Source organism: Rathayibacter sp. PhB179, assembly GCF_004345345.1.
GTDB lineage: Bacteria > Actinomycetota > Actinomycetes > Actinomycetales > Microbacteriaceae > Rathayibacter > Rathayibacter festucae.
The window spans coordinates 169,708-226,310 of sequence record NZ_SLVD01000005.1 but is presented as its reverse complement, the minus strand read 5'-3'; the positions used below and the strand labels follow the sequence as shown (position 1 = coordinate 226,310).

Here is a 56,603-nt window from a genome sequence, read left to right as displayed (position 1 = left end):
GAGTCCCGAGACGCGCGCGGCGTCGACGTAGAGCTCGTTCTTCACCCCGAGGACGAGGTTCCGCACGATCCGGTAGATGCCCGGGGAGAGCAGGACGCCGAAGATCAGCATGGTGGCGCGGTAGTCACCGCCGGTCACCGGCATCAGGATGATCAGCAGGAGCAGGCCGGGGAAGGTCATGATCAGGCTGAAGACCCACTCGGTGGTCGCCTGCGTGACGCGGCCGAAGTAGCCGCCGATCAGGCCGGCTACGACGCCGATCACGAGGGCGACCCCGGCGCCGATCAGCCCGGCGATGACCGCGGTCTGGGTCGAGAGGATCATCCGGCTCAGGATGTCGCGGCCGGACTCGTCGGCTCCGAACGGGTAGCCCGGGGTCCCGGCGGGCGCGTTGATCGCCGAGAGGCTCGAGTCGTTCGCGCCCATCGGCGCGAGCAGCGTGGCGAAGACGCCGACGAGGAGGACGAGGAGCAGGAGCACGGAGGTGATCAGCGCCTGCGGGTCGCGCAGGAGACGCCGCCAGAGCGGCGTCCGCGCGGCGCGGACCTCGGCCGCGATGGTCTGCAGCCCCTCGGTGCTCGGGATCGCGATCCCGCGGGTGAGCGGTGCGGCGTCGGCGTGGCCGGCACCCGCGGCCTGCGAGGTGGGGGTGGACTGCACCGGAGGGGCGGTCTGCTCGTCGGCCCGGCCGTTCGCGCGGGCGCTGTCGTCGGACGGGGTCATCGGACTCTCGCTTTCGGGTTGAGCCAGCCGTTGGCCAGGTCGGTGACGAGGTTGACCACGATGACCAGAGCGACGCCGAACGCCGCGATGCCCAGGACGACCGGGATGTCGCCCTGCAGGGACGCGTTGAACGCGTAGCTGCCGTAGCCGGGGAGGGCGAAGACGTTCTCGATGATCAGGGCGGCGCCGAACATCTGGATGAACTCGAGGGACAGCACGGTCAGGGCCGGGCTGCCGGCGTTGCGCAGGGCGTGCTTGAGGACGATCGCGCGGGTCGGCACACCGCGCGTGCGCAGGGTGCGGACGTAGTCGCGGCGGAGCTCGTCGATCATCCGTCCGCGGACCTGGGCGGCGAGACCGGCGATGCCGCCGATCATCAGCACGATGACGGGGATGACGATGCTGCGCGCCCAGCCGGCCGGGCTCTCCGTGAACGGGGTGAAGCCGGTGGCAGGCAGCCACTTCAGCTGCACGGCGAAGACCACGACCAGACCGATCGCGAGCAGGAGACCGGGAACCAGGTAGCCGACGAGCGAGACGCCCTGCGCGATCTTGTCGACGACTCCGCCGCGGGAGGCGGCCCAGACGCCGAGCGCGGTGGCGATGATCGCGGTGAGGATCAGCGCCGGGACGATGATCGACAGCGTCACGGCCAGTCGCTGCAGCACGGACGGGCCGACCGGCAGCGAGGTGTAGACGGAGATGCCGAGGTCGCCGCGCAGCAGGTGGAGCAGCCAGTCGACGTACTGGACGAGGACCGGACGGTCCCAGCCCTTGGAGGCCATCAGCCCGGCGACGTTCTCGGGCGTCGCGGACGAGCCGAGGATCGTGCTCGCCACGTCGCGGAAGGACGTGCTGAGCAGGAGGAAGGTGATGAAGGTGACCAGGAGGGCGAGGACGACGCCCGCCCCGAGGCGCTTCGCGATGTAGAGGATCATCTGATTCCCATCCGGCGGGGACGGCCGTCACCGGCCGCCCCCGCGTGGCGGTCAGCCTTCGTAGGCGAAGGTGCGGACAGTGGCGGGCGCGCCGCCGTAGTTGACGATGCTGATGCCGTCCGCGGTGGCCCACTTGCCGCCGATGAACAGGATCGGCGCCTCCCAGGCCTGCTCGACCGCGTAGGCGTTGAGCTCCTGGTAGGTGGGCACGGCGGCCTCGAAGTCGACGGTGGAGTTCAGGGTGGCGAACAGGCCGTCGAGGGTCGGGTCGGTGAAGTGCTGCGGGTTGCGGTCGCCGTCGACGCCGTAGTGCGTGAAGGCGTCGGCGGGGTCGGAGTTGAAGCCGGTGATCTGGAAGTTCAGCCCGAATTCGCCGGACTGCAGCGCCGACTGCGCCTGCTGCGGCGGGACGGCGACCCACTCCAGGCCCAGCCCGATGTCGGTGAACGCCTGCGAGAGCGTCGACTCGATGGTGGTCGTGAGGAAGGTGCTCGGGATCTTGAAGGTGGTGCCGGTGAAGCCGGCCTCCTCGACGAGCGCCTTGCCCTTCTCGGGGTCGTAGGCGTAGGTGTCGTTCAGCGACTCGTCGTAGACCTCGCCCGCGGGGTTGAAGATCTGCTCGGTCGGCTGGCCGACGCCGCTGTAGATGCCCTTGACGATGCCCTCGCGGTCGAGCGCGTAGTTGATGGCCTGGCGCACGCGGACGTCGCCGAGGGCCGGGTTCGTGGTGCCGGCGCGGTCGAGGATGCCGATGTAGCCGACCGCCTGGACGTTGGTGTCGGTGACGGTGAAGCGGCCGGCGTCGAGCTGCGAGGAGACCTGCGACTGCACGGTCCCCGCGTTGATCTCGCCGGCCTGGAGGGCGTTGAACGCGGCGGTCGGGTCCTGGAGCACGCGGACCGTCACGGACGGGAAGGGGTAGGCGTCGGCGTTCCAGTAGTCCTCGCGCTTCTTCAGGACGTAGGAGGTGCCGGGGACCGACGCCGCGGTGTCGAGCGTGTAGGGGCCCGAGCCGACCGGGTCGGTCGCGGTCGCCGGGTCGTCCAGAGTCTCGGCGTCGCCGATCGCACCGGCGCCGAGGGCGAGGAGCCAGACGAACTGCGGGTCGTACGCGGTGAAGGAGACCTTCACGGTGAGGTCGTCCTCGGCGATGACGTCGGAGACGAGGCCGTAGCGCGGCTGGACGATCCCGGGGGTGTTCTTGCTGCGGAGCATGGTCGCGGCGACGGTCTCGGCGGTCACGGGGTCGCCGTTGCTGAAGGTCATCCCCTCACGGAGCTTCAGGGTGAGCTCCGTGCCGTCCTCGTTGTACTCCCAGCTCTCCGCCGCGTTGGGGACGAGCTCGCCGGTCGCGCTGTCGCGGGCGAGGAGCGTGTCGAGCACCGAGCCCCAGACCAGCATCTGCTGACCGTCGACCAGCTGAGCCGGGTCGAGGGAGTTGGGTGCCGAGACGGCGGCGACCTTGAGGTCGGGGGCGGCGGCGGCCCCTCCCCCGGTGGCGGGCTCGGCGGCGTCGCTCGTGCAGCCGGTGAGGACCAGGGTGCTCGCGGCCAGGAGCGCGAGGGCGGCGGCGCCTCGGCGGCGGGGCAGGGGGATCGGCATGGTGTTCATACTCCTTTGGATGAGCGGGGCGGAGACCGATTGCGCGGGAAGCGACTTCGGCGGCCGTGCGGCTAGTAAAGCAGGGGTGATCCGATTTGACAATCGATTGCCAGATCGGTGGGGAAGTGTGGTCGTATCGTTACTCGGCGAGGGCTGCGGCAGCACGCTCGACGCGCTCGAGGACCTCGCCGTCGAGGAGCGCGGGCGAGGAGCCGTGGACGAGGTCGCGTGCGGTGACGGCCGCCGGGCTCGCTCCGACGAGGCCGCGGCGCAGGGCGGCCAGGCACGCTCCGAGCGCGGCGGTGCTCCCCTCGGCGCGGCCTCCTGCGGCGAGCACGAGCTCGGCGACCGGCACGATCCTCAGCCGGAGCTTGGTCTCGGTGTCCTGCCCGATCTGCTGCAGCCGGTGCTCGATGCGGGGGTTCGCGAAGCGCTCGAGCAGCGCCTCGCGGTACTCCGGGATCCCGAGCCCGGCCGGGAGCACGCGGGCGGCGTCGTCCCAGAGGGCGTCGACCGCGGCGCGGCAGACCGGGTCGGCGACGGCCGCCGCGACGGTCTCGTGACCGCGCAGTCGTCCGAGTGCGGCGAGCAGGGTGTGCGCGCCGTTGAGGAGCCGGAGCTTGCGCGATTCCCAGGGGTCGAGGTCGTCGACGAAGCGCGCGCCGGCGCTCTCCCAGGCCGGCCGGCCGGCCGGGAAGCGGCCGCTCAGCACCCAGTCGCGGAACGGCTCGGCGACCACCGGCGCCTGGTCCCCGTAGCGGGCGCGGAGCACGGCCTCCTCCTCGGCCGAGATCCGCGGGGTGATGCGGTCGATCGAGGTGGAGACGAAAGAGGCGTGCGCGTCGAGCCAGCCGCCGAGCTCCGGAGCGATGCCGTCGGCCCAGGCCGAGACGCCGCGGGCGAGGCAACCGCCGTTGTCGGGGAGGTTGTCGCAGGAGACGATCGCGATCGGCCCGCCCCCCGCTCGGCGACGGGACTCGAGCCCGAGCAGCAGGCGGCCGAGGGCGGTCTCCGGTGCCGCGTCCTGCGGGCCGAGCCGGCCCGCGGCGACGGCGGCGAGCTCGTCGCGATCGCGGCGGACGAGCGGATCCTCGAGATCTGAGCCGCCGTCCGCCCCGAGCCGGTAGCCGATCTCGGTGATGGTGAGCGTGACGACGGCGGTGCTCTCGGCGGAGAGATCGCGCAGCAGGCTCGGCAGATCGTCACCGGCGTGCGCGCGGGCGACACTGCCGATCACCTCGGCCCGGTCGCCGTCCTCCGCGCGCTCGACGAGCGTGTAGAGCCCGTCCTGCCGGGCGAGCCGGTCGGCGAGGTCGCGGCTGCGACCGGTGTAGGCGGCGATCCCCCACTCGGCGCCGTCCTCGCTCGCCTGGGTGTACCAGGCGGTGTGCGAGCGGCTGAAGGCGCCGAGGCCGAGGTGGACGATGCGGACGGGAGGCGCGGGAACGGCGCGGGCGAGGCGAGTGGCAGGGGTGGTCGTGGTGGTGCTCACAGCTTGAAGACCCTTCTGGGCTGGTCCCCGACACCGTCGAGGAGGACGCGCTCGGCGGCGCGTGGACTGAGCCGTCCCTCGGCGACCAGGCGCGCGAGGAAGGCCGCGTCGGCGCGTCGCGCGGTGTCGTGCCGGGCGGGGATGGAGAGGAAGGCGCGGGTGTCGTCGATGAAGCCCGACCCGCGCGAGAAGCCGGCCGTCTCGGTCACCGCCGAGCGGAACCGGCCGATCGCATCGGGCGCGTCGAGGAACCACCAGGGCGCACCGATGTAGACCGACGGGTAGAAGCCGGCCAGCGGGGCGATCTCGCGCGAGTAGACGGTCTCGTCGACCGCGAAGAGCACCAGGTGGAAGTCGCGCTCGAGGCCGAAGCGCTCGAGCAGCGGCCGCAGGCCGCGGACGTAGTCGGTCGCGACGGGGAGGTCGTGCCCGGTGTCCGGGCCGAAGCGGCACCGGGTCGCGCTGCTGTGGTTGCGCAGCACTCCGGCGTGGACGGTCATCACCAGCCCGTCCTCGACGCTCATCCGGGCCATCTGCAGCAGCATGTGGGCGCGGAAGACCCCCCGCTCCTCCCCCGTCGCGGTGCCGGCGAGGACGGAGGCGAACAGCGCCTGCGCCGCGTCCCCGTCGAGGTCGACGGTGAGCGGCTGCTCGACGCCGTGGTCGGTCGAGACGGCGCCGTGGGCGAGGAAGTGGGCGCGCCGCTCCTCGAGGGCGCCGAGGTAGCCGGCGAAGGTCGTCGGCTTGCCGGTGCGGCCGAGCAGTGCCTCGACGTCCTCGCGGAAGCACTCGCCGTCGGGGTCGAGGTAGCGGTCGGGCCGGAAGGTCGGCAGGACTCGGCCCGGGAGCGTGCCGGCGAGTGCGGCATGCGAGGCGAGATCGTCGAGCGGATCGTCCGTGGTCGCGAGCACCTCGATGCCGAAGCGCTCGAAGAGTGCGCGGGGCCGGAAGTCGGGCGCTGCCAGGCGCTCGGTGATCGCATCGTAGAGACGGTCCGCCGACCCGGCGTCGAGCTCGGCGTCGACGCCGAGCACCTGCGACAGCTCCTCCTCGAGCCAGTAGCCGGAGGCGGTGCCGGCGAAGAGGTGCCAGTGCGCCCCGAGGATCCGCCAGACCTCGCGGGGATCCACCCGGTGCCCGCCGAGGCCGAGCTCGGCGTAGTCGACGCCGGCCGCGTGCAGGAGGCGGGTCACGTAGTGGTCCTTGGCGACCAGCAGGGCCACCGGGTCCTCGAAGGCGAGGTCGTCGCGGAGCAGCTCCACGGGGACGTGGCCGTGCGGGGAGAGGATCGGCGCCTGCGCGACCGCCTCGTAGAGACCGCGGGCGATCTCGCGGGTCCGCGGATCGGCCGGGAGCAGCCGGTCGGGGTCACGACGATGGGGGGAGAGCATGCCGACAGTCTGGGCAGTTGGCAATCGCTTGTCAACCGAACGCTGCACGCATCCATTCTGGATCGAACCCTCGGTGCTTCGGTGGAGTGGAACCGCTTGCCAAATCGTCGACGCGTCTGTTTCACTGGCCGTGCCCGCGCCGTCGCCGCACCGCCTGCGACGCGCTCCCCGCGGGCCAGACCGGAGAGACCGCCGCATGCGCATCGACAGAGCCGACGTCATCGTCACCAGTCCCGACCGCAACTTCGTCACCCTGAAGCTGACCACCGACGACGGCCTGACGGGCCTCGGCGATGCCACGCTCAACGGGCGCGAGCTCGCCGTCGTCGCCTACCTGCGCGAGCACGTGGTGCCGCTGCTGATCGGCCGCGACGCGTCGACCATCGAGGACACCTGGCAGTTCCTCTACCGCTCCGCCTACTGGCGCCGCGGCCCGGTGACGATGGCCGCGATCGCCGCCGTGGACATGGCCCTCTGGGACATCAAGGGCAAGGCCGCCGGCATGCCGGTCTACCAGCTGCTCGGCGGCGCCTCCCGCACCGGGCTGATGGCCTACGGGCACGCGTCGGGGAAGACGAACAGCGAGCTGTTCGACAGCATCCGCTCGCACCAGGAGCAGGGCTACCGCTCGATCCGCGTGCAGACAGCCGTGCCGGGGCTGAAGTCGATCTACGGCATCGCCTCGAACATCACCGCCGAGGCGAACAAGGGCGTCCGCTACGACCACGAGCCGGCCCAGCGCGGCGGCCTGCCGGCCGAGGAGGACTGGGACACCCGCTCCTACCTGCGGCACCTGCCGACCGTGTTCGAGGCGGTGCGCAACGAGTTCGGCCCCGAGCTGCCGCTGCTGCACGACGGCCACCACCGGATGACGCCGATCCAGGCCGCGAAGCTCGGCAAGTCGCTCGAGCCGTACGACCTGTTCTGGCTCGAGGACTGCACGCCGGCCGAGAACCAGGAGGCGCTGCGCCTGGTCCGCCAGCACACCACCACGCCGCTCGCGATCGGCGAGATCTTCAACACCGTCTGGGATTTCAAGGACCTCATCCGCGAGCAGCTCATCGACTACGTCCGCGGCGCCGTCACGCACATGGGCGGCATCACCGCGCTGAAGAAGACCCTCGAGTACGCGGCGCAGTACCAGATCAAGTCCGGCATGCACGGGCCCACCGACATCTCGCCCATCGGCATGGCCGCCGCGATGCACCTGGGCCTGGCGATCCACAACTTCGGCATCCAGGAGTACATGCAGCACGGCGAGAAGACGAACGCGACGTTCCAGCAGTCCTTCACCTGGACCGACGGCTTCCTGCACCCCGGCGACGAGCCCGGCCTGGGCGTCGAGCTCGACGTCGACGAGGCGGGCAAGTACCCCTACGTGCAGGCCTACCTGCCCTACAACCGGCTCGCCGACGGCACCGTCCACGACTGGTGACCGTCGACCCCTCGATCGTCGATCCCTCGACGGTCGTATCCTCGATCGGAGAAGAGCACACCGTGAGCACGACAGCCCCCGTCACCGCCGGCAGCACGATCGGCGAATGGCTCGACCACCCGAAGGGCGGGCCGCTCGTCCGCGCCCTTCTCGCGCAGAGCGGCACGCAGGAGGAGATGCTCGCGCCGCTGCGCGGCCTCCCGCTGCAGCAGCTCGTCGCCGTCAGCAACGGGCAGATGCCGCAGTCGGTGATCGACGAGCTGGTGCTCGCCGCGAACGACGGAGTCCTCCCCGCCGACGCCGAGCCCTCCGGCTGGGCCGAGCAGGTGACGCCCGGACGCTTCGCCGGCCGTACGGTCGTCGTGACCGGCGCAGCCTCGGGCATCGGCCGCGCCACCGCCTCCCGGATCGCCCGCGAGGGCGGCCGCGTCTTCGCCGTCGACGTCTCGGCGGAGCGGCTCGACGAGCTGGTGGCGAGCCACTCCGGTCTCGAGGTCGTCGCGGTGCGCGCCGACATCACGGCGCAGGCCGATGTCGACGCGATCGTCGCCGCGGCGGACGGCCGGATCGACGCCCTCGCGAACGTCGCCGGCATCAACGACGACTTCTCCCCCGCGCACGAGACCAGCGACGCCGTCTGGGACCGCGTCATCGGGATCAACCTGACCGGTCCGTTCAAGGTGCTCCGCGCGGTGCTGCCGACGATGCTCGCCGTCGGCCGGGGCTCGGTGGTCAACGTCGCCAGCGAGGCGGCGCTGCGCGGGAACAGCTCCGGCAACGCCTACACGGTCTCCAAGCACGGCGTCCTCGGCCTGACCCGCTCGGCGGCCTTCATGTACGGTCCGCAGGGGATCCGGGTGAACGCAGTCGCTCCCGGCGGGGTCGCCACCGGCATCCCGATGCCGCCGACCATGTCTGAGCAGGGCTCCGCCCGGCTGCAGCCCTTCCAGGCGATGATCCCCACGATCGCGACCGCCGAGCAGCTCGCCGCGTCGATCTGCTTCCTGCTCTCGGACGACGGCGTGAACATCAACGGCGCCGTCCTTGCCTCCGACGGCGGCTGGTCCGTCCAGTGACCGCCGATCCAGCCGTGAGCCACGATCGTCCCTTCCCGCGGATCGAGCGCCGCGGCTCCGGCTCGCGGCTGATCGTCGACGGCGAGCCGTTTCTCGCGCTCGGCGGCGAGCTGCACAACTCCAGCCCGTCGAGTCCCGCGTACCTCGCTCCCGTCTGGGACCGCCTCGCGGCCGCCGGTGTGCGCTCGGTCATCGGCGCCGCCAGCTGGCAGCTCGTCGAGCCGGAGGAAGGGGTCTTCGACTTCCTCGCCGTGGACGACCAGATCGTCCAGGCGCGGGCGCGCGGGATCCGGCTGATCCTGATCTGGTTCGGCTCGTACAAGAACGCCGAGTCTTCCTACGCGCCGAGCTGGGTGCGCCGCGACGAGGCTCGCTTCCCGCGGGCCGAGCGCGACGAGGAGAACCTGCTGACCGGCCGCTTCAGCCTCGACGGGCCGATCCTCAGCGTCTTCGGCGAGGACCTGCTCCGCGCCGACGCGCGCGCCTTCACCGCGCTGATGGCGCACCTGCGCGAGGTCGATCCCGAGCACACCGTCATCGCCGTGCAGGTGCAGAACGAGGTCGGCCTGCTCGGCGACAGCCGCGACCGCAGTCCGCTCGCGGAGGCGGCCTGGTCCGCTCCGGTGCCGCCGGCACTGCTCGACGGGCTGGCCGAGCGCGGCGACGCCCTGCAGCCGTGGCTCCGCGAGCTGTGGACCGCGCAGGGCGCGCGCTCCTCCGGCAGCTGGGCGGAGGTGTTCGGCAGCGGCCGGGAAGCCGACGAGGTCTTCATGGCCTGGGCCTTCAGCCGGTTCGTGAACCACGTGGCAGGAGCCGGCGAGCGCGAGTACCCGCTGCCGATGTTCACCAACGCCTGGCTCGGACCGCAGCCGAACGCTGCGGAGCCTGGGCAGTACCCCAGCGGCGGACCGGTGGCGCGGATGATCGACGTCTGGCAGATCGGCGCACCGACGCTCGCGCTGCTCGCGCCAGACATCTACATCGAGGACTTCGCGGGGGCCGTCGCCTCGTTCGACGTCGCAGGCAATGCGATCCTCGTGCCGGAGGCGCGCCCCGAGCCGGGACTGGCGAGCGTGGCCGTCGGCGCCCACGGGGCGCTCGGCTTCCACGTCTTCGGGATCGAGGACGTGCTCGAGCGCGAGGAGCTCTTCCGGGAGTTCGAGGTCCTGCAGTCGCTGTCGTCCGTGATCACGGACGCGCAGATCGACGGTCGGATCTACGGCTTCCGGCTCGCCACCGGTGCGAGTGAGACGGTCGAGCTGGGCGGCTACTCCGTCACGGTCTCCGGCCCGCTCGACACCCGCGGCATGTTCGGCGAGGGCACGGGCGACTCCGCCGCGGTCGTCACCGGCTACGGCGTCGTGATCCACCTCGGCGGGGACGAGTTCCTCGTCGCCGCTCGCGGCGCCACCGTCCGCTTCTCCCGGCCAGGCGAGCTCGTCGAGTGGGACACGCTGACCGAGGAGACCTTCGTCGACGGGCAGTGGCGGCCGGGCCGCACGCTGAACGGGGACGAGCGCTACTTCATGTTCCCGACCCACGACCTCCGGGTCGTGCGGATCGAGCTCCTCCGCCGTCCGATCAGGGCGAGGCGATGAGCCGCAGGAACACGTCGAGCAGCGGCAGCGCGCGGCGGCCGGGGTCGAGCAGCGACTGGATGCGCAGGCCGTCGATCATCGCCAGGACGAGGGTGATCTTCTCGTCCGCGGTGACCTCCTCGCCGTCCTCCGCCGCTGCGAGCCGGGTGGTGGAGAAGTAGCCGCGGACCCGGTCGCGCCGCTGCACGAAGAAGTCGTGCGCGGGGTGGCCGGGGTCCGTGGCGGCGATCGTGATCGCGAGCCAGTTGCGCTGCTGCTCCGGATGCGCGAACTCCTCCGCGAAGACGCTCGAGAGCACCTGCTCCGGCGAGTGCTCGGAGGCGAGGATCCGCTCGGCGAGCGCGATGTCGTCGGCGTCGCGCTGCCGGAGGGCCTCGAGCAGCAGCTCGTCCTTGGTGGCGAAGTGGCGCAGCAGGGCGGCGTGGGTGAGGTTCGCGCGGGAGGCGATGTCGCGCAGCGAGGCCCGCTCGAAGCCGTGCTCGGCGAAGCTCGCCGACGCGGCGCGGACGATCTCCGCCTTCCGCGCCGGGGTGGACGCGTAGGGCCCTCGACGGCCGCGGGTCGGCGCGTCGGCCTGCTCAGTTCCGGTCGTCATGGGCTCCTCCTCCGTCGCAGGGAGTTCACTCCCGCTGTCGCTTGTCAAAGCTAACCACACTGGTTACAGTTCGAAAGGTGACCACGGTGGTCACCATTCACCGGAGCACCGACGCTCCGGTCCCCGCGACGCCGCGGGCGCACGCCACCTGATGAAGGAGTCTCGGTGACCACGCACGATCCCGAAGTCCACGTCCCCGCCGGCGCTGGGACCTCCCCCGCCGCTCCGGCCGCCGAGCCAGGGGCGGTGCCACCGATCGACCTGGTGAGCCCCGCTGCGGCCGAGGCGCAGAAGCCGGTCAGCCGCAGCTACATCCTCTGGCTGATGCTCGCCAGCTTCGGCGGCTCGATGGCGATGATGGTGCCGCTCTCCTACGGCATCGCACTGCGGATCTCGGAGCTCGCCCCCGGGCAGGAGCAGCTGCTCGGCGTCATCACCGGCATCGCCCAGGTCGTCTACCTGCTGATCAGCCCGCTCGTCGGGCTGTGGAGCGACCGGACCCGCTCGCGCTGGGGCCGCCGCACGCCGTTCCTCTTCCTCGGCGCGGGCATCGGCCTCACGGGCCTCCTGCTGATGGGCTTCGCGCCGAACCTGCTCCTGGTCGGCTGCGGCTGGGTCCTCGGCATGGCGGGCTGGTCGATCTCCGGGGCCGCCGTGCAGACGCTGCAGGCGGACAAGCTGCCCGACTCGCAGCGCGGGAAGGTCTCGGCGCTGACCAACCTGATGAACCAGGTCGCCCCCATCCTCGGCATCGGAATCGCCTACGCCGTGTCCTCGAGCACGCTCCTCGTCTTCGCGATCCCCGGCCTGATCGGCGCGATCCTGATCGCGGTGTTCCCCTTCGTCAAGCCGGAGGGCAGCTCGAAGTCCCTTCCCGCCGGTGCGACCGTCACCCTCGGCTCCGTGGTGCGCAGCTACGGCTTCGACGTCCGCCGCTACCCCGACTTCTCCTGGAACTGGCTCGGCCGCTTCGTCTTCTTCATCGGCCTCTACTTCAACACCACGTTCGGCACCTTCTTCTACGCGCAGCGGCTCGACCTGCCCGTCCGCGAGGTCGCCGGAGTCGTGGCCAGCATCGGCATGCTCGGCGTCGTCGCCGCGACCGGCGGGGCGCTGCTCGGCGGCTTCCTCTCCGACCGGCTGAAGCGCCGCCGGCTCTTCGTCGCGATCTCGGCCGTCGTCTTCGTCGGCGGCGCCGTCACGGAGGCGTTCGCCTGGTCGCTGCCCCAGCTGATCATCGGCGCGGTGCTCATGCAGCTGGCGATCGCCATCTTCGCGACCGTCGACCAGGCGATCATCTTCGCGATCCTCCCCGACCGGAGCGAGGCCGGCCGCTACATGGCCGTCGTCGCCTTCGCCCAGAAGATCCCGAGCGCTCTCGCCCCGCTGATCGCCGCGGCGATCATCAGCATCGGCGCGATCGGCGCCGAGAAGAACTACACGCTGCTCTACCTGGTCGGCGCGTCCTTCGCGCTGATCGGCGGGCTGATGATCGCGGCCAAGGTCAAGGCGGTCCGATGAGCGCCCACGACGAGCAGGTCCCATCCGCTCCCTTCGCCCTGACGGTCGACAGCGGCGGAGACCGCGTGCCCACCACGACCGGCTCGCCCCGACTCTCCTGGAAGCTGCCCGTCGGCGGCGCCGCCGAGCGCTACGAGATCGACGCCGTCGTCGACGACCGGCTGCTGCCCGTCGCCCACGCCACTGCGTCGACCTTCGTCGCATGGCCCTGGGCCGCCCTCCCCAGCCGCAGCCGGGTCGAGTGGCGGGTCCGCGCGGAGCGGCCGGGCGCGGCGTGGTCGCGCTGGGCCGCCTTCGAGGTGGGCCTGCTCGCCGAGGACTGGACCGCGCCGTGGATCTCCCCCGCCCCGACCGCCACCGACGACGAGGGACCCGCCGGCCGCCGGCCCGCGCACCTGCTCTCCGTCGAGATTGAGCTCGAGCAGGAGGTCCGCAGCGCACGCCTCTACTCGACCGCGCTGGGCCTGTACACCGCGACGATCAACGGCAGCCGCATCGGCGCCGTGGAGCTCTCCCCCGGCTCCACCTCCTACGACCGCACCCTGCACGCTCAGGCGGCCGACGTGACCGACGCTCTGCGCACCGGCGTGAACCGCGTCGAGGTCGAGCTCTCCGACGGCTGGTACCGCGGCGAGGTCGGTGCCTTCCGGGTCCCCGCTGAATGGGGCACGACCCTCGGCTTCCGCGCCGAGCTGCACCTCGAACTCGGCGACGGCAGCCACCGCGTCATCGGCACCGGCGACTCCTGGACGAGCGCGCCCTCCCGCATCACGGGCGCCGGCCTCATGGACGGGCAGACGCTCGACCTCACGGCGGCCGAGGCGCCGGCGCGGCCCGTCCTGGTCGATGTCGTCGACGCCCCGGCGATCGAGTGGTCGCCCGCTCCGCCGGTCCGCGTGATCGAGGCCCGAGGGCCGGTCGGCGCCCGCGAGGTCCGCCCGGGAGTCTGGGTGCTCGACTTCGGGCAGAACGCCTCCGGCCGGCTCCGGCTCGAGGAGCTCGGCCCCGAGGGCACCCGGACCGTCCTCGAGTTCGGCGAGCACTGCGGCCCGGACGGCGACCTCTCCACGGCGCACCTCGACTCCCACCGCCCCGGCGAGCCGGCCACGCTGTTCGTCCAGCGCGACGAGGTCGTCGCCGGAGCGACCGCCGAGGCCTTCGAGCCGCGGCACACCGTGCACGGCTTCCAATACGCGCGGATCACCCGCCACGGCGCGCCGTTCGACCCCTCGACCGTCTCGATGCGCATCGTGCACACCGATCTGGACAGCGCCGGCACCTTCGCGTGCAGCGACCCCGACCTGGTCCGCCTGCACGAGATCGCCGAGTGGAGCTTCCGCGGCAACGCCGTGGACGTGCCGACCGACTGCCCGACCCGCGAGCGGCTCGCCTGGTCCGGGGACTACCAGGTGTTCGTGTCCACGGCGACGCGCCTCTTCGACGTGCACGGCTTCACCCGCAAGTGGCTGCGCTCCGTCCGCGACGACCAGCTCGACGACGGCCGGATCACGAACTTCTCTCCCGACGGCCGCCGCATCAAGCACCACGTCGACCAGCAGTTCGCGCAGATGACCGGCTCCGCCGGCTGGGGCGACGCGATCGTCGCCGTGCCCTGGGAGCTGTACCGCGACTCCGGCGACCGGCTGGTCCTAGAGGAGAACGTCGCGGCGATGATCCGCTGGGTGGAGTGGGCGCTGGAGCAGGCGCGCACCAAGCGCCACCACGTCCGGGTGCAGCGCTCCCCCGAGCCGGAGTGGTTCGAGGAGTTCCTCTGGGACGGCACCTTCCACTGGGGCGAGTGGATCGAGCCGCGCGAGCACGACGCCGACGGCCGGCCGATCGACCCGGTGCAGGCCGACCCGATGGCCTGGTTCACCGCCGACAAGGGCGAGGTGGGCACCGCCTACCTGCACCGCTCGACCGCGACCCTCGCCCGCATCACCGGTCTGCTCGGCCGAACCGCCGACGCCGACCGCTACGCCGCGCTCGCGGAGCGCATCCGCGAGGCCTGGCAGGCGGCCTACCTCGGCGCGGACGGGATCACCTCGGTCGACTCGCAGGCCTCCTACGTCCGCGCGCTGTCCTTCGGGCTCGTCCCCGAGCACCTGCGGGCCCCGGCCGCCGATCGGCTCGTCGACCTCGTCCACGCCGCCGACGACCACCTCGGCACCGGCTTCCTCTCCACCGGCGACCTGCTGCCGGTGCTGACCGAGACCGGGTACGCCGACGTCGCCTACTCCCTGCTGCGCCGGCGCACCGCGCCGTCCTGGCTGCACATGCTCGATCGCGGCGCCACCACGGTCTGGGAGGACTGGGAGGGGATCGACGACGCGGGCCAGGCCCACGAGTCGCTCAACCACTACAGCAAGGGCGCGGTCGTCCGCTTCCTGCACAGCCACCTGCTCGGGCTGCGCCAGGACGAGGACTCGACCGGCTGGCGCTCCGTCGTCGTCGCGCCCGTCCCCGGCCCGGACCTCGACTGGGCCCGCGGAACCCACGAGTCGCCGCAGGGCACCCTCCGCGTCGAGTGGCGCCGCGAGGGCGACGACCTCGTCGTCGACGTCGACCTGCCCGAGGGCACCACCGGACGGCTGCTCTTCCCCGACGGGCACGAGCTCCCCCTGACCCCGGGTGCGACCCGCGCCGCCCGGCCGCTGCTCACCACCTCCGCCGCACCCGACCACGACGCCGCGCTCGCGACGGCGCAGACCGAAGGACGATCATGACCGCTTTCCCGAACGGCTTCCTCTGGGGCTCCGCTACCGCCGGCCACCAGATCGAGGGCAACAACACGAACAGCGACTGGTGGGCCCGCGAGCAGCTGATGCCCGGCATGGAGCTCTCCGGCGACGCCTGCGACAGCTACCACCGCTACCGCGAGGACATCGCGCTGCTCGCCGACGCCGGCCTCACCGCCTACCGCTTCAGCCTCGAGTGGTCGCGGATCGAGCCCGTGCGCGGGCACTTCTCCCGGGCCGAGCTCGCCCACTACCGCCGGATGATCGAGTTCTGCTTCGAGCGCGGCGTCACCCCCGTCGTCACCCTGCAGCACTTCACCACCCCGCAGTGGTTCGCCGAGAACGGCGGCTGGACCGCCGAGGACGCCTCGACGCTGTTCGAGCGGTTCGTCACGGAGGCGACGACGATCCTCGACGGCGTCGAGTGGGTCGTGACCATGAACGAGCCGAACATGCAGGCCGCCATCATGACCGCGATGCGCCGCCTCAGCGAGGCCGGCAGCGGCGAGTGGCAGAGCCCGACCGTCGAGGCGACCGACGAGGGAGGCGGAGAGAAGAAGTCCCACGGCGACTTCCTCACCTACGCCGACCCGGAACTCGGCCGGATGTTCACCCGCATCCACCACGCCGCCCGCGCCATCGTGCGCGAGCGCACCTCGGCCAAGGTCGGCTGGACCATCGCCGCCGGCGCACTGACCGCCGCCCCCGGCGGCGAGGAGAAGCTGCTCGAGATCCGCCTCGGCAAGGAGGACGTCTACTGGGAGGGCAGCCGCGGCGACGACTTCGTCGGCGTGCAGGCCTACTCCAGCCAGGAGGTGGACGCGCGCGGTCTCGTCCCGCACCCGCCGCACCCCGACAACACCCTCGTCGGCACCGCCTACCGCCCCGACGCGCTCGCGATGGCGGTGCGCCACGCCTGGGCGGTGACGCAGGGCGTCCCCGTCCTGGTCACCGAGAACGGCATCGCGACCGCGGACGACGGCCAGCGGATCCGCTACACCGAGGAGGCGCTGCAGGGCCTCGCCGACACCATCGACGAGGGCGTCGACGTGCGCGGCTACCTGCACTGGTCGCTCCTCGACAATTTCGAGTGGGGCCACTGGGAGCCCACATTCGGCCTGATCGCCGTCGACCGCGAGACCTTCGTCCGCTCGCCCAAGCCCAGCCTCGCCTGGCTCGGCCGGGTCGCCGCGGAGAACGCGCTCGGCGCGGAGGTCGCCCGATGAGCGCCGCGTTCGCCGACGCGACCGCCGTCCCCGTCGCGCAGCTGCTCGACCTGACCGGGCGCCGCGCGGTCGTCACCGGCGGCGCCCAGGGCCTCGGCCGGGCGATCGCCGCCCGGCTCGCCGAGGCCGGAGCCGCCGTCGCGGTCGCCGACCTCGACGTGGGCCGGGCCGAGGCCGCAGCGTCGGGGCTGCCGGCCGGCTCGCGCGCCCTCGGGGTGCGGATGGACGTGACCGACTCCGCCTCCGTCGCCGAGGCGGCCGCCCACGTCGAGGCCGAGCTCGGCGGCATCGACATCTGGGTCAACAACGCCGGGATCTTCCCGGCCGTCCCGGTGACGCAGATGTCCGACGAGACCTGGGAGCAGGTCTTCGCGGTGAACACCCGCGGCGTCTTCCACGGCTCCCGCGAGGCCGCCCGCCGGATGACCGACGGCGGCGTGATCGTCAACATCGTCTCGACCGCCGGCTTCCGCGGCACCGCGCCGGGACTCGCTGCCTACGTCGGGTCCAAGCACGCCGTCCGGGGCATGACGAAGCAGATGGCGCTCGAGTTCGCCCCGCTGGGGATCCGCGTGCTCGGCGTCGCGCCCACCTTCGTCCCCACCGAGGGCAACCTGGCCGCCGCGGCCGCGGGAGCCGCGGCGCTCGGCGACGGCCCCGCTCCGGACCTGCCGGTGATGACCAGCAGCCTGATCGGCCGGATCGGCACGCCGGACGACATCGCGCGCGTCGTCCTCTTCGCCACGAGCGACCTCGCCTCGATCATGACCGGCAGCACCCTGCTCGCCGACGCCGGCCAGACGATCTGAGAAGCGGCGGCAGCGACCGCGCCCCGGGCTCCACGTCCGGGGCGCGGTCGCGGGCTCACTGCGGGACGCCCGCCGCCAGGGCCGGGAACTCGTAGACGAAGCCGCCGTCGGCGCCGCTGATCGTCGCGTAGGCCCGCGTCGCGCCGGGCTCGATCGCGATGTTCGTCGCAGAGCTCAGCCCGGTCGACTCGTCCGCCGGCACCGAGACGGTCTGCAGGAGCGCGCCGGAGGTGTCGTAGACGAGGATCTCCGGGCGGCTGTGCAGGCCGACGTAGAGGTTGCCGTCGGCGTCGACCGCGATCGAGTCGACCTGGCCGATCCCGGGTGAGGCGTGGATCGCCGGGAACGCGGTCGCGATCTCGGTGCCGTCCTCCGTCAGAGTGATCCGGTCGATCCGGTTGCCGGTGTTGAGGCTCACCCACAGCTCGCCGTGGTCGGGCGAGAAGGCGATGCCGTTGGGCGAGGGCAGCTCGCTCGCCAGCACGGTCGCGACCCCGGTCGCCGGGTCGACGCGGACGACGCGGCCCGAGGCCTCCCAGTGCGGGTCCTGGGCGCCGGCGGCGTCGGTGACGTAGAGGGCGCCGTCCTCGCCGAACGCGATGTCGTCCGGCTGCATCGGGACGCCCTCGACCGGGCCGGTGAGCACGTCGCGGACGTCCTCGCCCTCGGCGGTCATGCTCCGCACGGAACCGCTGAGGAAGTCGGTGACGTAGAGCCGCCCGTCCCCGGGGTGGAACTGCGCGGAGGTGAGCGCGGAGACGTCGTCGGTCCAGACGGGCTCGACGCTCTCCTCGTCCAGGTCGATCCGGAGCACTTTGCCGGCGCCGGGCGGGGCGGTGACGTCGACGACGGAGAGGCTGCCGTCGGGGCCGAAGGTCGGGCCCTCGAGCAGGGTCATGCCGGTCGCCTCGTGCACCTCCGTCACCTGCAGCACCCGCTCGGCGGTGACGACCGACGGAGTCGCCGACGCGGGTGCGGCCGCGGGATCGCCCAGGTCGGTGCAGCCCGCCAGGGCTCCGGCGAGCAGCACCGGGACGGCGATCGCCGGCCGCCTCATCGGGAGGCTCCCGCGTGCGCGCTGACGAGCACGTCGGCCATCCCGTCCTCACGCCAGGCGCGCAGCAGGCGGTGGAAGGCGATCGGTCCGGGGCTGTAGCTGGCGCCGCCGATGGAGCGGGTGCCCTCGCCGTTGTAGTAGCCGGGCGTGCACTCGGCCTGGAACGCGCGGGTGTCGGCGGCGGTCTCCTGGATCGTGCGGACCCACGCCTCCTCCGCCTCGGCCGTGGGCTCGAGGTATCGGGCGCCGACCTCGCGGCCGCGGGTGATGACGGCGGCGATGTGCTCGGCCTGCTCGAGCAGGATGTGCGCGAAGTTGACGGAGTTGGCGTTCTGGATGCCGCTGAGGTGGAAGAGGTTCGGGAAGCCGTGCGTCGCGAAGCCGTGCAGGGTGCGCGGACCGCGGGCCCACGCCTCCAGGAGCGTCCGGCCGTCGCGGCCGACGACGGGAAGGGTGCCGGACAGGACGCCGGAGATCCCGACCTCGAAGCCGGTGGCGAAGACGACGCAGTCGACCTCGTAGGCGGTGTCGCCGACGACGACCTCGGTCTCGGTCATCCGCGTGATGCCGCCCGTGTCGGCGGTGTCGACGAGGCGGACGTTCGGGCGGTTGAAGGTGGGCAGGTAGGTGTCGCTGAAGCCGGGGCGCTTGCACATGTAGCGGTACCAGGGCTTGAGCGCCGCCGCGGTCGCGGCGTCCTCGACGGTGGCGTCGACGCGGGCGCGGAGCCGGTCCATGGTGTCGAGGTCGGCGAGTTCGTCGCGGAGCTCGCGCTCCTCCGCGGGGAGCGAGGTGTCGACGGCGCCGGAGAGGATCTGGCGCTGCAGCTCGACGGTCTTCGTCCAGCCGTCCTGCACGAGCGATTCGTCGACCGGTTCGCCGGCGAGCACTGCGAGGAAGTTCTCCATCCGCTCGCGCTGCCAGCCCGGACGCAGCGACGCGACCCACTCCGGGTCCGTCGGCCGGTTGTCGCGGACGTCGACGGTGGAGGGAGTGCGCTGGAAGACGATCAGCTCGCGGGCGTCCTCGCCGACGTGCGGGATCACCTGCAGCCCGGTCGCTCCGGTGCCGACGACGGCGACGCGCTTGTCGGCGAGGCCGGTCAGGCCGCCGTCCGGGGTGCCGCCGGTGTAGCCGTAGTCCCAGCGGCTGGTGTGGAAGGTGTGCCCGCGGAAGCTCTCGATGCCGGGGATCCCGGGCAGCTTGGGCTGGGTGAGGGTGCCGGAGGAGGTCACGACGAAGCGGGCGCGGAAGGCGTCTCCGCGGTCGGTCTCGACGAGCCACTCCTCCGCGTCCTGGTCCCAGGTCAGTGCGGTGGCGCGGGTCTGGAAGAGGGTGTCGCGGTAGAGGCCGTAGTGCTCGGCGATCGCGACCGCGTGCTGTCGGATCTCCTCGCCCGGGGCGTAGCGCTCGGACGGGATCGTGCCGACCTCCTCGAGCAGCGGGAGGTAGACGGAGGACTCCACGTCGCAGCGCACGCCCGGGTAGCGGTTCCAGTACCAGGTGCCGCCGACGTCGCCCGCCTCGTCCATCAGGCGCAGCGACTCGACGCCCGCCTCGCGCAGCCGAGACGCGGTCAGCAGACCGCCGAAGCCGGCGCCGATCACGAGCGCCTCGATGCGGTCGGTCACCGGCTCGCGCTCGACGCGCTCCGTGTAGGGATCCTTCGCGTAGTAGCCGAACTCGCCCGCGGCACGGCGGTACTGGCTCGCGGCGTCCGGGCGGGCCCGGCGGTCCCGCTCGGCGCGGTACCTCTCGCGGGCGGCCTCGAGGCGGCGCTCGTCGTCGGGGGTGAGGATGCTGTCGGTCGGCGTTCGGTCGGTCATGGCGGCTCGCTCTCGTCACGCGCATCGGCGCGACGGCGGACCCCGTGCCGGGGCGACGGCGGGACTCCCCGCGGGCGCCGACACGACTCCGGATCGGTTTCTTGCTCTCCCAGAAGGTTAGCTTCGAACTAAGTGATCGACCTGGGGATCCGCCCAGTCCTACGGTGGTCCCATGGATCCCCGCGCCCGCGCCCTCTCGGACATCGAGCGCCTCTCGATCGCGATCACGATCCGGTCGATCCCCCGCGTGCTCGCGCCGCTGCTGACGACCGACCTCACCATCCAGCAGCTCAAGGCGCTCTCGGTGATCGTCACGACCGAGGAGGGCGCGACCGGCGCGGGCCTCGCGCAGAGCTTCGGCGTCTCGATGCCGTCGATGTCGAAGCTCATCGACCGCCTCGCCGCGAGCGGCCTGGTCGTCCGCCAGACCGACCGGGCCGATCAGCGCGTCCGCCGCATCCACGCCACCGATCTCGGCCGGGCCGTCGTCCGCGAGCTGATGGCCGCGCGCCCGGAGCTGGGTGAGGACGTGCTCTCCCGCCTCTCGCTCGAGGAGCTCGAAGCCCTCGAGACCGGACTGCGCGCGATCAGCCGGGAGCTGCGCGTCCCGCGCGACGCCGCCGACTGACCGCCCGCGTGCGGGCTGTGCGCGATCTCGTGGCGGACCGTGCTCTCGACGATGGATGGCCGGGAAGCCAGGAGATCCTCGTACCCCTGTCACTTCGTTGACACCGGCGGCAGACCTCATTAGTGTCCCGAGTGCAGAAAAGTGTTACCGAGAACATCTGCATCCCTCGCCGACGACGTGCGCGCGTGCAGCCCCGGCGAAGAAGGGGTCCACCGCGCTCCGCGCGGCGCTGGAACTCCGGACCGGCCTCGTCGCCCAGCGCGAGGAGCGCGTCCGGGGGCCGGCCGGCATCGCTCCCGCAGGGGCCGGGGTGATCCGCCGGCGACGGCTCGACGCAGGGCCCGGCGCCCGCTCGAGCACCGGTGCCCTCCGTTCGGGTCGGAGGGCACCGGCTCGCCCGCGCGCGCTCCGCGAGCAGGTATCGCGGCCTCGCGGCGACCGAAACACCGAAACTACTTTCTTTAACTCGCCGGGCTGGCTACGGTCGATCTCACCACCCGGAGGCCAGCGAAGACGGCTTCCTCAGGTGCGATTCACACTGCAAAGGAGCTCTCTGTGAGTAGATTTCGTAGACTTTTCGGTCTGGCCGCGGCGGCAGCACTCGCCGCGACGCTCGTCGCCCCGACGCTGCCCGCGTCCGCCGCGGGCAACACCCTCGTCGTCGATGCGAGCACGTCGATCGGACCCGTCACGCGGGTCGGCGCCGGCGGCCTGTACGCGCTGGCCACGCCGAACGACCCGGCACCCGGCCTGCTGACGCCGCTGCGCCTCAAGCAGCACACGCAGCCGGCCCCCGGAGTCGGCCAGCTCGGCAACGGAGCGACGACGCCGACCGGCGACGTGCTGAAGGTGGCCGGCACCTTCACCCGGGACGGAGCGCAGTCCTACGCGCGGATGCCCGACGTGTACCCCGACTTCCCGTACCGCTGGATCAGCTGGGCGGACTGGACGCAGAAGATCGACACGATGGTGAAGGCCCGTCTCGACGCCACCGCCACCACGAACATCAACGGCTGGGAGCTGTGGAACGAGCCCGACGGGACCTGGGACACGGCGAAGGCCGGCCCCTACCTCGACGGCTGGACCCGCACCTACCGGCAGGTGAAGCTCCAGGACACGATCACTCCGATCGTGGGCCCCAGCTACAGCCGCTACTACCCCGACCTGATGCGCTCGTTCATGGCGCGGGCGAAGGCCGACGGCACTCTGCCCGACGTCGTCGTCTGGCACGAGCTCGATGACGGGATCTACAACGACATCGACGAGCACGTCGCCGACTACCGCTCGATCGAGCGCGATCTCGGCATCTCGCCGCGGCCGATCTCCATCAACGAGTACGGCTCGCCGAGCCAGATCGACACGCCGAGCGTGGCCGCGCACTTCATCGCCCAGTTCGAGCGCACCGGGATCCACGACGCCGAGCGCGCCTACTGGTACGAGTCCGGCACCGTCGGCGGCCTGGTCTGGAACAACCGACCGACCGGCTCCTACTGGCTCTACAAGTGGTACGGCGAGATGGCCGGGAACATGCTCGCCGTCACGCCGTCCGGCGACCTGGACGGCTTCGCGTCCTACGACTCCAGCCGGAAGATCGTGAACGCGGCCTTCGGCGGCACCTTCGGCGACAACCAGGTGCAGGTGAAGGGCCTCACCGGATTCGGGACCTCGGCCAAGGTGGTCCTGAACTACACGCCCCGGTCGGGCCGCATGACCAACGTCGACGCGCCCACCACGGTGTCGACGCAGACCCTGCCGATCACCAATGGGACCGTCACCGTCCCCGTGACGAGCCAGGACTACCTCGGCGCCTACCAGCTCGTCGTCACCCCGGCGGCAGGTCCGACGACGAGCTACCAGCAGGTCTACGAGGCGGAGAACGCGACCGTCGTGAACGCCGCGCTGCTCTCCTCCGGCTCGGCCTCGAACGGCGGCTACGTCGGCCGGATCGACGGCTCGTCGAACGCCCGCAGCGACAGCTTCGTCGACTTCGTCGTCGAGGTGCCGACCGCCGGCAGCTACGGGCTCGGGATCCGCTACGCCAACGGCGGAGCGAGCACCTCGACCCAGGGCCTCGCCGTCAACGGCAGCGCCTTCAGCACCGTCTCCTACCCGTCGACGGGATCGTGGGGCGCCTTCGGCTCCTCCGTCTCGCGGCAGGTCGATCTGAAGGCGGGTTTCAACGTGATCCGGCTCGCGAAGGGGTCCCCCTTCTTCGCCGGCGGCTCCGGGTTCGCGGAGCTCGACAGCATCACGCTGACGCGCTGAGCGACGCGGCCGTCCGGAGGCGCCTTTCTGCCTCCGGGCGTCCGTGCTCGGCCGATCGGTGACCTCGAGCGCCGGGCACGCCGGAGCCGGGCCATGGGCGGCTAGGGGTCTCCGAGCACCGCGAAGCCCAGCCGCCGGGCGGCGACGAGCACTACCGCATCGGCGGTCACGTCGCTCAGCGCCGTGTGGAAGCTCGGCCGCGGCGGGAAGGCCGGCTCCCGCTCGACGCGGCTGAACAGCGTAACGATCGGGTTGCCGGTGATCGCCGACAGGTGCCACAGCCCGTCGAGGCCGCCGAGGCGCTCCTCGATCGCCCGGGCCCAGGCCTGCGTGGCCCGCTTCGGCCCCATCTGGAGAGAGGCAGCCGCACTGTTGCGGACGGGCCACTCACCGGTGAGATCGAGGAGCGTCAGCGGACGGGACGGGCGCCAGCCCACGAGCCGCGGAGCGCTCTGCACGCGGTCGACCACCCGTCGGCGCTGGTACGTCTCGCCGATCGCTGTCACGGCGTCCGTCGCGGCGTAGAGGACGCCGACGGTCGGGTGGTGCCCCGGAGGAGGCGGGTGCGGGTCGAAGCGCATCCCCGGCACCGGACCGTGATGGCGCAGGGCGTCCCAGGCGCCCACGTGCTCGCCCGCGCTGCGATACACGCGCCAGAGCGATCCGGAGTACTCGCGCAGGTGCGACGGGTCGGTGACGAAGGTCGTCGGCGGGGTGAGCGGGACCTTCACGACTCGTCGAACTCGGCCAGGGCGACGAGGACCTCCCGCGGATCGCCTCCCCCGGAGAGCCACCGCACCGGGGTGACCGGCGTCTCGCCGATGAGGAGCTCCTCCTGCGGCGTGGTCATGAAGCCGAGCACGCTCGCGGGATGCATGTCGTCCGGGATCGCCTTGACGAGCGCGGGGACGCCCGGCAGCATCGGCCGCTCCCGGTCGTCGGTGAACTGCCAGGCCGGGAACCGCAGCTTCGAGCCGACCTTGAAGGCGTACAGCCCGTCCTTCGCCTTCCGGTGGCGCACGCGGGTCTCGTCGATCCTGAGTCGCGAGGCCACCTCGGCGGTGCCGAACGAGTCGACGATCGCCTGCAGCCGGGTGCGCCGCTCGAGGTCGGCGAGCTCTCCGCGCGCGACCTCCGCTTCGGCCTCGGCGAGCTCCTCGGCGGTCATCGACCCGGACTCGACGAGGAAGTCCGCCGCACCCTGGGCCAGCCCGCCGCCCGGCGACCGGTGTCGCGAGAGGAGTGCGGTCTGCTCCGCGAGGAGCGCGGCGAGCGTCTGCTCATCGCCTCCCCTGTCGCGGACGGCTCGATACAGCCCGTCCAGCCCGTCGGTCAGCTCGGGGTGGGCGACCATGGCGAGCAGCTCGGGAGAGAGCTGGACGAGAACGCCGCGGAGATGCTCGTGCACGACGTCCGGCGCGAGCTCGAGCTGGTCGGCGAGCTGAGACTCCGAGGCGCCCTGGGCGAGTCCGACGATGATCCTCAGCCGAGCCTCGAGGGCGGACTCACTGCCGGGCGCCGTCGCACTCGTGACCGGCGGCGGACTCGTGGCGAGGTCTGTCATGGTCGTCTCCTCCTGCTCTCTGCGCACTGCTGATCCTAGTTCGGAAGCAGCATGCGCGGAGAGGTGGGGACGTCCGGCGGAGGTCGGTGGCGCGCGATGCCCGCCCGTCACCGCCGCGACGTCAGCAGCGTCCGCAGCGGCGGCGCGATCGACTCCCGACGGAGCAGCGCGGTCGCGAGCAGGAGGAGCAGCAGCACCGAGCCGCGGACGAGGCCCTGCCAGTAGAAGGAGACGCCGAGCAGCACCAGCCCGTTGTTGATCAGGCCGAAGATCAGGACGCCGAGCACGGTGCCGAGCACGTTCGGCCGCCCGTGCGCCGAGAGCGTCGCGCCGATGAAGACCGCGCCGATCGCGTCGAGCACGTAGAGCTGGCCGCTCGCCGGCGAGTAGCCGTAGCTGCGCGAGGCGAGCGCGATGCCGGCCAGAGCGCCGATCAGCGCCGCGACGACGAACGCGGAGGCGAGCGAGATCCCGACGCGGCGGCCGGCGATGCGGGTGGCGCCGGGCTGCTCCCCCGCCGCGGTGAGCACGCGGCCCCAGCGGGTGCGGTCCAGCAGCAGCCAGACCGCGACGGCGACCGCGATCGCCAGCAGCACCGGGACGCCGATGCCGAGCACGGTCGCGTTCCCCCAGGCGGCGAAGGCGCCGGGCGTCGCCTGGCGGCGCAGGTAGATCGGCGCGCCACCGCCGGTGAGCAGCTGCTGGGCGCTGGTGCCGATGAACCAGACCGACAGGGTCGCGAGGAAGGCGCGGATCCTCAGCACGATCACCAGCACCGCGTTGACCACGCCCGCCAGCGTCCCGAAGCCGAGGCCGATCAGCACCGCGAACCAGGTCACGTAGCCGTCGGCGATCAGCGCGGTGGCGCCGAGGGCCGCGAGGTCGATCGCGATGCCGATCGAGAGGTCGATGCCGCCGGCCCGGACGACGAGCGTCATCGCGCAGGCCGCGATCAGCAGCAGCGCCCCGGCGCTCGCGACGTTGAGCAGGTTGGTCGGCGCGAAGTAGCCGGGCACGCTCGCGCCGAAGACGGCGAGCAGGAGCACGACCGCGGCGGGCGCGAGCAGGCGGACGGCGAGGGCCCGGCGGGACTCGGACACGGGCAGGGCGACGGCGGTCACGAGCGGACCCCTCTCTCGCGGAGGGCCGCGAGGCCGAGGACGAGCAGGATGAGCAGCCCCTTGATCGCGCCGACCCACTGGCTGTCGACGCCGATCAGGGTGAAGCCGTTGCCGAGCGCCGCCACGAAGACGGCGGCGAGCAGCGTGCCGCCGATGGTGACGACGAAGCGGCGCGAGAACACCACCGAGAGGTAGGCGGTGACGATGATGTCGAGCAGGATCTGGTTGCCGATCCCGGGCACGGCGGCCGCGAGTCGCGCGGCGAGCAGCAGCCCGGCGATGCCGGCGAGGAGCCCGGAGAGCAGGTAGCTGGTGAGGACGTGGCGCCAGACGGAGACGCCCGCGACGCTCGCCGCGGTCGGGTTCTGGCCGACGGCGTAGCTGCGGGTGCCCCAGGAGGTCCGGCCGACGGCGAGGGCGGTCGCCACCGTGACGACGGCGAGCACCGCGACCGGCGCCGGGAGGCCGAGGACGCTGCCGCCGCGCAGCCAGTCGAAGAGCGGATCCGCGACCGGCACCTTGACGTTGTCGGTGGCCAGGAAGACCACGGAGCCGACGATCCCGGAGACGGCGAGCGTGGCGAGCAGCGGGCGGAGGCCGAGCACGACGGCCGTGCCGCTGATCGCGCCGAAGCCGATCGAGACGAGCAGGGCGAGCAGCACGGCGGGCAGTGCGCCGAAGCCCGCTGTCAGGGCGACGGCCGCGACGACGCCGGAGAGGCCGACGATCGGACCGGAGGCGAGGTCGATGCCCCCGCGGACGACGTCGTCGCCCCCGGTGATCACCACGATCGCGAGGCCGAAGCCGGCGATCGCGGGGACCACGGCCTGGATCAGGATCGTCGAGACGTTGCCGCCGGTCGCGAAGACGGGCGACGCGGCGCTGAACACCGCGATCTCGAGGACGACGACGAGGTAGCCGATCAGGGCGAGCGCGCCGATGCCGCGGCGGCGGGCGCGCGGGGCGGCGGGCGTCTCCGCCGGGGACGCCTTCTCGGGGGGCGCGGTGGTGAGGGTCATCGGGCACTCTCCAGTGCTTCGGGGGCGACGGCGCCGGAGGCGATCGCGAGCACGCGGTCGACGCTCAGCTCGCGCCGGGGCAGCTCGGCGCGCACGGCGCCGCGGTGCAGCACGAGGACGCGGTCGGCGAGCCCGACGAGCTCCTCGAGATCGAGCGAGACGAGGAGGATGCCGGCGCCCTCGTCGACGAGCCGGTCGACCAGCGCGTAGACCGCCGCGCGGCTGCCGATGTCGACGCCCGCGGTGGGCTGATCGAGGACGAGCACCCGCGAGCCGGCGGCCAGCCACTTCCCCACGGCGACCTTCTGCTGGTTGCCGCCGGAGAGCGTGCCGACCACGGCCTCCGGATCGGCGGGGCGCACGTCGAGCGCGGCGATCTGCTCGAGCGCGAGCGCCCGGTCGCGGCGTCGGCTGGGCAGCAGGCCGCCGAGGCTGATCCGCCCGAGCGAGGCGATCGAGAGGTTCTCCCGGACGGTGTGCGCGAGGAGCACGCCGTCGCGGCGCCGGTCGCTCGGCACGTAGCCGCCGCCCGCGGCGACGAAGGCCCGGGCGGAGGAGGTCGCGGTGCCGGCCACGCGCACCCGGCCGCTGCGGCGGGAGAGGCCGACCACGGCGTCCGCGAGCACGTCGACCCCGGAGCCGACGAGGCCGGTGACGCCGACGATCTCGCCGGGGCGGACCACCAGGTCGAGGGCGTCGAGCGCGCCGGGAACGGTCAGCGCCTCGAGCTCGAGCAGCGGCGGGACGTCGGCGGCGATCACGCGGTCGGAGCGGAGCGCGAACTCCTCCACGTCGCGGCCGAGCATCAGCTCGACGATCCGGGCGCCCTGCTCGGCGTCGCCGTCGATCAGGTCGAGCCCGCCGACGTTCGCGCCGTTCCGCAGCACGACCACGCGGCTCGCGACGCGCTGCACCTCCTGGAGGTAGTGCGAGATGTAGATCACCGCGACGCCGCGCGCCTGCAGCCGGCGGATCGAGGCGAACAGCGCCGCCACCTCCTCGGCGGCGAGCGGCGCGGTCGGCTCGTCGAGCACCAGGATCCGCGGCTCGACCAGCAGCGCCCGGGCGATCTGCAGCTGCTGCTGCTCGGCGACGGTGAGGTCATCGACCAGGGTGCCGCCGCGGACGACGAGGCCGACGAGCTCGGCGAGCACGGCCTCGGCGGACGTGCCCCGGCGGCGCAGCCGCTCGTGGCCGAGGTAGAGCTGCTCGGCCACGGTCAGGCGGCCGGCGAGGTGCCGGTCCTGGTGCACGACCCGGATGCCCGCCCGCTCGGCGTCGCGCGGGGCGGTGATCGCCACCGGCGCTCCCTCGATCGCGATCGAGCCCGCGTCGGCCGAGTACAGGCCGGTGAGGATCTTGATCAGCGTGGACTTGCCCGCGCCGTTCTCGCCCACCAGGGCGACGACCTCGCCGCGGCCGACCGTGAGAGCGACGTCGCGCAGCACCGGGACGCCGGCGAAGGACTTGGAGATCCCCGCCATCTCGAGGGCCGGCGGCGGGACGACCGCGGGACTAGCCACCGAGACCGAGCTCCGCGGTCTTCTCGGCGATGTTCGCCTTGTCGATGAGCACCGGGGCGAAGTAGGTGGTCGGCGTGACCGCGTCCGCCTCGCCGCCGAGGAAGCGGGCCACGTTGTCGGCCGAGCCGGCGCCGATGGCGAGGTTCTGCTGCGCGACGGTCGCGGTGTAGGAGGAGTCGGGGTCGGCGATCAGGTCGAGCGCGCCCTGGTCGGCGTCGACGCCGTAGATCTTGATCTCGTCGCGGCCCGCCGCGTCGACGGCCTGCGCGGCGCCGATCTGCGGGGTGTCCCAGCAGGACCAGATCGCCGAGATCTCGCCCTTCGGGTAGCGCGAGAGGGCGTCGCCGATCTGCTGCTTCGCGTCCTCGATCGTGCCCTCGTACTTGTCCTGCAGCTCGGGCTGGAGGATCGAGATGCCCGGGTAGTCCTCGAGCACGAGCTTGAGCTCGTTGTAGCGGATGCGGCAGGGCGCGACCCCCGGGAAGCCGTTGAAGACCAGGATCTGCCCGGAGCCGCCGATGTCCTCGGCGATGGTGCGGGCGAGGGTCGAGCCGATCTGCCAGTTGTCGCTGGTGACGTTGTTCTCGGAGTACTCGGACACGTTGTCGATGGTGAACAGCGGGATGCCCGCGTCGTGCACCTCCTTCAGCGCCGGCGCGAGGGTCGTCGCGTCGCCGAGGATCACGATGATCGCGTCGGGCTTCTGGGCGACGAGGTTCTCGATGTCCGAGACGTGCTTGTCGTCCTTGGCCTCGGCCTGGGTGGCGACGACGGTGCCGCCGAGCGCCTCCACCCGGTCCTGCACCGACTGGTACACGATCCGGGAGAAGTCGTGGACGATGTCCTTCGCCGCGACGCCGACCGTCTTGCCCTCGAGGCTCGGGACGTCGGCGGTCGAGGCCGCGGCGGTGGTCGCCTCGGCGGCGGCGGCGTTCGCGGCGTTCGCGCCGGAGGACTCCTCCTTGAGCGAGCAGCCGGTGAGGACCAGCGTCGCGGCGGCGAGGAGCGCCACCGCGGAGGTGAGGGAGCGGAATCGCATGGGAGGGCCTGCTTCGGTGTGGGACGTCGGTGCGGGAGAGGGAGGCGGTGCGCCCGGAACCGTGGTGGGCCGGGCGGCGCTGCTGGCCATCGTGGCGGCGGCGCGGCGAGTCGTCACGCCCGCCGGTCATCCACCGCAACGCGGCGTCACACGGCGCAACACGGCGGCCGTTCGTTACGCCGGATTGCGCCGGCGGCGACGCGGTGTCGGCCGTCCCTCCTAGGGTCCGAAGCGCACCAGCCCCGAACCGAACGGAGTCCCATGGCGTCCCGCATCGTCCTCAACGCCTTCGACATGACCTGTGTCGGACACCAGGCGCCCGGCCTCTGGCGGCACCCCGACTCGCAGGCCCACCGCTACAACGACCTCGAGTACTGGATCGACCTCGCGAGGACGCTCGAGCGCGGCACCTTCGACGCGCTCTTCCTCGCCGACGTGCTCGGCGTCTACGACGTCTACCGCGGCTCCGTCGGCCCCGCGCTGATCGACTCCGCGCAGGTCCCCGTCAACGACCCGCTGCTGCAGATCCCCGCGATGGCCGCCGCCACGAAGCACCTCGGCTTCGGCGTCACCATCTCGCCCACCTACGAGCAGCCGTACGCCCTCGCGCGCCGGCTCTCCACGCTCGACCACCTGACCAAGGGGCGGATCGGCTGGAACGTCGTCACCTCCTACCTCGACAGTGCCGCGCAGAACCTCGGCCTCGAGCGGCAGATCCCGCACGACGAGCGCTACGACATCGCCGAGGAGTTCCTCGACGTGAGCTACAAGCTCTGGGAGGGCTCCTGGGAGGAGGGCGCGGTGCTGCGCGACCGCGAGCGCGGCGTCTTCACCGACCCGCGGAAGGTGCACCCGATCGGCCACTCCGGCACCCACTACCGCGTGCCGGGCATCCACCTCTCCGAGCCGTCGCCGCAGCGGACACCCGTGATCTTCCAGGCGGGAGCGTCGCCGCGCGGCATCGACTTCTCGGCGAAGCACGGCGAGGCCGTCTTCATCAACGCGATCCGGCCGGAGCTGACCCGGCGGACCACCGATGCCATCCGGGACGCAGCGGAGAAGCACGGCCGCGCGCGCACCGACCCGAAGATCCTGATCCTCGCGACCGTGATCGTCGCCGAGACGGACGCCGAGGCGCAGGCCAAGTACGCCGACTTCAAGACGTACTCGTCCCGCGAGGGGGCGCTCGCCTTCTACGGCGGCTGGTCGGGACTCGACCTCTCGCAGTTCCCGGCGGACGTGCCGCTCGACTACGTCGACACCGACGCGGTGCGCAGCGCCCTCTCGATCTTCACGAAGGCGGACCCCGACCGCGCCTGGACCCCGGACGACGTCGCGGAGTACCTCGGCATCGGCGGCATCGGCCCGGTGATCGTCGGCTCGCCGAGCACCGTCGCGGACGAGCTGGAACGCTGGGTCGACGTCGCCGGGATCGACGGCTTCAACCTCGCGTACGTGGTCACCCCCGGCACCTTCGAGGACTTCGTCGACCTCGCCGTGCCCGAGCTGCGCCGGCGCGGCCGGGTCTGGGAGGAGTACGAGGGCGCGACCCTGCGCGAGTACCTCCAGGGCCCCGGCAGCGCCCACGTGAAGGACTCGCACCCCGCCGCCGCCTACCGCGGCGCGTACACCGGCTCGCCCAGCGCCGCCGACGGACTGCCCGACAGCGTCCTCTCCGCTCTGCCCGCCCTCGACCCGGAGCCCGTCCGATGACCCAGACCGCCACTGCCCCGACCAGCCCCGAATCCCGCGCCGAGCGTCCGCGCTCGCACTGGGACCGCGTCGCGACCGCCGCCGAGCACCAGCACTGGGACGCCGTCGCGTCCGGCGTCGCCGAGACCCTCGCGGCCGACGTCCTCGAGCGCGACCGCGGCAACCTCGACCCGACCACCGAGCTCGAGCCGCTGCGCTCGTCCGGCCTCGTGAACCTGCTCGACCCGGCCGAGTTCGGCGGCGGCGGCGCGGTCTGGAGCACGGCGTTCCGGGTGATCCGGATCCTCGCCGCCGCGGACGCCTCGCTCGCGCAGATCCTGCTGTACCACTACGTCAACTCGGCCAACATCGCCTTCTCGGCGCCGGAGCCGGAGCGCGAGCGGTTCTACCGCGCGACGATCGAGGGCCGGTGGCTCTGGGGCGACTCGGTGAACCCGGTCGACCCCGACCTCGAGCTGACGCCGCGCGGCGACGGCTTCGAGCTGAACGGGCTCAAGCGCTTCTCGACCGGGGTCTCCTCGGGCGACGCCGTGCTGGTCAACGCGGTGATCTCCGGCGGCGACCGCTCCGGCGAGACGCTGACCTTCGTGCTCCCCCGCGACCGCGCGGGCATCGAGCCGCTCGGCGACTGGGACTTCCTCGGCCAGCGGCAGAGCGCCTCCGGGTCGGTCCGCTTCACCGGCGTGCGGGTGGACGCGTCCGAGATCCTCGGCGCGCTCGTCGACGAGCCCTTCGCGACGCTGATCACGCCGTCGATCCAGCTCGGCTTCGGCAACCTCTACCTCGGCATCGCCCAGGGAGCGCTGACGAAGGGGCGGGGGCTCACCCTCGGCCGGAAGAACTCCTGGTTCCTCTCCGGCGTGGAGACCTATGCGCAGGATCCGTTCGTGCGGCGCCTCTACGGCGAGCTGGTCGCGCACACGGCGGCCGCGGAGGCGCTGGCCGACCGCGTCGGCGCGCTGCACGACGCCGAGGTCGCCCGGGGCGCGGCGGTGACGGCCGAGTCGCGCGCCGCCCAGGCGATCGAGATCGCGAAGGTGAAGATCGTCACGGATGCGCTCGCGCTCGACGTGACGACCCGGATCTACGAGGCGACCGGCTCCTCCTCCGCGAAGAGCTCGATCGGGCTCGACCTCTACTGGCGCAACGTCCGCACCCACTCGCTGCACGACCCCGTCGACTACAAGAAGCTCGAGGTCGGCGCGAACTACCTGACCGGCGACGTCCAGCCACTCTCCCTCTACACATGAGCGGCACGGGATCCGAGCGCCTGGCGGAGGCGCGAGCCGCGTTCCGCCCGGTCTTCGACGAGATCGCGGCGGGCGCCGTCCAGCGCGAGCTCGACCGCGAGCTGCCCTTCGAGCCGATCGCGCGACTGCGCGCGGCCCGCTTCGGCGGCCTGCGGGTACCGGTCGAGCACGGCGGCCGCGGGCTCTCGCTGCGCGAGACCGCGTCGCTGCTGATCGAGCTGGCGACAGCGGACTCGAACGTCGCCCAGGCGCTGCGCGGTCACTTCGCCTTCGTCGAGGACCAGCTGTCCTTCCCGCCGTCGCCGGCGCGCGACGGCTGGCTGCGCCGGCTCGCGGCGGGTGAGCTGGTCGGCAACGCCTGGAGCGAGATCGGCACGGCCGCGGTCGGCGTCACGCAGACCACGCTCACCCGCCGGGGCGACGAGCTGGTCGTGAACGGCACCAAGTACTACTCCACCGGCACGATCTTCGCGGACTGGACCGACGTCGTCGTGCGCCGCGAGGACGGCACGGACACCGCCGTGGTGGTGCGCGTCGACCAGCCGGGCGTCGTCGCCACCGACGACTGGTCGGGCTTCGGCCAGCGGCTCTCGGGCAGCGGCACCACCGTCTTCACCGACGCGCTCGTCGAGCCGGAGCACGTCTTCGCCTCGGTCCTGCGGGCGCCGCACCAGACGCCGTTCTTCCAGCTCGAGCTGCTCGCGGTGCTGGCCGGCATCGCCGCCGCGGTCGAGCGGGACGCCGTGGCGGCCGTCCGCACCCGCTCGCGGGTCTACAGCCACGGCCTGGCCGATCACGGCCGGGACGACGCCCAGATCCAGGAGGTCGTCGGCGAGATCTCGGCGATCGCCTTCGGCGCCCGGGCCGCGGTGCTGGTCGCGGCGGAGGCTGTCGGCGAGGCGGCAGTGGATCCGTCACTGGTGCCCGCGGCCGGCGCCGAGGTGTACCGGGCGCAGGTGCTGCTCACCGAGTCGGTACCGCGTGCGGCGACCCTGCTCTTCGACGCACTCGGCTCGTCCGGGGTCGCGACGGGCGCCGCGCTCGACCGGCACTGGCGCAACGCCCGCACGGTCGGCGCGCACAATCCGGTGATCTACAAGCAGCGGATCGTCGGCGAGTGGGCGCTGAACGGCACGCCGCCGCCGCTCGCCTGGTCGATCGGCGTCGGTCGGCCGCAGGGCTGAGCCGCGGATCAGGCGTGCCGGCTCAGCGCCCCGCCTGCACCGCGTGCAGCGTCGCGTAGCGCCCGCCCGCCGCGAGCAGCTCCTCGTGGCTGCCGGTCTCGACGATCCGCCCGCGCTCGAGCACGACGATCGTGTCGGCCGAGCGGATCGTCGACAGCCGGTGCGCCACGACCAGGGTGGTGCGGCCGCGCATCAGCCGCAGCAGCGCCTCCTTGACGGCCGCCTCCGACTCGGGATCGAGCGCGCTGGTCGCCTCGTCGAGGAGGAGCACCCGCGGGTCGCGGACCAGGGCGCGGGCGATGGCGATGCGCTGGCGCTGCCCGCCGGAGAGGCGGGCGCCGCGCTCGCCGACGACCGCGTCGAGGCCGTCCGGCAGCTCGCGGACGAACTCCAGGGCGTTCGCGTCGCGGAGGGCGGCGAGGATCCGCTCCTCCCGGACGCCGGTCAGCCCGTAGGCCACGTTGTCGCGGATCGAGCCCTCGAAGAGCACCGAGTCCTGCGGCACGACGGAGACGGAGCGGCGCCAGGTGCGCAGGTCGAGGGTCTCGGCGTCGACGCCGTCCAGCAGGATGCGGCCGCCGGTCGGGCGGAGGAAGCCCAGCACCAGGTTGAGCATCGTCGACTTGCCGGAGCCGGAGGAGCCGACGAAGGCGACGGTCCGGCCCGGCTCGATGTCCAGATCGATGCCCTGCACGCCGATGCCGGTCCGGAGGCCGGTGCCGTCCTCGGCCTCAGTGCTGTCCGCGCCGTACCGGTAGGTCACGTCCTCGAGCCGGATGCGCCCGCGCACCTCGGCCGCGGGGGCCTTGCCCTCGTTCTGCTCCAGGTCCGGGTCCTCCAGCAGCTCGCCGATCGAGCGGATCGACTCGGTGCCGCGGGCGATGACGGGCAGCAGCATCAGCAGGTTGGTCATCGCGCCGGTGAGCAGCGCGAAGTAGGAGCTCAGCAGCACGACCTGGCCGGGCGTGATCGGCAGCCAGCCGCTGATCGAGACCCAGGCGGCGAGCACCAGGCAGCCGATGCCGAGCAGCTGCAGGCTCACCCAGGAGAGCGAGGCGAAGCGGCCGTTCAGCAGGTCGAGGCTGTAGCCGGCCGAGCGGACGCCCTCGGCGCCGGCGGCGACCCGCGCGACCGCGGTCTGCTCGAGACCGTGCGCGCGGGTGATCGGAATGAGCGTCGCCATCTCGCCGACGCGCGCCGAGAAGTGCTCCACCTCGCGGCGGAACTGCTCGTTGCTCCGGCGCGAGCGGCGGCCCAGGAAGGCGCGCAGCAGCACCGCGAGCGGGATGGCGCAGGCGTAGACCGGGAGGAACGCGGGCACCTCGATCGCGGTCATCACGACCGCGCCGATCGCCACCATCGTCGCGGAGAGCAGCGGGTGGCCGACCTGCTGGTACATCGTCTCGATGTTCTCGACGTCGCGGACGACCTTGGTCTGCACGATCGACGAGCTGGCGCGGGAGTGGAAGCCGATCGAGAGGTTCTGCAGCCGGGCGGCGAGCGCGTTGCGGAGGTCCGTGCCGGTCTGGCGCACGGCGCTCATGTAGAGCCGGGTGTACATCACGTGGTTCGGGTAGTTCTGCAGCAGCGCGAGCAGGGCGATACCGGCCCACAGCCAGAGCGTCGACTCCGGACCGCCGGCGACGACGACGTCGACGATCGCGCCGGTGACGACCGGGAGCAGCCAGAGCGGGGTGTCCTTGACCGCGAAGAACAGCACGGCGACGACCACGCGCGGGCGGTAGCGGCCGAGCAGGCGGAGGGCGGAGCGGCCGGGGTGACGGCGGTCGAGCAGGAGCGGGGCCTGCGAGGGACGGGCTTCTCTCACGAGACGGTCGACTCCGATCGGGGTGTCCGCAGCGCCTTCGGGAGCGACCGCTCCGACGGGGACGCCCTCGACGCTACCCGGGCGGCGCGGTCGTGGGCAAGCGTTTTCCTGGCTAGGGTTCTGCCGACCGATGCGCGCGGGCGAGCCGGTGCGCCAGACCTCGTGAGGACCCCGATGACCGAGCCGATGCCCCTGCGCGAGGACGCCTTCGCCGTGCCCTACTGCGATCCCGTGTTCGACGGACCGACCGACCCGGTGCTGGTCGCCGACACCCTCCGCGGCGAGTGGCGCCTGTTCTACACCCAGCGGCGCGCGACGCTGGATCTGCCCGGGGTCGAGTGGGTGCACGGCAGCGCCATCGGCGTCGCGGTGTCGAGCGACGGCGGGGCGACCTGGCAGTACCGCGGCACCGTCCTCGGCCTCGACGCCGGACTGTCGGCCGCGCTGCCGACACTCTGGGCGCCCGACGTCGTGCGCATCGGGGATCGCTGGCGGATGTTCGTCACCCGGATCGACGGCACCCCCGGCGACTGGACCGGGCGGGCGACGATCGCGCAGTTCGAGAGCGACGACCTCGAGACCTGGCGGCTCCTCGGCGAGATCGACCTCGGCTCCGAGCGGGTGATCGACGCCGCCGTCGCGCGCACCGGCGACGGGCGCCACCGGCTCTGGGCGAAGGACGAGCGGCGCGACTCCAGCACCGTCGTCGCCGTCAGCGACGAGCCCGGAGACCCGGCGTCCTGGCGGCTCGAGGGCGTCGCCGTCGGCGGGCGCGGGCACGAGGGGCCGAAGGTGTTCCCGCTGGCCGGCCGCTACTGGCTGATCACGGACGAATGGCGCGGGCTGGCCGTGCACCACTCCCCCGACGGCGTCGGCGACTGGCGGCGTCAGGACGAGCGGGAGGGCCTGATCCTGACCGCTGCGGAGCGGCTGGACGGTGCGCCGATCGTCGCCCGGCACGCGGACGTCGTCACGCTCGACGAGGACCGCGCCCTGATCGTCTACTTCACCCACCCCGGCTGGGACGGCAGCGACCTCGCGTCGATGCCGCCGAGTGCCGCGATGCGCCGCTCGCACGTCCGCGCGGCCGTGCTCACCGTCGTCGACGGCGCGCTGCTCTGCTCCGCCGACGGCGCGCCGGTCGACTAGCCGCCCCGGGCGGCCACCCCGTGCCGGTCGAGCACCCGCCGCAGGCCGCCACCCCCTGCTGGTCGAGCAGGCGCCGCAGGCCGCCACCCCCTGCTGGTCGAGCAGGCGCCGCAGGCGGCCACCCCCTGCTGGTCGAGTAGCCGCCGCAGGCGGCGTATCGAGACCCCACGTCCTCAGCACGCCGACTGCCGGACCCTCGCGTCCGGCAGGGCCGGATCTCGATACGCCCGCTGCGCGGGCTACTCGATCGACATGTACCTGCTGGTCGAGCAGACGCCGCAGGCGGCGTATCGAGACCCCGCCGCGAGCCCGGCTTGACTGGCGAGACCCCGGCACGTATTTTGGGGCAAACGCTTTCCCGAAACGTTTCATTGCAGTTCGGGGCTCGAAACGATGATGTTCTCGAAAGGACGACGATGTTCCGCTCACACAGCAAGCGCTACTCGGCGGTGGCCGCCGTGGCCGTGGCCGCCCTCGCTCTGACCGGCTGCTCCGGTGGAGGCTCCGGGGCCTCCGCCACCCTGGACCCGGACGAGGAGGTCACCCTCGACTACACGTTCTGGGGCAACGACGACCGCGCCGCCCGCTACGACAAGGCGATCGCCCTGTTCGAGGACGAGCACCCGAACATCACCATCAACTCGACCTTCACCGACTACCCCGGATACTGGGAGAAGCGCCAGACCGAGGCGGCCGGCGGCGGACTGCCCGACGTGATGCAGTTCGACTACACCTACCTCCGCCAGTACGGCGACAACGGCCTGCTCGGCGACCTGTCCGAGTACTTCGGCGGCGCGGTCGACGAGACCACCATCTCCCCGGAGCTGCTCGCCACCGGCGAGCTCGACGGCGCGACCTACGCGATCCCCACCGGCTACAGCGCCTGGGCCGTCTTCCAGAACCAGGACCTCCTCGCCGCGAACGGCGTCGAGCCCTACGCCGGCGGCGGCAGCTGGGAGGACTACGCGGCCTACGTCGCCGACGTCACCGCGAAGACCGGCGGCGCCGTCTACGGCGGCACCGACTACACCGGCCGCATCCAGAACTTCGAGCTGCAGCTGCGCGCCGAGGGCAAGGAGCTGTTCACCGAGGACGGCGAGCTCGGCTTCACCGAGGACGACCTCGCCGCGTTCTGGGAGCAGGGCGACGAGATGCGCACCAGCACCGGCGTGCCGGCCGCGCGCCTCCAGGAGCTGCTGCCCAAGTCCGGCTTCGGCGCCGGCATCGCGACCAGCGAGATGAGCTGGAGCAACTTCCTCGGCGGCTACATCGGCGACAGCGGCGCCTCCGAGATCGTGATGACCGCACCCCCGACCGCGGACGAGGGCAGCAAGGACCTCTACCAGAAGGTCGGCCTGATGCAGGCGATCTCCTCGGCGACCGAGCACCCCGAGGCCGCCGCGACCTTCCTCGACTTCCTGATCAACAGCCCGGAGGTCGGCGAGATCTTCGGCGCCACCCTCGGCATCCCCGCCTCCTCCGAGCAGCTCGCCGGCGCGAACCTCGAGGGCCCGGACAAGCAGGTCGCCGACTACCTCGACTCCGTCGAGGACCGCCTCGGCGAGGCCCCGGCCGCCCCGGTCGCCGGCTACGGCGCCATCGAGGCGAACTTCCTCGACCTCGGCACCAGCCTCGGCCTCGGCGCGGTGAGCGTCGACGAGGCGGTCCAGCAGTTCTTCGACGAGACCGACGTCACGCTCCAGAACTGACCCGGCCGCACTGATCCGGCCGCACATAACGGCTCCCCACCGATCCCCACTGATCCCCTTCATCCAGGCCAGGAAAGGCATCACATGACGACGACGTCGACCCCCAGCGGCACCGCCGCGGACGGTCGCGTCGCGCCGATCGCCGACCGGACGAGCACTCCTCGTCCGGTCGGCCCTCAGGCGCGGCGACGCCCCAAGCGGGACACCCTGGCCGGCTACGTGTTCCTCTCGCCGTGGCTGATCGGCTTCGTCGGGCTCACGCTCGGCCCGATGCTGATGTCCCTCTACTTCTCCTTCACCGACTACAACCTCTTCCGGGCGCCGGAGTGGATCGGCACCGGGAACTTCGAGCGCCTGTTCGGCGACCCGAAGTTCCTCCAGTCGGTGCAGCTCACCCTCGCCTACGTCTTCATCGGGACGCCGGTGAAGCTGGCCGCCGCCCTCGTCGTGGCGATGCTCCTCAACTACAGCGCGAAGGGCACCGGCTTCTTCCGCTCCGCCTTCTACGCGCCGTCGCTGATCGGCGCGAGCGTCAGCATCGCGATCGTCTGGCGCGCGATGTTCTCGACCGACGGACCGGTCGACTCGGGACTGCAGATCTTCGGCATCCAGATCGGCGGCTGGGTCGGCGTCCCCGCCCTGATCCTGCCGATGATGATCATCCTGGCCGTCTGGCAGTTCGGCGCCCCGATGGTGATCTTCCTGGCCGGCCTCAAGCAGGTCCCGGCCGAGCTCTACGAGGCCGCGATGGTCGACGGAGCGGGCCCGTGGCGGAAGTTCCGCAGCGTCACGCTGCCGATGCTCTCGCCGGTGATCTTCTTCAACCTGCTGCTCGAGATGATCAACGCCTTCCAGGTCTTCGCCTCGGCGTACATCATCGGCAACGGCACCGGCGGCCCGGCCGGCGCCACGAACTTCTACACGGTGTACCTCTACACCCGCGCCTTCACGAACAACCAGATGGGCTACGCCTCGGCGATGGCCTGGGTCCTCCTCCTCTTCGTCGGCGTCCTCGCCTTCGTCCTCTTCAAGACCCAGAAGAGCTGGGTGCACTACTCGGGAGACACACGATGACGACCTTCGACACCACGCTCCCCTCGGCCGACACGCAGGTGCTGACCGAGCCCGCACCCCGCCGGCGGCCGCGCCGCAAGCGCCCGAAGACCGCGACGCTGGTCTGGATCGCGGCGATGATCGTCCTCACCGCGATCGTGCTCTACCCGCTGGTCTGGATGGGCGCCGCGGCGTTCAAGCCGAACAGCGAGTTCGGCGGCCAGACCTCGCTGCTGCCGCAGAACCCGACGCTGGACAACTTCGTGAAGGTGCTCGCCGGCGTCGGCGGAGTCCCGCTCTGGCGGTTCTTCCTCAACTCGACGATCCTCGCGGTCGGCTCGGTCATCGGAGTGGTGATCTCCTCCTCGATGGCGGCCTACGCCTTCGCCCGGCTCGACTTCCGCGGCCGCCCGCTCTACTTCGCGCTGATGATCGGCACGCTGCTGCTGCCGATGCACGTCCTGCTCATCCCGCAGTACACGATCTTCCGCACCCTCGGGATGATGGACACCTACTGGCCGCTGCTGATCGGCAAGTTCCTCGCGACGGAGGCGTTCTTCGTCTTCCTGATGGTGCAGTTCATCCGCAACCTGCCGCGCGAGCTGGACGAGGCGGCCCGGATCGACGGCGCCGGCCACCTGCGCATCTTCGGCTCGATCACGATCCCGCTGATCCGACCGGCGCTGATCACCTCGTCGATCTTCGCCTTCATCTGGAGCTGGAACGACTTCCTCGGCCCGCTGCTCTACCTGAACACGCCCGACCAGCAGCCGCTGCCGCTCGCGCTCCGCGTCTACAACGACCAGACCTCGGCGTCGGACTACGGCGCGACGATCGCGGTCTCGGTGCTCGCGCTGCTGCCGGTGCTGATCTTCTTCATCGTCTTCCAGCGCTTCCTGGTCGACGGCGTCGCCACCCAGGGCCTCAAGGGATGAGCCGCGCGTCACGGGCGCAGCGCGAGGCCCGTGCGGCCGCCGCCGACGGCACGGCGCTGCGCTGGCCGGGGGCGGCGAACCGCTTCGCGCTGTTCGCCGAGGTCCTCTTCACGGGGCTCCTCGTCACGATCCTCGCCCTGCCGCTCGTGACGCTGCCGCTCGCCCTCGCGGTCGGGGCGCGGCATCTGCGCCGCTTCGTCCTCGACGAGCCGTCCTCGCTGCGCACGGCGCTGGCGGAGGCGCGCGCCGGGGTCCTGCGCTCGCTGCCGGTCGGTCTCGCGCTGCTGGCGCTGACCGCGGTGCTCGGCCTCGACCTGCTGGTCGCCTCGACCGGCGCGCTGCCCGGAGCGACCGCGGTCGCGGTGGTCTGCGCGGCGCTCCTCGCGGCCGCGCTCGTCGTCGTGCTGACGGCGTCGGCGCTCTGGCTGCCCGACTCGCGCTGGGTGCCGCTCCTGGGCGAGGCCGCGACGCTGGCGGTCCGCGACCTGCGCGGCTCCGGGGCGCTGCTGGTGGCGCTGGTGCTCGCCGCCGTGGTCACCTGGCAGCTGGCACCCTTGGTGGTGCCGGCGCTCGGCTGCACGGTGTTCGCCGCGCTCGCGGTGCGGCTGTCGCGGACGGCGCACGCGGCCCGCTGAGCACGACCCCACGACGATCGTCTCCGCGACGATCACCACCACGACTCGACGACGACCACTCGACCAATACGACTCCACGACGACCACGGAAGGCCCACGGCTCGGATGATCCACTACGGCGGCGACTACAACCCGGAGCAGTGGGACGAGAGCGTCTGGCCGGAGGACGCGCGGCGGATGCGCGAGGCCGGCGTCACGACCGTCAGCCTGGGCATCTTCGCCTGGGCACGGATCCAGCCGGACGAGGACACCTTCGACTTCGGCTGGCTCGACCGGATCCTCGACCTGCTGCACGAGCACGGCATCGCCGTCGACCTGGCGACGGCCACGGCCTCGCCGCCGCCGTGGGCCACGAGCAGATACCCGGGCATCCTGCCGCAGGACGAGAACGGCGCGACCTACTGGCCGGGCAGCCGCCAGGCCTACCGCCCCACCTCCCCCGACTACCGCCGGCTCGCGGCCCGGCTGGTGACGGCGATCGCCGAGCGGTACCACGACCACCCCGCGGTGGTGCTCTGGCACGTGAACAACGAGTACGCCTGCCACCTGCACCACGACTACTCCGACGACGCGGCCGCCGCGTTCCGGGTCTGGCTGGAGCGCAAGTACGACTCGATCGACGAGCTCAACCGGCGCTGGGGCACCTTCTTCTGGTCGCAGCGCTACGCGTCCTTCGCCGAGATCGTGCCGCCGCGGAAGGCGCCCTACAGCCACAACCCGGCCGGGCTGCTCGACTTCCGCCGCTTCACCTCGGACGCGCTGCTCGAGCTCTACACGATGGAGCGCGACATCCTCCGCGCCTCGGGGGCGACACAGCCGATCACGACCAACTTCATGGGCGCCTTCCCGCCGCTCGACTACTGGAAGTGGGCGGCCGAGGTCGACGTCGTCAGCGACGACAACTACGTCGATCCCGCCGATCCGGAGTCGTTCCGCACCGCCGCGTTCACCCGCGACCTTATGCGGTCGCTCAAGCCGGGCGTGCCGTGGCTGCTGATGGAGCAGGCCACCGGCGCCGTCAGCTGGCGGCCCTCCAACGCCGTGAAGGCGCCCGGGCAGATGGCCGCGCTGTCGATGCAGGCCGTCGGGCGCGGCGCGGACGGCGTGCTCTTCTTCCAGTGGCGGCAGTCGCGCCGGGGCAGCGAGAAGTTCCACTCGGCGATGCTGCCGCAGGCGGGCGTCGAGACGCGCACCTGGCGCGAGGTCGTCGAGCTCGGCCGGGTGCTCGGCGCGCTGCCGGCGCTGTCGGCGGAGTCGTCGAAGAGCATTTCGGCCGCCGGCCCGACCGGCTCCGGTGCCCGCATCGCGCTCGTCCTCGACTGGGAGAACTGGTGGGCGATCGGCAACCCGGACCACCCGGTCGTGCTCGACTTCCTGGAGCTCGTTCAGCGCTGGTACTCCGCGCTGCACCGGCAGAACCTCGCGGTCGACCTGGTGCTGCCAACGGCGGACCTGGCCGCGTACGACCTCGTGCTGCTCGCCCACTCCTATCTGCTCACCGACGCGGCCGCGGAGAACCTCACGGCGTTCGTCGAGCGGGGCGGCCGGCTGCTGGTCACCGCGTTCAGCGACGTGGTCGACGAGGACGACGCCTTCCGCGAGGGCGGCTTCCAGGTCGGGCTCCGCGAGGTGCTCGGTGTGTCGGTCCTCGAGTTCGCCGGGCTCGGGGCGGCCGGCGCGGAGGTCGCCGGTGCTCCCTTCGGCGTCCTGCGCGGCGAGCTGCTGGCGGAGGAGGTCGGCGTGCTCGTCGACCCGTCCGACGAGCGGCCGGTCGAGATCCTCGGCCGCTACTCCTCCGGACCCGCGGCGGGCACCCCGGCACTGACCGCGCGGCGCACCGGCACGGGCACGGCGCACTACCTCGCGACGATCCCGGACGACGCGGGCATGCTCGCGCTGACCGCCTGGCTGGCCGAGCAGTCCGGCGTCTCCCCCGTGCTGCAGACCGGGAGCCCCTGGGTCGAGGCGGCCCGCCGCGGCGACGTCCTCACGGTGATCAACCACGGCCAGGACCCCGTCGACGTCGCCGTCTCCGGCGCCGACCTCCTCACCGGCCGCCCCGTCGACTCGGTGCACCTCGCCCCCTACGCCTGGACCCTCCTCCGCCCCTGACGCCCTCTCCCCTCTCCCCCTCCGCGAGATGCCACTTGTACACACTTCTACCGGCGTGTCGCGCTCACAAGTGGCATCTCGCGGGGGGCGGAGTGGGCGGCCGCGATGTCGGCGGCGACGGCGTGCAGGGCCGAGCGGACGAGGCGGGCGGCGGGATCGAGCTCGCCGGACCAGGCGACCCGCAGCGAGCGGCCCGCCCAGCGCGGGCCCGCCACCGGCACGGCGACGACGCCGCGCGGCAGGCCGGCGATCGCGAGCGCGGGAACGGTCGTGACGCCCAGGCCCGCGGCGACGAAGGCGAGGCGGCTGCTCCAGCTGTCGATCTCGGCGACCACCCGCGGCTGCGCGAGCGCCGGCCACGCGCCGAACTGCGGCTCGCCCCGCGCGCCACGGCCGACCACCCAGTCCGCGCCCGCGAGATCGTCGACGCTCAGCTCCCGCGCGTGCGCCCACGGGTGCCGCTCGCCGACGGCGATGTGCAGCGACGCGGCCGGCAGCACTTCCGTGTCGATGCCCTCGAGGCCGTAGCCGTCGGGCTCGGCGCCGTCGGGTTCGGAGCCGACCGCGACGACCGCGAGGTCGAGGCGCCCCGTGCGCAGCCGCCGCAGCTGGACGGGCGTCGAGGACTCGACCAGGACGACGTCGATCGCCGGGTGCGCGCGGGTCACCCGGGCGATCGTCTCGGGCGCGAGGTGCATCGCGGCGGTCGCGAAGGCGCCGAGGCTCACCCGGCCGAGCATCGGACGATCGAGGTCGGCGATCTCACGGGCCGCGGTGTCGAGGTGGTCCAGGATGGCCGCGGCGTGCCGGGCGAGGCCGAGGGCGGCCGGGGTGGGCACGACGCCGCGCGGCCCGCGCTGGAAGAGCGGCGCGCCGACCGCCTCCTCGAGCGCGGCGATCTGCTTCGAGACGGCGGACTGGGTGAAGCCGGTCTGCTCGGAAGCGCCGGTGAAGGAGCCGGTGCGCAGCACGGCGACCAGCGCGCGGAGCAGCTGCGGGGGCACGTCGAGGGTCACCGCTCCAGTATGCGGGCGGCAGTCCATCGAGGAATGCCCGCGGTGCCGATCATTCGCTACCGGAAGGAGCGCGAGCCGGGGAGAGTGGCGGCATGACGACTCCGAGAACCTGGTTCCTGACCGGCACGTCCAGCGGCTTCGGCCGGCTCTGGGCCGAGGCGGCGCTCGAGCGCGGCGACCGCGTCGCGGCCACGGCCCGCGACTCCGGCAGCCTCGACGACCTCGCCGAGCGCTTCCCCGACCGCCTGCTCCCGCTCGCGCTGGACGTGACCGACCGCGACGGGGTGCTCGCCGCGGTCGACCGCGCGGAGCGGCACTTCGGCGGGATCGACATCGTGGTGAACAACGCCGGGTACGGCCACTTCGGCATGGTCGAGGAGCTGACCGAGCGCGAGATCCGCGAGCAGCTGGAGACGAACTTCTTCGGCGCGCTCTGGGTGACCCAGGCCGCGCTCCCGGCGCTGCGCCGCTCCCGGGGCCGGCTGCTGCAGGTCACCAGCGAGGGCGGCGTGCGCGCCTTCCCCGGCATCGGCGCGTACCACGCGTCGAAGTGGGCGCTCGAGGGGCTGAGCGAGTCACTGCGGCAGGAGGTGGCGGGCTTCGGCGTCCGGATCACCTGCATCGAGCCCGGCCCCTACGCCACCGACTGGCTCGCGCGCGGCTCGCGCCGGAGCGCCGAGCTGCCCGAGTACGCGGCGGTGCACGCGGACGGGCCGGACTTCTCCGTAGGTGACCCGTCGGCCACGAGTGCCGCGATCCTGCAGCTCGTCGACGCGGAGGAGCCGCCGGCGCGGCTCATCCTGGGGACGGTGCTGCCCGCGATCGAGGAGCTCTACGCCGAGCGCCTGCGCACCTGGCGCGAGTGGGACGACGTCTCGGTGCGGGCCTTCGGCACGCCGCAGTGAGCGACGCGGCGGAGGGTCCGCTCGGCCCGGTCCCGGGCTGGACCGGCGTCGCGGTGCGCGAGGTGGTCGACCCGCACGACCACGAGGTGACCGCGCCGGCGACCGACGCGCTGCAGCTGATCCTGGTGACCGCCGGCTCCTACCTGATCGAGAGCGCCCGCCCGCACGGCCGCTGGGCGCACGGGCACGCGGCGCCGGGACGCTCGGCCGCGACGGCGCCGGGGCGCGAGATCCGTGCGGCGTGGCGCAGCAGGAGCTCCGAGACGTTCCGCTCGCTGCACGTCACCGTCGCCGCGCCGCTGGTCGCGGGAGTCCTCGAGGGCGTCCGCGGGGCGTCCGTCGACCGGCTCGACTTCCTCGCGGTCGGCGAGGACTTCGTCCGCTCCGCGATGCTCGAGCTCGCCCGCGCCGCCCGCGCCGGAGCGCCGCCCGTGCTCGCCGACGCGGTGGGCACGGCGCTCGTCGCGCACCTGCTCTCCCTGCCGGAGCCCACCGCCGCCCCCGCTGGGCTCTCCCGCGCGCAGCTCGCCCTGGTGACCGACCACCTCGCGGCCCGGCTCGCCGACCCGGTGACCCTCGACGAGCTCGCCGCGCTGGTGCACCTCAGCCCCTTCCACTTCCTGCGCCGCTTCTCCGCCTCGACCGGCTCGACGCCGATGCGATACCTCACCGCCCTGCGGATGGAGCACGGTCGCGAGCTGCTGCGCCGCACCGACACCCCCGTGGCGGCGATCGCCGCGGCCTGCGGCTACGCGACGCCCGCCGCCTTCGCCGCCGCCTACCGCCGCCACCACGGCGCCAGCCCGCGCGAGCACCGGCCGCCCCGCTGACGGCTGCCGGGACGCCGGTCTCCTCCCCCTCCTCACGGGCCAGCGGCGCTCACCCGGCGAGACGTCCCGCCGCCGTCGAGGCGTCCTGCTCCGCGTGGACGCCTCGACCGCACCGGGACGCCTCGCCGCCTGGCGGGTGCGAAGGCGCTCCCGCCTCCCGCGCCACAGAGGCGTCGAGCCGCGTCCCGGCCCGCATCCGCCACGATCGCGGGCCATCCTTCTCGCGTGATGTGCAGTGCGGACGAGGACGACGACGGCGAGGAGACGCTGTCGTCGTCGTCGCCGACGCGCCGGCCACCGCGATCGAGCGGGAGGCGACGGTGAACCCCGCGTCCGAGCGGGTCGCTCGTTCGGTGATCATCGCAGCAGGCGGCGGCGTCGTCGGAGCGATCCTGCGCAGTCTGCTTCCGCCGTTCGTCCTCGATGAACCGTTCTGGCGGGACTTCTGGAGCGGACCGCCCACCGCTGGTCTCTTCGCCGTCACCGCCGCGACGATCGCCTTCTTCCCGGCGTTCCGTTCGACACGCATCGCGCGTGAGACGGCCGCTCGCGATCAGTGGTGGAAGCGGGCGGAGTGGGCACTGCGCTTGTCGAGTTCGGCGATCCGGGCCGATCGAGAAGTCGCCAACGACGCGCTGACGGCGTTGCTGAACGAGGCGACCGAGACCGAGGCACGGATGATCTACCGGACCATCGAGAATCTGCAAGGTGACGAGGACGTGGACACGTCGCCCGGACCTCACGAGAATCGACAGTGGAGGTGGTCGCTGTGGCGCCGGTGAGCAGAGGGACGAGCGATCTGCAGCGGAGGATCGCAGAAGGCAGGGCTGAGCCGATCAGCGACCGAGAACGAGCGCAACTCCGGGAGATGCGGGAGATCTACGTCCGCCGCTTCGGCAGGGATCCGGACGCGAGGCCCGCTGACAAGTCGAGGTAGGCGCGGCGTCACCGGCAAGCGGCGCTCACCCGGCGAGACGTCCCGCCGACGTCGAGGCGTCCTGCTCCGCGTGGACGCCTCGACCGCATCGGGACGCCTCGCCGTTCCGGACGGAGGGTGACTCGGAGTCAGGCGCCTCCCCGCCGCGAGCGACCGCGCAGCACCGGCACTGCGGTGGCGCCGAGCATCGCGCAGCCCGCGGCGGCGACGGTCGCGGCGACGACGGTCTCGGTCCACGGGGTGGTGTCGAAGGACTGGTAGCCGGTGATCGCGGGCGCGACGACGAAGGTCGCGATCAGCAGTCCCGGGAGGGTGCTGCCGAGCAGGCAGGCGTACGCCAGCGCCGCCCCTACCGACCTCCGGTGCGCCTGCGCGGCGAGGGCTCCGAGGCCGACGACGGGCACCAGCCCCAGCATCATCTGCAGGAAGGGGAGCTGCAGCGGAGTGGGCGCGCCGATCAGCCCCGACAGCACTCCGTGCAGCCCGTTCAGCCCGAGGACGCCGGCGACCAGGAGCGCCGTCAGGCGGAGGAGACCGCCCCCGCCGATCGCCCGCGCCGACACCGGCAGGGCGATGGCGATCAGCAGCAGGCCCGCGCCGTGCACCTGCGCCGCCGTGCCGAGGGGCTCCCACGGATCCGCGGGGATCAGGTAGTCGAAGAGATGATCCTCGACCGACCGGTCCGTCCGCGTCCAGCCCTCGCTCGCGGTGACCCAGCGCTGCAGCGAGGCCTGCAGCTGCAGCAGCGCCGCCCCGAGCAGAAGCGCCGCGGCGAGCAGCGCCCCGCGCGGCGATCCCTGTCCACTCCGCGCGTCCGCCGCGGACGTGCGCACCGTCTCTCGCTCCGCCATGGGCGGCAGGCTAGCGCCGCCCGGCCAACGGCGGGAGAACCAGCGGTGCACGGCCCGGGAGGGATCCGCCGGCCTCCTGTGCGTGGGTCTCCGCGGAAGCGTGCCGAGGAGCGGTGACCGCCGAGCTCGGGCTCGCAGAACCTGCTCCGGCTCGTCGGAGCACGCGGGTGCCACGAGCCGAGGCGGTTCCGACGAGCCGGACGTCCGCGGGCCGGTCAGCGCCCGTCGCCCGCAGCCAGCAGCTCCCGGACCGTGCGCGGCTCGCGCCCCAGCAGGCTCGCGAGCGTCGGGTCCGTCCCCGCGAAGAAGCCGGCCGCCGCCGCCTGGTGCATGCCGAGCAGGAAGCGCGCCTGCGGCTCCGGCTGCCCGGCGGCGACGCGGCGCGCGAGCCACTCGTCGTCGCCGAGGATCCGGAACTCGATCGGCCGCCCCGCGACGTCCGCGGCGAGCTCCGCGACCTCCGCGAAGGTCGGCGCCTCGAGGGCGGTGAGGGTGACCGGTCCGTCGTGCGCCTCGTCCGCGAGCAGGAGGAGAGCGGCGGCCTCCGCCGCGTCCTCCCGCGCCGTCCACGAGACGGGGCCGTCGGACGGCACCTCGATGACACCGGTCGAGCGCCAGTCGCCGAGGAAGAACGCGAGGCTGTGGGCGTAGAAGCCGTTCCGCAGCGAGGTCCAGGCGACTCCCGACTCCGCCAGCAGCTGCTCGGTCGCGGCGTGATCGCGGCCCGGCCCGAACGGGGTGTCCGGCGAGGCGCCCTGGTGGCTGGTGTAGAGGATGCGGCCGACCCCGGCCTCGACGGCGGCCTCGACCGCGGCGCGGTGCAGGGCCGGCGCATCGGCTCCCGGGTCGTTCGAGGAGACGAGCAGCAGCTGGTCGGCGCCCGCGAACGCGCCGGGCAGGGACGCGGAGTCGGCGTAGTCACCGCGCCGCACCACGACACCCCGGTCGGCGAAGCGCGCGGCCTTCGCGGTGTCCCGCGCGACGACGACGATCTCGGCGGCGGGCAGGGAGTCGAGGAGGTGGTCGACGGTGGCGCCGTTGAGCGCTCCGGTGGCGCCGGTGACGATGATCATGGAGGGCCTTTCGAGCGGGGACCACCGGGTATCGGTGATACTGCTCGAACGATAACCCTGGAATACCAGCGATAGCAACAGTGCGATATCGTCGATCCATGACCGCGCCCCCCACGGACACCCGAGCCCGCATCGTCGACGCGGCGGCCCGCCTCCTGCGCGAGGCCGGCCCAGCGGCCGTCACCACCCGCGGCGTCGCGGAGGCGGCCGGCCTGCAGGCTCCGGCGATCTACCGCCTCTTCGGCGACAAGGACGGCCTGCTCGAGGCGGTCGCCGAGCACGTGCTGAGCAGCTGGGTCGCCGAGAAGTCGGCCGTCGTCGAGGAGGCCGCGGCCGGCGACGTCGACCCGATCGAGGATCTCCGCGCCGGCTGGACGGCGCAGATCGAGTTCGGCCTCGCGAATCCCGCACTCTTCCGCCTGCTCAGCGACCCGGCCCGCGCGGCCGCCTCACCGGCGGCGACGTCGGGGAGGCGGGTTCTCGCGGCGCGGATCCAGCGGGTCGCGGCCGCCGGTCGCCTCCGCGTCCCTGAGGACCGCGCCGTCGGGCTGATCCAGACCGCGGGGACCGGCGTCGTGACGACCCTGCTCTCCTCCCCCGCGGCGGAGCGCGACGCGGGTCTCGCCGACGCCGCGTTCGAGGCGGTGCTCGCCGGGATCCTCACCGAGCAGCCGCCCGCCGCGGACGACGCGCCACTCGCCGCCGTCGTCGCCGTCCGTGCCCTTTCGCCGCGGCTCGCCGATCTCCGGCCGGCCGAGCGCGAGCTGCTGCGCGACTGGCTCGACCGCGTGCTCGACGGCGGCGTGCGGCGACGGACCGCGGAGGACTGACAGGATCGCCGGGTGCCCTCCTCCGCCGCCTGCATCACCGAGCGCGACGTCGACTGGACGATCGACGACAGCGACGCGGCCGTCGTCGTCGCGACGAGTTACGGCCGGGATCCCGTGGTCGAGGTCGTGCTGGACGCCGGCCTGTCCGGTGGTCGCGAGATCCTCGCCGCCCTCGCCCCGGCGGTCTCCTCGGTGCCGGCGACACGGAGGTGCTCGTGAGCGGCGCGCGACCCGGAGGCTCGGCCGGCCGCGCGCCCGGAGCCCGCGGGCGCGAGCACGCCGCCAGAGCCGTGCTGGGCGCGATGCTGGCGCTCGTGCCGCTCGCGATCGGGGCGCTCGTCGACAGCGCGAACGGGACCGCGGCCACTCCCCTGTCGGCCGACCCGGGCTTCGTCCTCCTCGCCCTCGGCGGGCTCGCCGTCTGCGCGGCGGTGGCGAGTCTGCCGGTCGGCGCCGCGACGTACCTGCTGGACCGCCTGATCGAGCGCGTCTGGACCAGCAGCGGAGGGCGCCTGGCCGCGCAGGTCGTGGCGAACGCCCTCATCGGCGGTGGAGCCGGCCTGCTCCTCGGCGGGCTCGTCGCCCCGTTCTGGCGTCCGATCGAGCGCGCACTCGTCTTCACCGGCCCGTGGGCGCTGGCCGCCGCCGCCCTGGTCCTCCTCTCGGCCGTCCTGCGGAGCCGCCGAGCTTCATGCTGATCGAGTAGTCCGCGAAGCGGGCGTATCGAGACCCGCCGGCGCCGGCACGAGAGCCTGCAGGCCCGACGTCTCTGCGGTGGGAGGGTCTCGATACGCCCCTGCGGGGCTACTCGACCAGCATGCACTTGCTGATCGAGTAGCGCGCGCAGCGGGCGAATCGAGATCCGCCGGCGTCCGAGCGTCACTCCGCCGCGTTCTCCTTCTGCGGCGGGCACTCGCCGCCGGGCTCGGTCGCCAGCTCGAAGTGCCACATCTCGTTGCCGTAGGTCTGGCAGAGGCCGTAGTCGGCGCCGTGCTGGCTGAGCCAGCTGTCCGCGTCGGTGTAGCCGATGTCGATGGCGTCGCCGGTCACGTGCGCCGAGAGCTCGGGGGTGCTCACCCACTTCCGGGCCTCCTCGAGGCTGCCGTACTCCTGCACGGCGTCGTCGAGGAGCGCCTGCTGGTACGCGGCGCTCCGCCAGCCGGACGTGACGACCGTCTCGACGCCGTCGGCCGCCATCGCGTCGGCCGCCGCCTCGACGGCCGCCCGCAGCGCGGGGTCGAGGTTCGCGATGACCGGCAGGTGGTCGTCGTGGATCGAGACGGAGTCGCCGACGCCGAGGTAGCCGTCCTCGACGGAGCGGCCGGTGTCGCCGGACACGGTGGTGAGGCCGGCGAAGCCGCCGGAGACCTGCTCGGCGACGGTGCAGCCGGTGAGGCCGAGTGCCGCGACGAGGAGGAGGACGCCGGCGCGGGCCCGGATTCGCTGGTGGTGCTGCCTCATGGTCGATCCCTTCTGCGGCCGCCGTTCGGATCGGCGGTGCGGGGACCACTCCACCGCGGAGGGTGTTGCGGGGGCGTAGGGCTTTTTGGAGACGCCCGCGATACACCGCGGCTCGTAGCATCGACCGCATGCGTGTTCTGGTGGTCGAGGACGAGCCCCTGATGGCGGAGGCGATCCGCGACGGGCTCCGCCTCGAGGCGATCGCCGCCGACCTCGCCGGCGACGGCGACACCGCGCTGGAGCTGCTGGGACTCACCGCCTACGACCTCGTCGTCCTCGACCGGGACATCCCGGGCCCGTCGGGCGACGAGGTCGCCGCCGCGATCGTCGCGTCCGGGAGCGGCGTCCCGATCCTGATGCTCACCGCCGCCGACCGGCTGGACGACAAGGCGTCGGGCTTCGAGCTGGGCGCCGACGACTACCTGACGAAGCCGTTCGAGCTGCGCGAGCTCGTCCTGCGACTCCGGGCCCTGGACCGCCGACGCGCGCGCAGCCGCCCGCCGGTGCGCGAGATCGCGGGGCTCCGCCTGGACCCGTTCCGGCGCGAGGTGCACCGCGACGGGCGCTACGTCGCGCTCACTCGCAAGCAGTTCGCGGTGCTGGAGGTCTTGATGGGCGCCGAGGGCGGCACGATCAGCGCCGAGGAGCTGCTCGAGCGGGCCTGGGACGAGAACGCGGATCCGTTCACGAACGCGGTGCGCATCACGATCTCCGCCCTCCGCAAGCGCCTCGGCGAGCCGTGGCTGATCGGCACGCTGCCCGGAGTCGGCTACCGCATCCTCACGGACGATGCCGTCGACGAGAGCGGCGACGGCACCCGTGGCTAGGCCGCCCGGCATCACCGCCCGCGTTCGCCTGACCGTCAGCTACGCCGGCTTCCTGCTGCTCGCCGGCGGCCTCCTGCTCACCGTCGTCTGGCTGTTCCTGCTGCGCTACATCCCCGCGGAGGCGGTGGTCGCCGGCGACGGCACCGACGGCTTCCGCCCCGGGCGCGACGACCTGCTCCGCGCCTTCACGCCCGCCGCCGTCGCCGCCCTGGCGCTCCTGCTGCTCTTCGGAATGGTCGGCGGCTGGTTCCTGGCCGGCCGGATGCTCGCCCCGCTTCGCGGATCACCCGCGCCACCCGCCTCGCCGCGGCCGGGGACCTCTCGCACCGGATCGCGCTCGAGGGCCGGCGGGACGAGTTCCGCGAGCTCGCCGACGGCTTCGACGCCATGCTCGAGCGGATCGAGGCGCACGACGCGGAGCAGCGGCGGTTCGCGGCGAACGCCTCGCACGAGCTGCGCACCCCGCTCGCGATCACGCGGACGCTCCTCGAGGTGGCGCGCGACGATGCGGACCGCGACGTCGACGCGCTGGTCGCCCGCCTCGGGAGCGTCAACACGAGGGCGATCGAGCTCGTCGAGGCGCTGCTGCTGCTCGGCCGGGCCGACCAGCGCTCCTTCGCCCGCGAGAGCGTGGACCTGTCGCTCCTGGCGGAGGAGGCGGTCGAGACGCTGCTGCCCCTCGCCGAGCGGGGCGGCGTCGCCCTGGAGACCGCCGGCGGCGTGGCCCGCACCTCGGGTTCGCCGGCGCTGCTGCAGCAGCTGAGCGTCAACCTGCTGCACAACGCGATCGTGCACAATCTGCCGGCGGGCGGCTGGGTGCGGCTCGGCACGAGCGTCGACGCGGGCTCCGCCGTCCTCGTGATCGAGAACTCCGGGGCGCCCCTCGACCCGCTGTCCCTCCCCGCGCTGACGGAGCCGTTCCAGCGCGGAGCCGCGCGGGTCCGCACCGAGCACGCCGGGACGGGCCTCGGCCTCGCCATCGCGGCGAGCATCGTCCGCGCGCACGGCGGTGAGCTGGACCTCACCGCACGACACGAGGGCGGACTCCGCGTCGCGGTGCGGCTGCCCGGGGCCTGAGTCCGGCGCTGCTGAGTCCGGCGCTGCTGAGCGAGCGCTACTGCTCGCCGCCCTGCTCCCCCGCGGCGAGCGCCGCCTGCAGCGTGCGGATGAACGCGCCGAGCGCACCGGAGGCCAGGAGTCCCGGCCCGAGCGGACCGGAGGCGTCCTCGCCGAGCAGCGGCAGGCGCGCCAGGGCCGTCCGCACCGGGGCGCTCATCCCCGCCAGCTGCCGGTCGATCTCGGCCGCGCCGCCGCGGCCCGGGTCGGCCAGCTCGGCCGCCTTCGCCGCGAACGCCGCGGCACCCAGCGCGTGCGCGCCGAGGTGCGCGACTCCGGAGGCCTGCCCCGCCGACCAGGCCGCCGCCTTCGCCGCGGGCGACGTCGCCGACTGCGACGCCCGGCCCGCCTCGAAGCGGCGCCGGATCTCCCCGGCCGCGCTCAGCTCGCCGCGGGCGAAGGCACGTGCCCGGGCGATGCCGTCCCGGGCGCGGTCGTCGTCGGGTGCCTCCGCCTGGAAGAGCGGCAGGACCCGCTCGGCGCAGTCGGCGGCCCAGGCGGCGACGAGCCGGCGGTCCTCCTCGGTCAGGGTCTGCGGAGAGGGCATGCCAGCACTCTGGCAGACGCCCGGCGGACGCTCCGGGCGCGGATCCTCCCCGGCCTCTTGTCGTGCCGCGCACTTCTGGGCAGTGTTGCCCGCATGAGCCTCTACCTCTCCTGCCCCGTCGCGAGCGTCGAGCGCGCCACCGCCTTCTACACCGCCCTGGGCTGGAGTCGGAACGAGGCGATGTCGAACGAGAACGTCGCCTGCTTCGCGATCGCGCCGGATCAGTACCTGATGCTCAGCAGCCGCGAGATGTACGCGAGCGTCGGCGGCACCGAGGAGCTGATCGGCGGTCCGGACACCCCCTCGAAGATGACCGTCTCCTTCGACCTCGGCAGCCGTGAGGCCGTCGACGAGCTGACCGAGCGCGCCGGCGCCGCGGGCGGCCGCATCGGCGACACCGACGAGTACCCCTTCATGTACCAGCGCCAGTTCGACGACCCCGACGGCTACCACTACTCCCCCTTCTGGATGAACCCCGACGCCTGACGGCTGCACCGGCGGCCGGCGAGGCGTCCTCGAACCGTCGAGACGTCCACCTGCACCGGGACGCCTCGACCGTTCGGGGACGCCTCGACCGTTCGAGGACGCCTCGGCGCCGCCGCCGGGCATAGTGGGCACATGACTGCTGCAGCCGACGTCCTCCTCCGCGGGCCCCGGGGGCGCCGCCTCTGCTGGGAGTACGCGACGGCGGCGGACCCCGAGCTGCACACTGCGGCGTTCCTCCTCGCGCACGCCGCGGGCGGCGGCGGGGAGTCGGTCCTGATGTACGCCTCCGAGGACGGCGCGGACGCTCGCGATCTGCCGGTCCCCACACCCGAGAGCCTCGCCGCGATGATCGCGGCGCTCCCGCGGACCCCGGCGGAGGACGACGCCGTCCGCGCCGCGTTCCGCAGGAGCGTCGACACGGCGTACTCCTGGCAGGAGCCCGACGCCGAGGACGTCCTCGCCGCACTGCCGGAGCTCCGCGCCGCGCTGCTTCCCGTCGCCGAGCGCGTGCTCGCCTCCCCGGCCGCGGCGACGTGGACGAGTCCCGCCACCCGGACTCAGTGGGCCGTCGACTGGCGCCCCGACACCGCCCGCCCGCTCCCGACCGGCGCCGCCGCGCTCCTGGACGAGTGGTCCGCAGCCCGCCGCGCCGACGAGGAGCAGTCCGCCCGCGAGCGACCGGCCGACCCGGCCGCGAGCTTCTCCGGCTCGTGGTGGTCGCTCCCCCTCCGGCTGCTGCGCACGCAGTCCCGGATCGAGGATCTGCTGGAGCTGGTCGAGGACGCCGCCGGACTCGACACCGCGACCGTGATCCCGGTGACCAGCGCCGGCCGCACGCTGGAGATCGGCAGCGCCGAGGACTGGGCCGAGCTCTGCCGCGCCTACCCCGCCGAGGTCACCGCCTCCCGCCGGCACGACTGGTACCGGGTGACCGGCGGGGAGGGCCGCTGGCTGCTCCCGGACTGGCAGCGCGTCGCCGCCGAGTGGGACGCCGTGCACCTCACCGCGCTCGGCTACCTCTCGGGCGCGACCCGGCTGATCCCGGTCGACGACGGCTACTCCTCCGTGATCGCCGGCTGGGCCCCGGACAGCACCCTGTGGCTGACGGACACCGCCCGGGAGTCGGACCGGTCCCGCCAGCAGTGGCGCCGGAGCGGCCGCGACCACTGGGCGCGCACCGGCTGACGGCGCGGGTTCAGCCGAGCTGCGTCAGCGCCTCCCGCAGGCGGTCGAGCGCGGCGGTGGCGAGGGCCGGCAGCTCGCCGTCCCGGCCCTCGGACCACTCGGCGAACGACTCCTTGAAGGCGAGCACCCCGAGCTCGGCGGCGGCGTCGGCGACCGCCGGGGCGACCCCGCGCTCGCGGAGGGCGTCGGCCATCGCCGTCGCCATCCCGACCTTCTTCAGCAGAGCCCGCTGCTGCAGCTCTGCGCTGGTGGCGATCACCGCCTCGAGCCGCGGCCCGAGCTCACGGTTGAAGGGCGTCATCGCGCCGGACGCCGACACCAGACCGGCGGCGACCGCCTGCATCGGCGTCGCCCCGGCCGGAGCCTCGCGCACCCCCTGCGCGAGCAGCGCCGAGAGCGTCTCCTGACCGGCGGCGAGCACGTCGCGCTTGTCGGGGAAGTGCCGGAAGAACGTGCTCCGGGTCAGCCCGGCCCGATCGGCGATCTGCGCCACCGTGGTCTCGTCGTAGCCCTGCTCGGTGAACAGGTGCAGAGCGGCGGAGACGAACCGCTCGCGGGCATCGGGTTCCCAGCGTGGCATGGGGAGATCCTACCGTGACGCGACACGAGTCCCATCGCGGGGCTACAGTGATGGGACATCGATCCCATCACTCAGAAGGAGTCCTCCCATGCGCATCCTCCTCACCGGCGCCCCGGGCGCAATCGGCCTCGCCGTCACCGAGGATCTCGTCGCCCACGGCCACGAGGTGCTCGGTCTCGCCCGGTCGGAGTCGGCCGCCCGCCGGGTCCTCGACGCCGGCGGCGAGCCCCTCCGCGGCGAGCTCGCCGACCTCGAGCTGCTGGCGGACACCGCCCGTGCCACTGACGGCGCGATCCACCTCGCCTTCAGCAACGACTTCTCCGACCTCGAGCGCAGCATCGCGGAGGAGGGCGCGGCGATGGACGCGATCGGCGCCGCGCTCGTCGGCACCGGCAAGCCGTTCTCCCTCGTCTCGGGCACGACCTTCTCCGCCGGTACCTTCGCGACCGAGCACGACCCGCTGACCACCACCGGCCCGGTCGGCGGCCGCGGGGTCAACGCCGCGCGAGTCCTGGGTCTGGCGGAGCAGGGCGTCCGGACGACCGCCGTCCGGCTCCCCCGGTCGGTGCACGAGCGCGACGTCGCCTACGGCTTCGCCGGGCTCCTCATCCAGGCCGCGCAGCGCTCCGGAGTCTCCGCCTACGTCGGCGACGGCGGCCAGCGCTGGCCGGCCGTGCACCGTCGCGACGCGTCGTCGCTGTTCCGCCTGATGATCGAGCGGGGCGAGGCGGGGACGGCCGTGAACGCCGTCGCCGACGAGGGCGACACGATGCTCGCGATCGCCACGGTCATCGGGCGGCGCCTCGGCCTGCCCGTCGAGCAGGTGCCGGCGGAGACGTTCGGACCCCTCGGCGAGATCTTCGCGATGGACCAGCCCGCGTCGAGCGCCTGGACCCGCAGCACCTACGGCTGGGCGCCGACCCACCCGAGCCTGCTCGCGGACCTCGAGGCGGGCGACTACCCGGCCCGGAGCTGACCCCGGCCTCCGTGCGCTTCGGCGGTCGAGCGCCGCGCGTCGCCGTCCGCCCGGGCGGCGCGCAGGCCCTACCGTGGGTGGTCGGTTCCGGGGAGGGCGACGTGCGCAGTGCAGTGGTGAAGGACGAGGTCCGCAGGCGGACGCCGCTGCGGGATCCGGACACCTCGTCGCGCGCGATGATGACCCGCCGCGCCTGGTGGCTGCTCGGGATCGGCCTGTTGATCCCCGG

Annotated in this window: 50 protein-coding genes and 1 pseudogene (2 of these 51 only partly in view); 30 read left to right on the top strand and 21 right to left on the bottom strand. The window is 73.0% G+C overall.

Translation table 11 applies throughout. From position 1 onward, the window contains the following. The 5 genes from EDF43_RS12440 to uxaC all read right to left on the bottom strand — a co-directional run. Positions 1–723: the 5' portion of a dipeptide/oligopeptide/nickel ABC transporter permease/ATP-binding protein gene (locus EDF43_RS12440; protein ID WP_207901733.1), read on the bottom strand. Its footprint begins 1,200 nt before the window's first position; 723 of the gene's 1,923 nt are visible here — the first part of the coding sequence; it begins with the start codon at positions 721–723; its stop codon lies off the left edge, out of view. Beyond that, positions 720–1,661 carry an ABC transporter permease gene (locus EDF43_RS12435; protein WP_132437166.1) on the bottom strand — a complete coding sequence of 314 codons (942 nt, stop codon included), beginning with the start codon at positions 1,659–1,661 and terminating at the stop codon, positions 720–722. The genes EDF43_RS12440 and EDF43_RS12435 overlap by 4 nt, the downstream gene beginning before the upstream one ends. A 51-nt stretch (positions 1,662–1,712) precedes the next feature. Beyond that, on the bottom strand, positions 1,713–3,263 hold the full coding sequence (locus tag EDF43_RS12430; RefSeq protein ID WP_165909092.1) for an ABC transporter substrate-binding protein: 1,551 nt from the start codon (positions 3,261–3,263) through the stop codon (positions 1,713–1,715). Positions 3,264–3,402: 139 nt separating this feature from the next. Beyond that, positions 3,403–4,755: a mannitol dehydrogenase family protein gene (locus EDF43_RS12425; RefSeq protein WP_132437164.1), complete on the bottom strand. Its 1,353-nt coding sequence runs from the start codon at positions 4,753–4,755 to the stop codon at positions 3,403–3,405. Then, positions 4,752–6,146, bottom strand: coding sequence for a glucuronate isomerase (gene uxaC / locus EDF43_RS12420; RefSeq protein ID WP_132437163.1), 1,395 nt, complete (start codon positions 6,144–6,146; stop codon positions 4,752–4,754). Before uxaC ends, EDF43_RS12425 begins: the two co-directional genes overlap by 4 nt. Positions 6,147–6,342: 196 nt before the next feature. On the opposite strand from uxaC, the gene manD reads away from it, so the two are divergent. From manD to EDF43_RS12405, 3 genes are all read left to right on the top strand, one after another. After that, positions 6,343–7,581, top strand: coding sequence for a D-mannonate dehydratase ManD (gene manD / locus EDF43_RS12415; protein ID WP_132437162.1), 1,239 nt, complete (start codon positions 6,343–6,345; stop codon positions 7,579–7,581). 62 nt (positions 7,582–7,643) lie between these two features. After that, positions 7,644–8,657 (top strand): SDR family oxidoreductase, encoded by a 1,014-nt coding sequence (locus tag EDF43_RS12410; protein ID WP_132437161.1) that lies wholly within the window; start codon positions 7,644–7,646, stop codon positions 8,655–8,657. A 14-nt stretch (positions 8,658–8,671) separates the two neighbouring features. Beyond that, a complete protein-coding gene (locus tag EDF43_RS12405) occupies positions 8,672–10,255 on the top strand; it encodes a DUF5597 domain-containing protein (RefSeq protein WP_207901731.1) in 1,584 nt (527 codons plus the stop codon). Here the strand turns inward: EDF43_RS12405 and EDF43_RS12400 are convergent. Beyond that, positions 10,239–10,850 (bottom strand): TetR/AcrR family transcriptional regulator, encoded by a 612-nt coding sequence (locus EDF43_RS12400; protein ID WP_132437160.1) that lies wholly within the window; start codon positions 10,848–10,850, stop codon positions 10,239–10,241. The genes EDF43_RS12405 and EDF43_RS12400 overlap by 17 nt on opposite strands. A gap of 165 nt (positions 10,851–11,015) precedes the next feature. Between EDF43_RS12400 and EDF43_RS12395 the strand changes: the two genes are divergently transcribed. Genes EDF43_RS12395 through EDF43_RS12380 form a run of 4 tightly spaced genes read left to right on the top strand, consistent with a single transcriptional unit; the run spans position 11,016 to position 17,144 of the window. Continuing rightward, positions 11,016–12,371, top strand: a complete 1,356-nt coding sequence (locus EDF43_RS12395) for an MFS transporter (RefSeq protein WP_243646302.1) — start codon at positions 11,016–11,018, stop codon at positions 12,369–12,371. Further along, entirely contained in the window at positions 12,368–15,097 is a 2,730-nt protein-coding gene (locus EDF43_RS12390) for an alpha-L-rhamnosidase (RefSeq protein WP_132437159.1), read from the top strand. Before EDF43_RS12395 ends, EDF43_RS12390 begins: the two co-directional genes overlap by 4 nt. Continuing rightward, on the top strand, positions 15,094–16,335 hold the full coding sequence (locus tag EDF43_RS12385; protein WP_132437158.1) for a family 1 glycosylhydrolase: 1,242 nt from the start codon (positions 15,094–15,096) through the stop codon (positions 16,333–16,335). Before EDF43_RS12390 ends, EDF43_RS12385 begins: the two co-directional genes overlap by 4 nt. Next, on the top strand, positions 16,332–17,144 hold the full coding sequence (locus EDF43_RS12380) for an SDR family oxidoreductase (protein WP_132437157.1): 813 nt from the start codon (positions 16,332–16,334) through the stop codon (positions 17,142–17,144). Before EDF43_RS12385 ends, EDF43_RS12380 begins: the two co-directional genes overlap by 4 nt. A 55-nt stretch (positions 17,145–17,199) precedes the next feature. Here EDF43_RS12380 and EDF43_RS12375 read toward each other — a convergent pair whose 3' ends face one another. Continuing rightward, a complete protein-coding gene (locus tag EDF43_RS12375; protein WP_132437156.1) occupies positions 17,200–18,201 on the bottom strand; it encodes an SMP-30/gluconolactonase/LRE family protein in 1,002 nt (333 codons plus the stop codon). Beyond that, positions 18,198–20,027, bottom strand: coding sequence for an NAD(P)/FAD-dependent oxidoreductase (locus tag EDF43_RS12370; protein ID WP_132437155.1), 1,830 nt, complete (start codon positions 20,025–20,027; stop codon positions 18,198–18,200). The genes EDF43_RS12375 and EDF43_RS12370 overlap by 4 nt, the downstream gene beginning before the upstream one ends. A gap of 172 nt (positions 20,028–20,199) precedes the next feature. Between EDF43_RS12370 and EDF43_RS12365 the strand changes: the two genes are divergently transcribed. Continuing rightward, positions 20,200–20,655 carry a MarR family transcriptional regulator gene (locus EDF43_RS12365; RefSeq protein ID WP_132437154.1) on the top strand — a complete coding sequence of 152 codons (456 nt, stop codon included), beginning with the start codon at positions 20,200–20,202 and terminating at the stop codon, positions 20,653–20,655. Positions 20,656–21,210: 555 nt separating this feature from the next. Then, the gene (locus tag EDF43_RS12360) at positions 21,211–22,920 is read left to right on the top strand and encodes a CBM35 domain-containing protein (RefSeq protein ID WP_207901729.1); all 1,710 of its coding nucleotides are present in this window, start codon (positions 21,211–21,213) and stop codon (positions 22,918–22,920) included. A 101-nt stretch (positions 22,921–23,021) separates the two neighbouring features. Here the strand turns inward: EDF43_RS12360 and EDF43_RS12355 are convergent, their stop codons facing one another. The 6 genes from EDF43_RS12355 to EDF43_RS12335 form a co-directional block, all read right to left on the bottom strand. Next, a complete protein-coding gene (locus EDF43_RS12355; RefSeq protein ID WP_165909091.1) occupies positions 23,022–23,651 on the bottom strand; it encodes an RES family NAD+ phosphorylase in 630 nt (209 codons plus the stop codon). Next, on the bottom strand, positions 23,648–24,484 hold the full coding sequence (locus tag EDF43_RS21820) for a hypothetical protein (RefSeq protein WP_165909090.1): 837 nt from the start codon (positions 24,482–24,484) through the stop codon (positions 23,648–23,650). The genes EDF43_RS12355 and EDF43_RS21820 overlap by 4 nt, the downstream gene beginning before the upstream one ends. Before the next feature lie 107 nt (positions 24,485–24,591). Next, the gene (locus tag EDF43_RS12350) at positions 24,592–25,605 is read right to left on the bottom strand and encodes an ABC transporter permease (protein WP_123737090.1); all 1,014 of its coding nucleotides are present in this window, start codon (positions 25,603–25,605) and stop codon (positions 24,592–24,594) included. Beyond that, a complete protein-coding gene (locus EDF43_RS12345; protein ID WP_132437151.1) occupies positions 25,602–26,624 on the bottom strand; it encodes an ABC transporter permease in 1,023 nt (340 codons plus the stop codon). The genes EDF43_RS12350 and EDF43_RS12345 overlap by 4 nt, the downstream gene beginning before the upstream one ends. Then, positions 26,621–28,147, bottom strand: coding sequence for a sugar ABC transporter ATP-binding protein (locus EDF43_RS12340; protein ID WP_132437150.1), 1,527 nt, complete (start codon positions 28,145–28,147; stop codon positions 26,621–26,623). Before EDF43_RS12340 ends, EDF43_RS12345 begins: the two co-directional genes overlap by 4 nt. Then, entirely contained in the window at positions 28,140–29,186 is a 1,047-nt protein-coding gene (locus EDF43_RS12335; protein ID WP_123737093.1) for a sugar ABC transporter substrate-binding protein, read from the bottom strand. The genes EDF43_RS12340 and EDF43_RS12335 overlap by 8 nt, the downstream gene beginning before the upstream one ends. Before the next feature lie 261 nt (positions 29,187–29,447). Between EDF43_RS12335 and EDF43_RS12330 the strand changes: the two genes are divergently transcribed. Genes EDF43_RS12330 through EDF43_RS12320 form a run of 3 tightly spaced genes read left to right on the top strand, consistent with a single transcriptional unit; the run spans position 29,448 to position 33,333 of the window. Continuing rightward, complete coding sequence (locus EDF43_RS12330; protein ID WP_132437149.1) at positions 29,448–30,899, top strand: LLM class flavin-dependent oxidoreductase; 1,452 nt, start codon at positions 29,448–29,450, stop codon at positions 30,897–30,899. Further along, a complete protein-coding gene (locus tag EDF43_RS12325; RefSeq protein ID WP_132437148.1) occupies positions 30,896–32,149 on the top strand; it encodes an acyl-CoA dehydrogenase in 1,254 nt (417 codons plus the stop codon). The genes EDF43_RS12330 and EDF43_RS12325 overlap by 4 nt, the downstream gene beginning before the upstream one ends. Beyond that, positions 32,146–33,333: an acyl-CoA dehydrogenase family protein gene (locus EDF43_RS12320; protein WP_132437147.1), complete on the top strand. Its 1,188-nt coding sequence runs from the start codon at positions 32,146–32,148 to the stop codon at positions 33,331–33,333. The genes EDF43_RS12325 and EDF43_RS12320 overlap by 4 nt, the downstream gene beginning before the upstream one ends. Positions 33,334–33,355: 22 nt before the next feature. Here EDF43_RS12320 and EDF43_RS12315 read toward each other — a convergent pair whose 3' ends face one another. Then, positions 33,356–35,161: an ABC transporter ATP-binding protein gene (locus EDF43_RS12315; RefSeq protein ID WP_132437146.1), complete on the bottom strand. Its 1,806-nt coding sequence runs from the start codon at positions 35,159–35,161 to the stop codon at positions 33,356–33,358. Between the two features lie 174 nt (positions 35,162–35,335). On the opposite strand from EDF43_RS12315, the gene EDF43_RS12310 reads away from it, so the two are divergent. The 6 genes from EDF43_RS12310 to EDF43_RS12285 all read left to right on the top strand — a co-directional run bounded on the left by EDF43_RS12310 (position 35,336) and on the right by EDF43_RS12285 (position 42,754). Further along, positions 35,336–36,310 (top strand): family 43 glycosylhydrolase, encoded by a 975-nt coding sequence (locus EDF43_RS12310; protein WP_132437145.1) that lies wholly within the window; start codon positions 35,336–35,338, stop codon positions 36,308–36,310. 416 nt (positions 36,311–36,726) lie between these two features. After that, positions 36,727–38,019, top strand: a complete 1,293-nt coding sequence (locus tag EDF43_RS12305) for an extracellular solute-binding protein (protein WP_132437144.1) — start codon at positions 36,727–36,729, stop codon at positions 38,017–38,019. A gap of 84 nt (positions 38,020–38,103) precedes the next feature. Further along, the gene (locus EDF43_RS12300; RefSeq protein ID WP_123703775.1) at positions 38,104–39,093 is read left to right on the top strand and encodes a sugar ABC transporter permease; all 990 of its coding nucleotides are present in this window, start codon (positions 38,104–38,106) and stop codon (positions 39,091–39,093) included. Then, positions 39,090–40,007, top strand: coding sequence for a carbohydrate ABC transporter permease (locus EDF43_RS12295; protein ID WP_123703773.1), 918 nt, complete (start codon positions 39,090–39,092; stop codon positions 40,005–40,007). Before EDF43_RS12300 ends, EDF43_RS12295 begins: the two co-directional genes overlap by 4 nt. Next, positions 40,004–40,642, top strand: a complete 639-nt coding sequence (locus EDF43_RS12290; protein WP_132437143.1) for a hypothetical protein — start codon at positions 40,004–40,006, stop codon at positions 40,640–40,642. Before EDF43_RS12295 ends, EDF43_RS12290 begins: the two co-directional genes overlap by 4 nt. A 105-nt stretch (positions 40,643–40,747) precedes the next feature. Further along, positions 40,748–42,754 (top strand): beta-galactosidase, encoded by a 2,007-nt coding sequence (locus tag EDF43_RS12285; RefSeq protein ID WP_132437142.1) that lies wholly within the window; start codon positions 40,748–40,750, stop codon positions 42,752–42,754. Between the two features lie 47 nt (positions 42,755–42,801). Here EDF43_RS12285 and EDF43_RS12280 read toward each other — a convergent pair whose 3' ends face one another. Further along, positions 42,802–43,770, bottom strand: coding sequence for a LysR family transcriptional regulator (locus EDF43_RS12280; protein WP_165909089.1), 969 nt, complete (start codon positions 43,768–43,770; stop codon positions 42,802–42,804). 92 nt (positions 43,771–43,862) lie between these two features. Between EDF43_RS12280 and EDF43_RS12275 the strand changes: the two genes are divergently transcribed. From EDF43_RS12275 to EDF43_RS12265, 3 genes are all read left to right on the top strand, one after another. Beyond that, a complete protein-coding gene (locus tag EDF43_RS12275) occupies positions 43,863–44,675 on the top strand; it encodes an SDR family NAD(P)-dependent oxidoreductase (protein WP_132437140.1) in 813 nt (270 codons plus the stop codon). Beyond that, positions 44,672–45,505, top strand: coding sequence for an AraC family transcriptional regulator (locus EDF43_RS12270; RefSeq protein ID WP_132437139.1), 834 nt, complete (start codon positions 44,672–44,674; stop codon positions 45,503–45,505). Before EDF43_RS12275 ends, EDF43_RS12270 begins: the two co-directional genes overlap by 4 nt. A gap of 353 nt (positions 45,506–45,858) precedes the next feature. After that, positions 45,859–46,287 (top strand): hypothetical protein, encoded by a 429-nt coding sequence (locus EDF43_RS12265; RefSeq protein ID WP_132437138.1) that lies wholly within the window; start codon positions 45,859–45,861, stop codon positions 46,285–46,287. 283 nt (positions 46,288–46,570) lie between these two features. On the opposite strand, the gene EDF43_RS12260 is transcribed toward EDF43_RS12265, so the two are convergent. Continuing rightward, entirely contained in the window at positions 46,571–47,293 is a 723-nt protein-coding gene (locus EDF43_RS12260) for a hypothetical protein (protein ID WP_132437137.1), read from the bottom strand. A 215-nt stretch (positions 47,294–47,508) separates the two neighbouring features. Next, a complete protein-coding gene (locus EDF43_RS12255; RefSeq protein WP_123737107.1) occupies positions 47,509–48,366 on the bottom strand; it encodes an NAD(P)H-binding protein in 858 nt (285 codons plus the stop codon). 98 nt (positions 48,367–48,464) lie between these two features. Between EDF43_RS12255 and EDF43_RS12250 the strand changes: the two genes are divergently transcribed. From EDF43_RS12250 to EDF43_RS12240, 3 genes are read left to right on the top strand one after another with little or no spacing between them, the layout of a single operon-like run. After that, a complete protein-coding gene (locus EDF43_RS12250) occupies positions 48,465–49,196 on the top strand; it encodes a TetR/AcrR family transcriptional regulator (RefSeq protein ID WP_132437136.1) in 732 nt (243 codons plus the stop codon). 12 nt (positions 49,197–49,208) lie between these two features. Continuing rightward, positions 49,209–49,415: a hypothetical protein gene (locus tag EDF43_RS12245; RefSeq protein WP_132437135.1), complete on the top strand. Its 207-nt coding sequence runs from the start codon at positions 49,209–49,211 to the stop codon at positions 49,413–49,415. Further along, entirely contained in the window at positions 49,412–49,894 is a 483-nt protein-coding gene (locus EDF43_RS12240) for a hypothetical protein (protein WP_132437134.1), read from the top strand. The genes EDF43_RS12245 and EDF43_RS12240 overlap by 4 nt, the downstream gene beginning before the upstream one ends. Before the next feature lie 181 nt (positions 49,895–50,075). Here EDF43_RS12240 and EDF43_RS12235 read toward each other — a convergent pair whose 3' ends face one another. Beyond that, positions 50,076–50,657: a M15 family metallopeptidase gene (locus tag EDF43_RS12235; RefSeq protein ID WP_132437133.1), complete on the bottom strand. Its 582-nt coding sequence runs from the start codon at positions 50,655–50,657 to the stop codon at positions 50,076–50,078. Between the two features lie 128 nt (positions 50,658–50,785). Here EDF43_RS12235 and EDF43_RS12230 point away from each other — a divergent pair, with 128 nt between their 5' ends. Next, positions 50,786–51,484, top strand: coding sequence for a response regulator transcription factor (locus EDF43_RS12230; protein WP_132437132.1), 699 nt, complete (start codon positions 50,786–50,788; stop codon positions 51,482–51,484). Continuing rightward, positions 51,447–52,561: pseudogene (locus tag EDF43_RS12225) on the top strand (HAMP domain-containing sensor histidine kinase). Before EDF43_RS12230 ends, EDF43_RS12225 begins: the two are co-directional and overlap by 38 nt. A gap of 37 nt (positions 52,562–52,598) precedes the next feature. On the opposite strand, the gene EDF43_RS12220 reads toward EDF43_RS12225, so the two are convergent. After that, entirely contained in the window at positions 52,599–53,147 is a 549-nt protein-coding gene (locus EDF43_RS12220; protein WP_132437131.1) for a putative immunity protein, read from the bottom strand. A gap of 93 nt (positions 53,148–53,240) precedes the next feature. Between EDF43_RS12220 and EDF43_RS12215 the strand changes: the two genes are divergently transcribed. Both EDF43_RS12215 and EDF43_RS12210 read left to right on the top strand, forming a co-directional pair. After that, positions 53,241–53,633 carry a VOC family protein gene (locus EDF43_RS12215; protein ID WP_123703755.1) on the top strand — a complete coding sequence of 131 codons (393 nt, stop codon included), beginning with the start codon at positions 53,241–53,243 and terminating at the stop codon, positions 53,631–53,633. Between the two features lie 132 nt (positions 53,634–53,765). Further along, positions 53,766–54,818 carry a hypothetical protein gene (locus EDF43_RS12210; RefSeq protein WP_132437130.1) on the top strand — a complete coding sequence of 351 codons (1,053 nt, stop codon included), beginning with the start codon at positions 53,766–53,768 and terminating at the stop codon, positions 54,816–54,818. 10 nt (positions 54,819–54,828) lie between these two features. Here EDF43_RS12210 and EDF43_RS12205 read toward each other — a convergent pair whose 3' ends face one another. Further along, a complete protein-coding gene (locus EDF43_RS12205) occupies positions 54,829–55,398 on the bottom strand; it encodes a TetR/AcrR family transcriptional regulator (protein WP_132437129.1) in 570 nt (189 codons plus the stop codon). A gap of 88 nt (positions 55,399–55,486) precedes the next feature. Between EDF43_RS12205 and EDF43_RS12200 the strand changes: the two genes are divergently transcribed. Both EDF43_RS12200 and EDF43_RS12195 read left to right on the top strand, forming a co-directional pair. Beyond that, positions 55,487–56,374 (top strand): NAD-dependent epimerase/dehydratase family protein, encoded by an 888-nt coding sequence (locus tag EDF43_RS12200; RefSeq protein ID WP_132437128.1) that lies wholly within the window; start codon positions 55,487–55,489, stop codon positions 56,372–56,374. A 101-nt stretch (positions 56,375–56,475) separates the two neighbouring features. Further along, on the top strand, positions 56,476–56,603 hold the start of the coding sequence (locus EDF43_RS12195; protein ID WP_243646301.1) for an LCP family protein. Its footprint extends 1,261 nt past the window's final position; 128 of the gene's 1,389 nt are visible here — the first part of the coding sequence; the start codon lies at positions 56,476–56,478; the stop codon falls past the right edge of the window.

Excerpts from the sequence above, each read along its gene's own strand:
- EDF43_RS12435 (WP_132437166.1), bottom strand. The coding sequence starts at position 1,661 with ATGATCCTCTACATCGCGAAGCGCCTCGGGGCGGGCGTCGTCCTCGCC.
- EDF43_RS12430 (WP_165909092.1), bottom strand. The coding sequence starts at position 3,263 with ATGCCGATCCCCCTGCCCCGCCGCCGAGGCGCCGCCGCCCTCGCGCTC.
- uxaC (WP_132437163.1), bottom strand. The coding sequence starts at position 6,146 with ATGCTCTCCCCCCATCGTCGTGACCCCGACCGGCTGCTCCCGGCCGAT.
- manD (WP_132437162.1), top strand. The coding sequence starts at position 6,343 with ATGCGCATCGACAGAGCCGACGTCATCGTCACCAGTCCCGACCGCAAC.
- EDF43_RS12400 (WP_132437160.1), bottom strand. The coding sequence starts at position 10,850 with ATGACGACCGGAACTGAGCAGGCCGACGCGCCGACCCGCGGCCGTCGA.
- EDF43_RS12390 (WP_132437159.1), top strand. The coding sequence starts at position 12,368 with ATGAGCGCCCACGACGAGCAGGTCCCATCCGCTCCCTTCGCCCTGACG.
- EDF43_RS12385 (WP_132437158.1), top strand. The coding sequence starts at position 15,094 with ATGACCGCTTTCCCGAACGGCTTCCTCTGGGGCTCCGCTACCGCCGGC.
- EDF43_RS12380 (WP_132437157.1), top strand. The coding sequence starts at position 16,332 with ATGAGCGCCGCGTTCGCCGACGCGACCGCCGTCCCCGTCGCGCAGCTG.
- EDF43_RS12375 (WP_132437156.1), bottom strand. The coding sequence starts at position 18,201 with ATGAGGCGGCCGGCGATCGCCGTCCCGGTGCTGCTCGCCGGAGCCCTG.
- EDF43_RS12370 (WP_132437155.1), bottom strand. The coding sequence starts at position 20,027 with ATGACCGACCGAACGCCGACCGACAGCATCCTCACCCCCGACGACGAG.
- EDF43_RS12365 (WP_132437154.1), top strand. The coding sequence starts at position 20,200 with ATGGATCCCCGCGCCCGCGCCCTCTCGGACATCGAGCGCCTCTCGATC.
- EDF43_RS21820 (WP_165909090.1), bottom strand. The coding sequence starts at position 24,484 with ATGACAGACCTCGCCACGAGTCCGCCGCCGGTCACGAGTGCGACGGCG.
- EDF43_RS12345 (WP_132437151.1), bottom strand. The coding sequence starts at position 26,624 with ATGACCCTCACCACCGCGCCCCCCGAGAAGGCGTCCCCGGCGGAGACG.
- EDF43_RS12335 (WP_123737093.1), bottom strand. The coding sequence starts at position 29,186 with ATGCGATTCCGCTCCCTCACCTCCGCGGTGGCGCTCCTCGCCGCCGCG.
- EDF43_RS12330 (WP_132437149.1), top strand. The coding sequence starts at position 29,448 with ATGGCGTCCCGCATCGTCCTCAACGCCTTCGACATGACCTGTGTCGGA.
- EDF43_RS12325 (WP_132437148.1), top strand. The coding sequence starts at position 30,896 with ATGACCCAGACCGCCACTGCCCCGACCAGCCCCGAATCCCGCGCCGAG.
- EDF43_RS12320 (WP_132437147.1), top strand. The coding sequence starts at position 32,146 with ATGAGCGGCACGGGATCCGAGCGCCTGGCGGAGGCGCGAGCCGCGTTC.
- EDF43_RS12310 (WP_132437145.1), top strand. The coding sequence starts at position 35,336 with ATGACCGAGCCGATGCCCCTGCGCGAGGACGCCTTCGCCGTGCCCTAC.
- EDF43_RS12305 (WP_132437144.1), top strand. The coding sequence starts at position 36,727 with ATGTTCCGCTCACACAGCAAGCGCTACTCGGCGGTGGCCGCCGTGGCC.
- EDF43_RS12300 (WP_123703775.1), top strand. The coding sequence starts at position 38,104 with ATGACGACGACGTCGACCCCCAGCGGCACCGCCGCGGACGGTCGCGTC.
- EDF43_RS12295 (WP_123703773.1), top strand. The coding sequence starts at position 39,090 with ATGACGACCTTCGACACCACGCTCCCCTCGGCCGACACGCAGGTGCTG.
- EDF43_RS12290 (WP_132437143.1), top strand. The coding sequence starts at position 40,004 with ATGAGCCGCGCGTCACGGGCGCAGCGCGAGGCCCGTGCGGCCGCCGCC.
- EDF43_RS12285 (WP_132437142.1), top strand. The coding sequence starts at position 40,748 with ATGATCCACTACGGCGGCGACTACAACCCGGAGCAGTGGGACGAGAGC.
- EDF43_RS12275 (WP_132437140.1), top strand. The coding sequence starts at position 43,863 with ATGACGACTCCGAGAACCTGGTTCCTGACCGGCACGTCCAGCGGCTTC.
- EDF43_RS12260 (WP_132437137.1), bottom strand. The coding sequence starts at position 47,293 with ATGGCGGAGCGAGAGACGGTGCGCACGTCCGCGGCGGACGCGCGGAGT.
- EDF43_RS12255 (WP_123737107.1), bottom strand. The coding sequence starts at position 48,366 with ATGATCATCGTCACCGGCGCCACCGGAGCGCTCAACGGCGCCACCGTC.
- EDF43_RS12250 (WP_132437136.1), top strand. The coding sequence starts at position 48,465 with ATGACCGCGCCCCCCACGGACACCCGAGCCCGCATCGTCGACGCGGCG.
- EDF43_RS12235 (WP_132437133.1), bottom strand. The coding sequence starts at position 50,657 with ATGAGGCAGCACCACCAGCGAATCCGGGCCCGCGCCGGCGTCCTCCTC.
- EDF43_RS12230 (WP_132437132.1), top strand. The coding sequence starts at position 50,786 with ATGCGTGTTCTGGTGGTCGAGGACGAGCCCCTGATGGCGGAGGCGATC.
- EDF43_RS12220 (WP_132437131.1), bottom strand. The coding sequence starts at position 53,147 with ATGCCCTCTCCGCAGACCCTGACCGAGGAGGACCGCCGGCTCGTCGCC.
- EDF43_RS12215 (WP_123703755.1), top strand. The coding sequence starts at position 53,241 with ATGAGCCTCTACCTCTCCTGCCCCGTCGCGAGCGTCGAGCGCGCCACC.
- EDF43_RS12210 (WP_132437130.1), top strand. The coding sequence starts at position 53,766 with ATGACTGCTGCAGCCGACGTCCTCCTCCGCGGGCCCCGGGGGCGCCGC.
- EDF43_RS12205 (WP_132437129.1), bottom strand. The coding sequence starts at position 55,398 with ATGCCACGCTGGGAACCCGATGCCCGCGAGCGGTTCGTCTCCGCCGCT.
- EDF43_RS12200 (WP_132437128.1), top strand. The coding sequence starts at position 55,487 with ATGCGCATCCTCCTCACCGGCGCCCCGGGCGCAATCGGCCTCGCCGTC.